General features: G+C 65.3%; 52 protein-coding genes, 1 tRNA gene and 1 rRNA gene. 19 read left to right on the top strand and 35 right to left on the bottom strand.

Annotated elements, in window-relative coordinates:
- The 4 genes from P1U75_RS00795 to phoB all read left to right on the top strand — a co-directional run.
- Positions 1-373, top strand: a 373-nt coding sequence (locus P1U75_RS00795) for an ABC transporter permease subunit (protein ID WP_300238567.1), incomplete at its 5' end; no start/stop codon positions are given.
- Between the two features lie 15 nt (positions 374-388).
- Complete coding sequence (gene pstB, locus P1U75_RS00790) at positions 389-1,186, top strand: phosphate ABC transporter ATP-binding protein PstB (RefSeq protein WP_300238565.1); 798 nt, start codon at positions 389-391, stop codon at positions 1,184-1,186.
- A gap of 16 nt (positions 1,187-1,202) precedes the next feature.
- Positions 1,203-1,913 (top strand): phosphate signaling complex protein PhoU, encoded by a 711-nt coding sequence (gene phoU / locus P1U75_RS00785; protein ID WP_300238563.1) that lies wholly within the window; start codon positions 1,203-1,205, stop codon positions 1,911-1,913.
- A gap of 3 nt (positions 1,914-1,916) precedes the next feature.
- Complete coding sequence (gene phoB, locus P1U75_RS00780) at positions 1,917-2,606, top strand: phosphate regulon transcriptional regulator PhoB (RefSeq protein ID WP_300238561.1); 690 nt, start codon at positions 1,917-1,919, stop codon at positions 2,604-2,606.
- 165 nt (positions 2,607-2,771) lie between these two features.
- Here phoB and P1U75_RS00775 read toward each other — a convergent pair whose 3' ends face one another.
- A complete protein-coding gene (locus P1U75_RS00775; protein WP_300238559.1) occupies positions 2,772-3,683 on the bottom strand; it encodes a LysR family transcriptional regulator in 912 nt (303 codons plus the stop codon).
- Positions 3,684-3,782: 99 nt separating this feature from the next.
- On the opposite strand from P1U75_RS00775, the gene P1U75_RS00770 reads away from it, so the two are divergent.
- The 5 genes from P1U75_RS00770 (at position 3,783) to P1U75_RS00750 (ending at position 10,699) form a co-directional block, all read left to right on the top strand.
- On the top strand, positions 3,783-5,000 hold the full coding sequence (locus P1U75_RS00770) for an acyl-CoA dehydrogenase (protein WP_300238557.1): 1,218 nt from the start codon (positions 3,783-3,785) through the stop codon (positions 4,998-5,000).
- Positions 5,001-5,230: 230 nt separating this feature from the next.
- Complete coding sequence (gene sulP, locus P1U75_RS00765; RefSeq protein ID WP_300238555.1) at positions 5,231-7,012, top strand: SulP family inorganic anion transporter; 1,782 nt, start codon at positions 5,231-5,233, stop codon at positions 7,010-7,012.
- A 373-nt stretch (positions 7,013-7,385) separates the two neighbouring features.
- A complete protein-coding gene (locus P1U75_RS00760; RefSeq protein ID WP_300238553.1) occupies positions 7,386-9,140 on the top strand; it encodes an AMP-binding protein in 1,755 nt (584 codons plus the stop codon).
- Entirely contained in the window at positions 9,137-9,907 is a 771-nt protein-coding gene (locus P1U75_RS00755) for an SDR family NAD(P)-dependent oxidoreductase (protein ID WP_300238551.1), read from the top strand. Before P1U75_RS00760 ends, P1U75_RS00755 begins: the two co-directional genes overlap by 4 nt.
- A gap of 9 nt (positions 9,908-9,916) precedes the next feature.
- Positions 9,917-10,699 carry an SDR family NAD(P)-dependent oxidoreductase gene (locus tag P1U75_RS00750; RefSeq protein WP_300238548.1) on the top strand — a complete coding sequence of 261 codons (783 nt, stop codon included), beginning with the start codon at positions 9,917-9,919 and terminating at the stop codon, positions 10,697-10,699.
- Here P1U75_RS00750 and P1U75_RS00745 read toward each other — a convergent pair.
- From P1U75_RS00745 to P1U75_RS00720, 6 genes are all read right to left on the bottom strand, one after another.
- Positions 10,666-11,673 (bottom strand): amidohydrolase family protein, encoded by a 1,008-nt coding sequence (locus P1U75_RS00745; RefSeq protein WP_300238544.1) that lies wholly within the window; start codon positions 11,671-11,673, stop codon positions 10,666-10,668. The two genes, P1U75_RS00750 and P1U75_RS00745, sit on opposite strands and share 34 nt — an antisense overlap.
- 23 nt (positions 11,674-11,696) lie before the next feature.
- Complete coding sequence (locus tag P1U75_RS00740) at positions 11,697-12,563, bottom strand: acyl-CoA thioesterase II (protein ID WP_300238541.1); 867 nt, start codon at positions 12,561-12,563, stop codon at positions 11,697-11,699.
- Positions 12,564-12,584: 21 nt separating this feature from the next.
- Complete coding sequence (locus P1U75_RS00735; RefSeq protein WP_300238539.1) at positions 12,585-14,540, bottom strand: acetoacetate--CoA ligase; 1,956 nt, start codon at positions 14,538-14,540, stop codon at positions 12,585-12,587.
- Positions 14,537-15,778 carry a serine hydrolase domain-containing protein gene (locus P1U75_RS00730; RefSeq protein WP_300238536.1) on the bottom strand — a complete coding sequence of 414 codons (1,242 nt, stop codon included), beginning with the start codon at positions 15,776-15,778 and terminating at the stop codon, positions 14,537-14,539. Before P1U75_RS00730 ends, P1U75_RS00735 begins: the two co-directional genes overlap by 4 nt.
- Positions 15,779-15,903: 125 nt before the next feature.
- Positions 15,904-16,662, bottom strand: coding sequence for an enoyl-CoA hydratase/isomerase family protein (locus P1U75_RS00725; RefSeq protein ID WP_300238534.1), 759 nt, complete (start codon positions 16,660-16,662; stop codon positions 15,904-15,906).
- Entirely contained in the window at positions 16,659-17,135 is a 477-nt protein-coding gene (locus P1U75_RS00720) for a helix-turn-helix domain-containing protein (protein ID WP_300238531.1), read from the bottom strand. The genes P1U75_RS00725 and P1U75_RS00720 overlap by 4 nt, the downstream gene beginning before the upstream one ends.
- Before the next feature lie 99 nt (positions 17,136-17,234).
- On the opposite strand from P1U75_RS00720, the gene P1U75_RS00715 reads away from it, so the two are divergent.
- Genes P1U75_RS00715 through P1U75_RS00705 form a run of 3 tightly spaced genes read left to right on the top strand, consistent with a single transcriptional unit; the run spans position 17,235 to position 19,173 of the window.
- Positions 17,235-17,843, top strand: coding sequence for a glutathione S-transferase family protein (locus tag P1U75_RS00715; protein WP_300238528.1), 609 nt, complete (start codon positions 17,235-17,237; stop codon positions 17,841-17,843).
- The gene (locus P1U75_RS00710) at positions 17,840-18,574 is read left to right on the top strand and encodes an SDR family oxidoreductase (RefSeq protein ID WP_300238526.1); all 735 of its coding nucleotides are present in this window, start codon (positions 17,840-17,842) and stop codon (positions 18,572-18,574) included. Before P1U75_RS00715 ends, P1U75_RS00710 begins: the two co-directional genes overlap by 4 nt.
- A complete protein-coding gene (locus P1U75_RS00705) occupies positions 18,574-19,173 on the top strand; it encodes a 2-hydroxychromene-2-carboxylate isomerase (RefSeq protein ID WP_300238523.1) in 600 nt (199 codons plus the stop codon). Before P1U75_RS00710 ends, P1U75_RS00705 begins: the two co-directional genes overlap by 1 nt.
- Positions 19,174-19,178: 5 nt before the next feature.
- Here the strand turns inward: P1U75_RS00705 and P1U75_RS00700 are convergent, their stop codons facing one another.
- From P1U75_RS00700 to P1U75_RS00645, 12 genes are all read right to left on the bottom strand, one after another.
- Positions 19,179-19,883, bottom strand: coding sequence for an ABC transporter ATP-binding protein (locus P1U75_RS00700; protein ID WP_366914925.1), 705 nt, complete (start codon positions 19,881-19,883; stop codon positions 19,179-19,181).
- Complete coding sequence (locus P1U75_RS00695) at positions 19,883-20,659, bottom strand: ABC transporter ATP-binding protein (RefSeq protein ID WP_300238518.1); 777 nt, start codon at positions 20,657-20,659, stop codon at positions 19,883-19,885. Before P1U75_RS00695 ends, P1U75_RS00700 begins: the two co-directional genes overlap by 1 nt.
- Positions 20,656-21,966 (bottom strand): branched-chain amino acid ABC transporter permease, encoded by a 1,311-nt coding sequence (locus tag P1U75_RS00690; RefSeq protein WP_300238516.1) that lies wholly within the window; start codon positions 21,964-21,966, stop codon positions 20,656-20,658. The genes P1U75_RS00695 and P1U75_RS00690 overlap by 4 nt, the downstream gene beginning before the upstream one ends.
- Positions 21,963-22,919, bottom strand: coding sequence for a branched-chain amino acid ABC transporter permease (locus P1U75_RS00685; RefSeq protein WP_300238514.1), 957 nt, complete (start codon positions 22,917-22,919; stop codon positions 21,963-21,965). Before P1U75_RS00685 ends, P1U75_RS00690 begins: the two co-directional genes overlap by 4 nt.
- Positions 22,920-23,006: 87 nt before the next feature.
- Positions 23,007-24,251, bottom strand: coding sequence for a branched-chain amino acid ABC transporter substrate-binding protein (locus P1U75_RS00680; RefSeq protein WP_300238512.1), 1,245 nt, complete (start codon positions 24,249-24,251; stop codon positions 23,007-23,009).
- 440 nt (positions 24,252-24,691) lie between these two features.
- Positions 24,692-25,474 carry an IclR family transcriptional regulator gene (locus P1U75_RS00675; RefSeq protein WP_300238510.1) on the bottom strand — a complete coding sequence of 261 codons (783 nt, stop codon included), beginning with the start codon at positions 25,472-25,474 and terminating at the stop codon, positions 24,692-24,694.
- Entirely contained in the window at positions 25,474-26,511 is a 1,038-nt protein-coding gene (locus P1U75_RS00670) for a phosphotransferase family protein (RefSeq protein WP_300238508.1), read from the bottom strand. Before P1U75_RS00670 ends, P1U75_RS00675 begins: the two co-directional genes overlap by 1 nt.
- Positions 26,512-26,520: 9 nt before the next feature.
- On the bottom strand, positions 26,521-27,180 hold the full coding sequence (locus P1U75_RS00665; protein ID WP_300238506.1) for a histidine phosphatase family protein: 660 nt from the start codon (positions 27,178-27,180) through the stop codon (positions 26,521-26,523).
- A gap of 6 nt (positions 27,181-27,186) precedes the next feature.
- The gene (locus P1U75_RS00660; protein WP_300238504.1) at positions 27,187-28,116 is read right to left on the bottom strand and encodes an SDR family NAD(P)-dependent oxidoreductase; all 930 of its coding nucleotides are present in this window, start codon (positions 28,114-28,116) and stop codon (positions 27,187-27,189) included.
- A 20-nt stretch (positions 28,117-28,136) separates the two neighbouring features.
- Positions 28,137-28,958, bottom strand: coding sequence for an SDR family oxidoreductase (locus P1U75_RS00655; protein ID WP_300238502.1), 822 nt, complete (start codon positions 28,956-28,958; stop codon positions 28,137-28,139).
- 10 nt (positions 28,959-28,968) lie between these two features.
- The gene (locus P1U75_RS00650) at positions 28,969-30,084 is read right to left on the bottom strand and encodes an acyl-CoA dehydrogenase (protein ID WP_300238498.1); all 1,116 of its coding nucleotides are present in this window, start codon (positions 30,082-30,084) and stop codon (positions 28,969-28,971) included.
- A gap of 5 nt (positions 30,085-30,089) precedes the next feature.
- Complete coding sequence (locus P1U75_RS00645) at positions 30,090-31,268, bottom strand: acyl-CoA dehydrogenase family protein (RefSeq protein WP_300238495.1); 1,179 nt, start codon at positions 31,266-31,268, stop codon at positions 30,090-30,092.
- Between the two features lie 140 nt (positions 31,269-31,408).
- On the opposite strand from P1U75_RS00645, the gene P1U75_RS00640 reads away from it, so the two are divergent.
- Positions 31,409-32,404: an NADPH:quinone oxidoreductase family protein gene (locus tag P1U75_RS00640; RefSeq protein ID WP_300238492.1), complete on the top strand. Its 996-nt coding sequence runs from the start codon at positions 31,409-31,411 to the stop codon at positions 32,402-32,404.
- A gap of 7 nt (positions 32,405-32,411) precedes the next feature.
- Here P1U75_RS00640 and P1U75_RS00635 read toward each other — a convergent pair whose 3' ends face one another.
- The gene (locus P1U75_RS00635; protein ID WP_300238489.1) at positions 32,412-33,068 is read right to left on the bottom strand and encodes a histidine phosphatase family protein; all 657 of its coding nucleotides are present in this window, start codon (positions 33,066-33,068) and stop codon (positions 32,412-32,414) included.
- A gap of 98 nt (positions 33,069-33,166) precedes the next feature.
- Here P1U75_RS00635 and P1U75_RS00630 point away from each other — a divergent pair, with 98 nt between their 5' ends.
- The 3 genes from P1U75_RS00630 (at position 33,167) to P1U75_RS00620 (ending at position 35,663) form a co-directional block, all read left to right on the top strand.
- Positions 33,167-34,189: an NADP-dependent oxidoreductase gene (locus P1U75_RS00630; RefSeq protein WP_300238487.1), complete on the top strand. Its 1,023-nt coding sequence runs from the start codon at positions 33,167-33,169 to the stop codon at positions 34,187-34,189.
- Positions 34,186-34,665, top strand: coding sequence for a MaoC family dehydratase (locus tag P1U75_RS00625; RefSeq protein WP_300238485.1), 480 nt, complete (start codon positions 34,186-34,188; stop codon positions 34,663-34,665). Before P1U75_RS00630 ends, P1U75_RS00625 begins: the two co-directional genes overlap by 4 nt.
- A 242-nt stretch (positions 34,666-34,907) precedes the next feature.
- Positions 34,908-35,663, top strand: a complete 756-nt coding sequence (locus P1U75_RS00620) for a LuxR family transcriptional regulator (protein WP_300238483.1) — start codon at positions 34,908-34,910, stop codon at positions 35,661-35,663.
- 330 nt (positions 35,664-35,993) lie between these two features.
- On the opposite strand, the gene tsf is transcribed toward P1U75_RS00620, so the two are convergent.
- The 6 genes from tsf to P1U75_RS00590 form a co-directional block, all read right to left on the bottom strand.
- A complete protein-coding gene (gene tsf, locus P1U75_RS00615) occupies positions 35,994-36,899 on the bottom strand; it encodes a translation elongation factor Ts (protein ID WP_300238480.1) in 906 nt (301 codons plus the stop codon).
- Positions 36,900-36,976: 77 nt separating this feature from the next.
- Positions 36,977-37,765, bottom strand: a complete 789-nt coding sequence (gene rpsB, locus P1U75_RS00610; RefSeq protein WP_300238479.1) for a 30S ribosomal protein S2 — start codon at positions 37,763-37,765, stop codon at positions 36,977-36,979.
- Positions 37,766-37,945: 180 nt separating this feature from the next.
- Positions 37,946-39,109 carry a hypothetical protein gene (locus P1U75_RS00605; protein WP_300238477.1) on the bottom strand — a complete coding sequence of 388 codons (1,164 nt, stop codon included), beginning with the start codon at positions 39,107-39,109 and terminating at the stop codon, positions 37,946-37,948.
- Between the two features lie 140 nt (positions 39,110-39,249).
- A complete protein-coding gene (locus P1U75_RS00600; protein WP_300238475.1) occupies positions 39,250-40,101 on the bottom strand; it encodes a lysophospholipid acyltransferase family protein in 852 nt (283 codons plus the stop codon).
- Entirely contained in the window at positions 40,098-40,862 is a 765-nt protein-coding gene (locus tag P1U75_RS00595) for a GNAT family N-acyltransferase (RefSeq protein WP_300238472.1), read from the bottom strand. The genes P1U75_RS00600 and P1U75_RS00595 overlap by 4 nt, the downstream gene beginning before the upstream one ends.
- A gap of 117 nt (positions 40,863-40,979) precedes the next feature.
- Complete coding sequence (locus tag P1U75_RS00590; RefSeq protein ID WP_300238469.1) at positions 40,980-41,162, bottom strand: DUF3553 domain-containing protein; 183 nt, start codon at positions 41,160-41,162, stop codon at positions 40,980-40,982.
- A 16-nt stretch (positions 41,163-41,178) separates the two neighbouring features.
- Between P1U75_RS00590 and P1U75_RS00585 the strand changes: the two genes are divergently transcribed.
- Entirely contained in the window at positions 41,179-41,799 is a 621-nt protein-coding gene (locus P1U75_RS00585; protein ID WP_300238467.1) for a histidine phosphotransferase family protein, read from the top strand.
- Between the two features lie 17 nt (positions 41,800-41,816).
- Here the strand turns inward: P1U75_RS00585 and P1U75_RS00580 are convergent, their stop codons facing one another.
- The 8 genes from P1U75_RS00580 to P1U75_RS00545 all read right to left on the bottom strand — a co-directional run bounded on the left by P1U75_RS00580 (position 41,817) and on the right by P1U75_RS00545 (position 48,817).
- The gene (locus tag P1U75_RS00580) at positions 41,817-43,082 is read right to left on the bottom strand and encodes a glutamate-5-semialdehyde dehydrogenase (RefSeq protein ID WP_300238465.1); all 1,266 of its coding nucleotides are present in this window, start codon (positions 43,080-43,082) and stop codon (positions 41,817-41,819) included.
- Between the two features lie 78 nt (positions 43,083-43,160).
- Positions 43,161-44,267 carry a glutamate 5-kinase gene (gene proB / locus P1U75_RS00575; RefSeq protein WP_300238463.1) on the bottom strand — a complete coding sequence of 369 codons (1,107 nt, stop codon included), beginning with the start codon at positions 44,265-44,267 and terminating at the stop codon, positions 43,161-43,163.
- Positions 44,255-45,289 carry a GTPase ObgE gene (gene obgE / locus P1U75_RS00570; RefSeq protein WP_300238462.1) on the bottom strand — a complete coding sequence of 345 codons (1,035 nt, stop codon included), beginning with the start codon at positions 45,287-45,289 and terminating at the stop codon, positions 44,255-44,257. Before obgE ends, proB begins: the two co-directional genes overlap by 13 nt.
- Before the next feature lie 36 nt (positions 45,290-45,325).
- Positions 45,326-45,862 (bottom strand): GNAT family N-acetyltransferase, encoded by a 537-nt coding sequence (locus tag P1U75_RS00565; RefSeq protein ID WP_300238461.1) that lies wholly within the window; start codon positions 45,860-45,862, stop codon positions 45,326-45,328.
- 179 nt (positions 45,863-46,041) lie between these two features.
- Complete coding sequence (gene rpmA / locus P1U75_RS00560) at positions 46,042-46,311, bottom strand: 50S ribosomal protein L27 (protein WP_300238458.1); 270 nt, start codon at positions 46,309-46,311, stop codon at positions 46,042-46,044.
- A gap of 12 nt (positions 46,312-46,323) precedes the next feature.
- Entirely contained in the window at positions 46,324-46,923 is a 600-nt protein-coding gene (locus P1U75_RS00555; RefSeq protein WP_300238455.1) for a 50S ribosomal protein L21, read from the bottom strand.
- Positions 46,924-47,110: 187 nt separating this feature from the next.
- Positions 47,111-47,935 (bottom strand): DUF2059 domain-containing protein, encoded by an 825-nt coding sequence (locus tag P1U75_RS00550; protein ID WP_300238454.1) that lies wholly within the window; start codon positions 47,933-47,935, stop codon positions 47,111-47,113.
- A gap of 3 nt (positions 47,936-47,938) precedes the next feature.
- Positions 47,939-48,817, bottom strand: a complete 879-nt coding sequence (locus P1U75_RS00545; RefSeq protein WP_300238452.1) for a DUF2059 domain-containing protein — start codon at positions 48,815-48,817, stop codon at positions 47,939-47,941.
- 123 nt (positions 48,818-48,940) lie between these two features.
- Between P1U75_RS00545 and P1U75_RS00540 the strand changes: the two genes are divergently transcribed.
- Both P1U75_RS00540 and P1U75_RS00535 read left to right on the top strand, forming a co-directional pair.
- Positions 48,941-49,030 (top strand) — tRNA-Ser (locus P1U75_RS00540).
- Positions 49,031-49,256: 226 nt separating this feature from the next.
- On the top strand, positions 49,257-50,435 hold the full coding sequence (locus P1U75_RS00535) for an amidohydrolase (protein WP_300238449.1): 1,179 nt from the start codon (positions 49,257-49,259) through the stop codon (positions 50,433-50,435).
- Between the two features lie 142 nt (positions 50,436-50,577).
- Here the strand turns inward: P1U75_RS00535 and rrf are convergent.
- Positions 50,578-50,678 (bottom strand): 5S ribosomal RNA (gene rrf / locus P1U75_RS00530); the annotation flags it as partial.

Here is a 50,678-nt window from a genome sequence, read left to right as displayed (position 1 = left end):
GTCGATCCGCGAAGCCGCACTTGGCGTCGGCGCATCCAAGATGCAAACCGTGTTCCACCACGTTCTGCCGCTCGCCGCACCGGGCATCCTGACCGGCACCATCATCGGTCTGGCACAAGCGCTTGGCGAAACTGCGCCGCTCTTGCTGATCGGCATGGTCGGGTTCATCGCCCGCGCCTACCCCGAAGGCGTTGTATCCGGCTTTATCGACCCCAACTCTGCGATGCCCGCGCAGATCTACACATGGGCGGCGCGCGCCGATGCGGGCTTCTACGAAAAAGCCTGGGGCGGGATCATCATCCTGCTCATCTTTCTGCTGACGATGAACATCATCGCCATCATTCTGCGCCGTCGCTTTGAGCGTCGCTGGTAAACTGGACCCTGCCCCATGTACGATATACCACACCACACACAGGAGACCGCCGTGACGGACGTCAAAATCAAAGCCAAAGACGTACAGGTCTATTACGGTGACAACCACGCGATCAAAGACGTATCGGTCGAGATCGAGAACAACACGGTGACCGCGTTCATCGGCCCGTCAGGCTGCGGCAAGTCGACCTTCCTGCGCTGCCTCAACCGGATGAACGACACGATCGACATCTGCCGCGTCGAAGGCGATATCCTGATCGACGGCGACGACATCTACGACAAGCGTGTCGATCCGGTGCAGCTGCGCGCCAAGGTCGGCATGGTGTTCCAGAAGCCGAACCCGTTCCCCAAGTCGATCTACGACAACATCGCCTATGGCCCGCGCATCCACGGGCTGGCCAGGTCCAAGGCCGAGCTGGACGAGATCGTCGAGAAATCCCTGCGCCGCGGCGCGATCTGGGAGGAGGTCAAGGACCGGCTGGATGCGCCCGGCACCGGGTTGTCGGGCGGTCAGCAGCAGCGCCTGTGCATCGCCCGCGCCATCGCGACCGAGCCCGAGGTGCTTTTGATGGACGAGCCGTGCTCGGCGCTGGACCCGATCGCCACGGCCCAGGTCGAGGAACTGATCGACGAGTTGCGCCAGAGCTATTCGGTGGTGATCGTAACCCACTCGATGCAGCAGGCCGCCCGCGTCAGCCAGAAGACTGCCTTTTTCCACCTCGGGGACCTCGTCGAGTTCGGGGAGACCGGGCATATTTTCACCAATCCCGAAGATCCGCGCACCGAGAGCTACATCACCGGTCGCATCGGCTAAGCGAACAGGAAACAGCATGTCAGACCAACACATTGCGACGGCCTTCGATCGCGACCTCGAGGCCATTCAGGCCCGCATCATGAAAATGGGTGGCCTCGTAGAGGCCGCGATCATGGACTCCGCGGCCTCGCTCGAGGCGCGCGACGAGGAACTGGCCGAAAAGGTCACGGTGGGCGATGCCGCCATCGACGCGCTCGAGGACCTGATCAACGAGGAAACCGCGCGGCTGATCGCGCTGCGCGCGCCGACCGCCGTCGATCTGCGCGTGGTGCTGACGGTGATGAAGATCAGCGGCAACCTGGAGCGGATCGGCGATTATGCCAAGAACATCGCCAAGCGGACCGGCGTGCTGGCGCAGATGCCGCCCGTGCCCGGCGCCACCGCATCGCTGCGGCGGATGGCGCGCGAGGTCGAGCGCATGCTCAAGGATACGCTGGACGCCTATATCCAGCGTGACGCGGATCTGGCCCGCGACGTGGTCGAGCGCGATCTCGAGGTCGACCAGATGTACAACGCGCTGTTCCGGGAGTTCCTGACCTTCATGATGGAAGATCCCCGCAGCATCACCGCCTGCATGCACCTGCATTTCATCGCCAAGAATATCGAGCGCATGGGCGACCACGCCACCGGTATCGCCGAGCAGGTCGTCTACCTTGTCACCGGAGACCGCCCGGAAGACCGCCGCGTGAAGGCCGACGACACCTCGACAAGCCTATTGGAGGGGTAAGGCATGGCGGCCGATCAGCCGACGGTCCTGGTCGTCGAGGACGAATTGGCACAGCGCGAAGTCCTGGCCTATAACCTCGAGGCCGAGGGGTTTCGCGTGCTCAAGGCCGAGAACGGCGAAGAGGCGCTTCTTCTGGTCGAAGAGGACATGCCGGATATCATCGTTCTGGACTGGATGATGCCGAACCTCAGCGGCATCGAAGTGTGCCGGCGCCTCAAGACCCGGCCGGAAACCCGCTCGATCCCGATCATCATGCTGTCGGCGCGCTCCGAAGAGGTGGACAAGGTGCGCGGGCTGGAGACCGGCGCCGACGATTACGTGGTCAAGCCGTTCTCCGTCGTGGAGCTGATGGCGCGGGTGCGCACGCAGTTGCGCCGGGTGCGCCCCTCGACCGTGGGGCTGCGGCTGGAGTACGAGGACATCGTGCTGGATGCCGAGACCCACAAGGTCAGCCGGGCGGAGCAGCCGCTGAAACTCGGCCCGACCGAGTTCCGCCTGCTGTCGACCTTCATGGAGAAGCCGGGCCGGGTGTGGAGCCGCGAACAGCTGCTCGATCGGGTCTGGGGGCGCGACATCTATGTCGATACCCGCACTGTCGACGTGCATATCGGGCGGCTGCGCAAGGCGCTGACCCAGCATGGCGGCGCCGACCCGGTGCGCACCGTGCGCGGCGCGGGGTATGCCTTGGGGTGAGGCGCGCCTGGAAAAAGGTCCGGTGGACCTTTTTCAGCGCCGAACGGGCGGAGCCCAGGGGCAGACGTCTCGATAATCCCGAGGTTTGCGAATCCCGCCCCGTCGGAGCCTCCGGCGGGAGTATTTTCAGCCAGAAAAAGCCCGGGACCATCGGCCCGGGCGGCGTTACCGGGGCAGGGGGTCTTCGGGCTGCGCCTGGCCGCTGAGCCAGTCGCGAAAAACGCAGAGCGGGGGATGGTGCGCCCTGGCCTGCGGCCAGACCAGGTAATAGGCGCCGGGCGTTTCCGTGGCCGGGCCGAAGGGCGCCACGAGGCGACCGGTGGCGACATCCTGTTCGGCCAGGTAATCGGGCAGGAGCGCCACCCCCAGCCCGTGCAGCGCGGCCTGGGTGATGGCCGAGAACTGGTCGTACATGGTGCCCGGAACCGGCCCGGCGGTCGCCACCCCCTTGAGCGCGAACCAGTCCTGCCAGGCGCGCGGGCGCGTCTCGATGTGCAGAATCGGCATGGTCAGCAGCGCCCGCGGATCGCCGGTGGCACGTCCGCTGAGCAGAGCCGGGGCGCAAACCGGCAGGACCTGTTCGTGTTTCAGCAAGAGCCGGTCGGTGCCCGGCCAGTCGCCGCTGCCGAAGTGGATTGCCGCGTCAAAGGGCTCTCCGGTGAAGTTGAACGGGTGCAGGCGGGTGGCCATGTTGATCGTCACCTCCGGGTGCAGCCGCGCGAACTCGGGCAGGCGCGGCATCAGCCAGCGCATGCCGAAGGCGGGCAGGATGGCAAGGTTCAGCGCGCCACCGGCCTGCGGCATCTGCAGGCGCATCGAGGCCTGGGCAATCTGATGCAGGGCGGGGCGGATCTCGGCCACGTAGTCCCGCGCCGCCGGGGTCAGCGACAACCGCTTGCGGCTGCGCTGGATCAGCTCGGCGCCCATCTGTTCTTCCAGCGCCTGCAGCTGGCGGCTGACGGCGCTTTGGGTCAGGGACAGTTCCTCGGCCACCGCCGAGGCGCTGCCGAGACGCTCCAACGCCTCCAGCGCCCGAAGAGAGGCAATCGAGGGCAGGAATCGGCGTGGGGCAAGCATGTATTCCGTTTACTCATGAAACCATGCGAATGTCTCGCTGTTTCTTGCGGAAAGGATGTGATAAAAGAATGCAAATGCATATGATATGAGGAGACTGCCATGAACACCCCCGCCCTGCGCGCCAAAGACGCCCCCGACCTTGCCGGGTTCGACTGGTCCGACCCGCTGCGGTTCAACGATCAGTTGACCGAAGACGAACGGATGATCGCCGGCAGCGCCCGTGCCTATGCGCAGGAAAAGCTGCAGCCGCGGGTGCTCTCGGCCTTCGAGACCGAGGAGACCGATCCGGAAATCTTCCGCGAGATGGGCGAGATGGGCCTGTTGGGCACCACCGTCCCCGAGCAATACGGCGGCCTCGGCGCCGGCTACGTCAGCTATGGACTGGTGGCGCGGGAGGTGGAGCGGGTGGATTCGGGTTACCGGTCGATGATGTCGGTGCAAAGCTCGCTGGTGATGTACCCGATCTATGCCTACGGCAGCGAAGAGCAGCGCCAGAAGTACCTGCCCAAGCTGTCGAGCGGCGAGTTCATCGGCTGTTTCGGCCTGACCGAGCCCGATGCTGGTTCGGACCCCGCCGGCATGAAGACGCGCGCCGAAAAGATCGACGGCGGCTATCGCCTGACCGGCAGCAAGATGTGGATCTCCAACGCGCCGATCGCCGATGTCTTCGTGGTCTGGGCCAAATCGGATGCCCATGACGGCAAGATCCGCGGATTCGTGCTGGAAAAGGGCATGAAGGGGCTGAGCGCGCCCAAGATCCGCAACAAGATGAGCCTGCGCGCCTCGATCACCGGCGAGATCGTGATGGAAGGCGTCGAGGTCGGCGAGGATGCGCTGCTGCCGCATGTGCAGGGGCTGAAAGGGCCGTTCGGCTGCCTCAACCGCGCGCGCTATGGCATCAGCTGGGGCGTGATGGGCGCCGCCGAGGCCTGCTGGCACGGGGCGCGGCAATACGGGCTGGACCGCAAGCAGTTCAACCGCCCGCTGGCGCAGACCCAGCTTTATCAGAAGAAACTGGCCGACATGCAGACCGAGATCACGCTGGGGCTGCAGGCCAGCCTGCGGGTCGGTCGCCTGATGGACGAGGCCAATGCCGCGCCCGAGATGATCAGCATCATCAAGCGCAACAACTGCGGCAAGGCGCTGGATATCGCGCGAATGGCGCGCGACATGCACGGCGGCAACGGCATCAGCCTGGAATTCCAGGTGATCCGCCACATGGTGAACCTGGAAACGGTGAACACCTATGAAGGCACCCATGACGTGCACGCGCTGATCCTGGGCCGTGCGCAGACCGGGCTGCAGGCGTTCTTCTGATTGTAACGCACTGATTTCAGTGGTGAAAGGCCGGGTTCGCCCGGTCTTTTCGCGTTCCCGGCTAATGCGGCATTTCTACCGGAAACCGGGGTTCACAAGACGGGGCAATTACATATATAGAAATCACGATATATAAGTGATCCGGTCCCGGAACCGCACAGGACCGATTGCGCCGGGGCAGGGGGCCGCCCTGTCCGGCGGACGCGGGATCAACAGAAAGGTGCGCCCCCTTGAAGACGTTTCTGAACGCGCTGCCGCGCCTCTCGCCCGACCGGCTGAAATCCGTGTTCCCGGTGCTGGACTGGGGCCGGCGCTACGACCGGGCGCAATTCGCCGGGGACATGACAGCGGCGGTGATCGTGACGATCATGCTGATCCCGCAATCGCTGGCCTATGCGCTGCTGGCCGGTCTGCCGGCCGAGGTCGGGCTTTATGCCTCGATCCTGCCGCTGGTGTTCTACGCGGTGTTCGGGACCAGCCGGGCGCTGGCGGTGGGGCCGGTGGCGGTGGTTTCGCTTATGACCGCCTCGGCGTTGGCGCCACTGGGGCTTGAAACCCTGGCGGACTATACCGCCGCCGCCGCCGTTCTGGCGCTGTTGTCGGGGCTGGTGTTGCTGGGGATGGGGATCTTGCGGCTGGGGGTGGTGGCCAATTTCCTGTCGCACCCGGTGATCGCGGGGTTCATCACCGCCTCGGGCATCCTGATCGCGTCGAGCCAGATGAAACACATCCTGGGCATCAAGGCGCATGGTCACACGCTGCCCGAGATCCTCGGCTCGATCTGGGCCGAGCTGCCGCAGACCAATTGGCCGACGCTGGTGATCGGGGGGATCGCGCTGGCCTTCCTGTTCTGGGTGCGCAAGGGGTTGGCGGGGCTGCTGAAATCCCGCTTCGGGATGAGCACCCATGCCGCCGCCACCACAGCCCGCGTCGGCCCGGTTTTCGCGGTGATCGGCACCACCGTGGCCGCTTGGGCGCTGAACCTGCCGGGGGCAGGGGTTTCGGTGGTGGGAACGGTGCCCACCGGCCTGCCGCCGCTGGGGCTGCCGAACATGGATGTCAGCCTGTTGTCGGCGCTGATCGGGCCGGCGGTGCTGATCTCGATCATCGGCTACGTGGAAAGCGTCTCGGTGGCGCAGACGCTGGCAGCCAAGCGCAAGCAGCGGATCGAGCCGAACCAGGAGTTGATCGCGCTGGGGGCCTCCAACATCTCGTCCGGGTTGTCGGGCGGCTATCCCGTGACGGGGGGGTTTGCCCGCTCGGTGGTGAATTTCGACGCCGGGGCGCAGACACCCGCCGCCGGGGCCTTTACCGCCGTGGGGCTGTTGCTGGCGGCGCTGATGCTGACGCCTCTGCTGTATTTCCTGCCCAAGGCGACGCTGGCGGCAACCATCATCGTGGCGGTGCTGTCGCTGGTCGATCTCTCGATCCTGACGCGCGCCTGGTCCTATTCCAGGGCCGATTTTGCCGCCGTTCTGGGCACCATCGTTCTGACCCTTGGCGTCGGGGTCGAGATTGGCGTTGCCACCGGCGTTCTGGTTTCGCTGGCGCTCTTTGTCTGGAAAACCTCGCGTCCGCATGTGGCCGAGGTGGGGCAGGTGCCCGGAAGCCAGCATTTCCGCAACATCCACCGGCACCAGGTGGTCACCGATCCGGCGGTCCTGACCCTGCGCATCGACGAGAGCCTGTATTTCGCCAATGCCCGGCGGATGGAGGATCTGATCCAGGCGCGCGTCTACCGGGACCGGGACCAGCTGAAACACGTGATCCTGATGTGCTCGGCGGTGAACGAGGTGGACCTGAGCGCGCTGGAATCGCTGGAGTCGATCAACCAGCGCCTGTCGGACCAGGGGATCAAGCTGCACCTGTCCGAGGTCAAGGGGCCGGTGATGGACCGGCTGAAATGCAGCCATTTCCTTGACGAGCTTTCGGGCGAGGTGTTCCTGTCGCAATACGACGCCTTTGTCACGCTGACAGGGCGGAAGCACACCGGGGACAAATCCGCCGCGTGATCGGGTGAAGGCAGGGGCCGGGCTGGATTTCAGGTCGGCGCCGCTCCGGGTATTTATAATTCCTATAATCGGTATTATGTATATTTTTGCACGCAAGACCATCGTGGAACTTGCTGAATTCACGGTGTTATCCTGATGTCCCGTCACTCTGAACCTCGCCAATCGGTAATGTGAAATTCAGCGCCCACCCAAATTCTTGACCGTCCGCTTGCGAAATTACATTCCGATCTGCGGTATTGGCAGATGAGAGAATCCTGACTAACCTCCTCCCGGAGGACCGGGAGTCGCGCGTATCGCTCGCGCGGCCCGGCCAAGGGAGGACAACAATGCGCACAATCAATTGTGCCGCCCCGCGGTCACGGGGCCTTTTGTTATGACAGCCCTCACGCTGGAAGCGGCTGTACGCCGCGTCACCGCTGAGCACCCGATCTTTGAAACCCATGAGGCGGTAATCCGCGGCACCCCCTTTCGCGCGTTCTGCAACACGCCGCCGCATATTAGGGCGCTGATGCAGGCCAGCCGAGCGGCCCAGGGCGACGGCGCCGCCGAGTACCTCGTTTTCCACGACGACCGTTGGAGTTACGATGAATTCTGTTCCGATTCCAACCGCTTGGCGTGGTCCCTTCAGGCGCGTTTCGGCATCGGCAAAGGCGATCGCGTGGCCATTGCCATGCGCAATTGCCCCGAATTGCTGCTCCTGATCGCCGCGATCGCCTCGGTCGGCGGTGTCGTCGTCTTTCTCAATGCCTGGTGGACCAGTGAAGAGTTGGACTATGCGCTTGAGGATGCAGGCGTGCGGCTGGTCTTCGCCGATGGCAAACGCCTGGCACGGCTGCACCCGCTGGGGTCGGCGCGAAACCTCATCCTGATCGGAACCCGTGACGCAGAAAGCACTGGAAATGAGGGGTTTTCCAGCCTTCTTGAAACAGCAGAAAACGATTCCTGGCCAACGGTCGAGATCGACACCGACGACGATTTCGCGATCATGTATTCCTCCGGCACCACCAGCCACCCCAAGGGCGTGGTGCAAACCCACCGGGGCGCGATCAACGCGGTCTATACCTGGCTTATGCAGGCCTATATCACCCCCTTTCTGGACCCGCCCGACGATCCAAAGGCCACCACCCCGCGCCCCGTCGGCCTGGTCGCCACGCCGCTGTTTCACGTCACCGCGACCCATCCGGTTTTCCTGCTGAGCCTTCCGGCGGGCGCGAAGCTGGTGGTGATGGACCGCTGGGATGCCGACTCTGCCGTGCGCCTGATACGGGACGAGAAAGTCACGCGGTTCCTGGGGGTTCCAACCCAAAGCGCAGATCTGTCCGAGGCCGCGGACCGGCTGGGGGAGCCGCTGGAAACACTGGATTTTCTCGGGGCCGGCGGTGCCAAGCGCCCGGCGGCGCAGGTGGCCGAGCTTTCGCGCCGCTTTCCCAGGGCCAATATCGCCACCGGCTGGGGTATGACCGAAACCAACGCCAACGGCATCGGCATGGTGGGCAAGGACTACCTCATGCGGCCGGGATCGGCCGGTCGGCTGTATCCGCCGGTGCAGGAGTTGCGGTTTCTCGACGATGACGGCCAAGACGTGCCACCGGGCGAGATCGGGGAAATCACTGTAAAAAGCCCCTGCAACATGCGGTGTTACCTGAACAAACCGGACGCCACGAATGATACGATGCGGGACGGGTGGCTGCGCACAGGTGACCTGGGGCACATCGACGTTGACGGCTATGTCACTATCGTCGACCGCAAGAAGAACATCATCATCCGGGGCGGCGAAAACATCGCCTGCCTCGATGTCGAGGGCGCGCTGCACCGGCATCCGGCCGTAGCCGAGGCCTGTGCCTTTGCCCTGCCCCATGCCCGTCTGGGCGAGGTCGTGGGCGCGGCGGTGCAGCTTCGCCCTGGAACCCCGGTGCCGGAGGCCGAGCTGCGCGATTTTCTCGCCGAACACATGGCGCATTTCAAACTGCCCGAAAGGATCTGGATGCAGACCGGCCCCCTGCCCCGCGGCGCCACCGACAAGATCGACCGCCGCGCCCTGTGCGCCGCCTGCCTGCCCGACTGGCACGATCCTTCGACACCGGAAATTCCTGAACAAAAAAATCATGAAATAGGATCAAACACATGAATTTATTCGATCTTTCCGGCAAGGTCGCTCTCCTGACCGGCGCGTCCAAGGGCATGGGGCTGGCCATGGCGACAGCACTTGCCGACCATGGTGCAACCGTCGTGATCTCGGCCCGCAAGCAGGACCGGCTGGAGGAGGCCGCGGCGGAAATCAACGCCGAGGTCGGCGCCGACCGTGCGATCCCGGTCGCCTGCAACGTCGGCCACAAGGATCAGTTGCAGGCGCTGGTCGAGGCCGCGCGCGCCAAGGCCGGACCGATCGACATCTTGGTCGGCAACGCAGGCGTGAACCCCTATTACGGTCCGACCTCGGAGATCCCCGACGAGGCCTATGAGAAGACCATGGCGGCGAACGTGCAGTCGAATCTTTGGCTGGCGCAGCTGGCGGCGCCGGACATGGTGGAAAAGGGCGCAGGGTCGGTAATGTTCACCTCCTCCATCGGGGCGTTCAAACCCTCGGTCATGCTGGGTACCTACGGCATGTCGAAGCTGGCGCTGATCGGGCTGGTGCGCAACCTTGCCGCCGAGTTCGGGCCCAGGGGCGTACGGTTCAACGCGATCTGTCCCGGCCTCGTGCGCACCGATTTCGCGCGCGAGCTCTGGGACAACCCGGAGGTCGAAGCGCGGATCAAGAACGATATCCCGCTGCGCCGGCTGGGCGAGCCGGAGGATTTCAAGGGGCTTGCGGTGTTCCTCGCCTCGGATGCCAGCCGTTACATGACCGGCCAGGCGTTGACCGTCTGCGGCGGCTCGAACATGTGGACATAAGGACCTGACATGCAGTTAAAAGACAAGATCGTCGTCGTCACCGGCGCGGCCAGCGGGATCGGCGCAGCCATGGCCGAATGCTTCGCCGCGGCGGGTGCGAAAAAGGTTGTTTGCGCCGACCTGAACGAGGCCGGCGCCCAGGACGTGGCCGGGCGCATCGACGGCATCGCCATGGGGTGCAATGTGGGCGTGGAGGCGGAGATCGCCGCGCTGATCGAGCGGACCGAGGCAGAGGTCGGCCCGATCGATCTGTTCTGTTCCAACGCCGGCATTCTCTCCATCGGCGGGGTCGAGGTGCCGGATGCGGAGTGGCAGCGGATCTGGGAGGTCAACGTGATGGCCCATGTCTGGGCCGCGCGTCACATGGTGCCGCGCATGACCGCGCGCGGCGGCGGCTATCTGCTCAACACCGCCTCGGCGGCGGGGCTCCTGAACCAGGTCGGGTCGGCGCCCTACGGGGTCACGAAACATGCCGCCGTCGGCCTCGCGGAATGGCTGGCGTTGACCTATGGCGACCAGGGCATCAAGGTCTCGGTGCTCTGCCCGCAGGCGGTCCGCTCGGAAATGACGCGGGGCCACGAGGAAGGGGTCGCGGCGCTCGACGGCATGCTGGAGCCCGGGCCGGTGGCGCTGGCCTGTCTCAAGGCGATCGAGGAGGAAACCTTCCTCGTGCTGCCACACCCGCAGGTGCTCGATTACATGCGCCTCAAGACCGCCGATTACGACCGCTGGATCGGCGGCATGCGCAAGCTCAACCGTCAGTATGGCGGCTCGGTCGAGGGCAAGCGATAAATCCGCCGTGCGGTGCCCGCGAACAGGGCATCGCGCGCCGCCGCATCATAGCGTGCCGCGATTTTCTTGAAGGCGTTCCAAAGTGCCGGATAGCCGATCGCGGTGCGGTCCACCGGAAAATTGCTTTCGAACATGCAGCGGTCCGGACCGAAGCAGTCGGTCATGTGGCTGTACCAGGGCCCCTGGGCGGCCACGAATTCCTCCGACGTGGGCGGCCGCGACCGCCGATGCCAGCCCCAGCCGTTGTCCGGCATTGCCAGCCCGCCCAGCTTGGCCACCACGTTGGGACAGGCCGCCAATGCCTCCATGTCGCGCCGCCAACGGTCGAAAATCGCACCGCGTTGCCCGACAAAACGCCCCACCCCCAACGGGGTTCCGAAATGATCTAGGATGATCGTGGTGCCCGGCACAGCCCGCGCGAGGTCGAGGAAATCGCCCGCCTGATGGTGATAGTGCCAGGTGTCATAGGTCAGGCCCCGGTCCCCCAGTCGCGCCACGCCGCGACGGAACAGCGGATCGGCATATTGCCCTGGCGCGCCGCGCCCGGGGATCGCCAGCGCATCGGGCTCCGGGTCATGGGCGCCGGATTGCCGAATACCCTTCACCAACCCCTGCCCGGCCGCCTCATGCGCGTCCAGCACCGCGTCGAGGGCATCGTCGCGCAGATCGGCGAAGGCGACGATGCCGGCGATCCGCGCCGGGTCGCCGGCGGTCTCCAGCGCCATCGCCGCGACCGCGCGGGTTTCCCCCACCGGCCGGAACCGCTCCTCGGCCTCCCTGTCATAGTAGGACCGGCATTCGATATAGACGCTCTGGACCACCCTGTGGCCGGACTGGGTGTCGGCGCGGAACTGCGGCAGCTCGTAGCCGGTGCCGCCGCGTTGCCAAAGGTGGTGATGCGGATCGACGATCTCGCGGCCGGGATCGAGGATCTCTTCCGTGTCCTGCGCAAGCCAGTCGTCGCGCAGTTCCATCCCCGGAATCCAGGCCTGGTCGGTCACTTCGGCTTGTAGGGGCGCATCAGACCCTCCTGCGCGGTGCTGGCCACCAGCCGCCCGTCGCGGGCATAGATCTTGCCACGGTTGAAGCCGCGCGCGCCGCCGGTAAAGGGCGCGTCCATGCTGTAGAGATGCCAATCCTCAAAGGCGAGCGGACCGTGAAACCACATGGAGTGATCCAGGCTCGCGGTCATCACCTCGCCGTTGAACCAGGTCAGCCCGTGCGGTCGCAGCGAGGAGCCCAGCAGGTTCATGTCCGAGACATAGGCCAGCAGGATATGCTGCAACTGCGGGCTGGCCCCGGCCGCGGCCTCCATCCGGAACCACAGGTAGTTGACGTCGCTTTCCGGCTTTGGGTCGACCAGATCGCGCGGGTCCACCTCGCGGATCTCGATGGGGCGCGGGCGCAGGAAATCGCGCCGCATATGCTCGGGCACATGCGGTGCCCAGCGGTCGCGCAACTCTCCGCGGTTGAGCAGCCCTTCGGGGCCCTCCACCTCGGGCATCGCATGCTGATAGTCCCAGCCCTCCTCTTCCACGTGGAACGAGGCCGACATGTTCAGGATCTGCTTGCCGTGCTGGATCGCCACCACGCGACGGGTGGTGAAACTGCCGCCGTCACGGGCGCGATCGACCTGGTAGATCACCGGGATCGAGGGGTCGCCGGGGCGGATGAAAAAAGCGTGCAGCGAATGGCACAGGCGATCGGGCACCGTGCCATAGGCCGCCGCCAGCGCCTGGGCGATCACCTGTCCGCCATAGATCCGCTTGCTGGTCTCGCCGCCGGAACCGATTCCGCGGAACAGATCGACCTCCAGCCGTTCGATATCCAGCAGGCCCAGAAGTTCGGCGGCGACATCGGTCATTTACGGTCCTTTCTGAAACGGTCAGCTTCGCGCGGCGGCATAGGCGATGAAGGTGTCGAAACTGTCGGGGTTGGCCATCGAGTCGCGGTTTACCACACTTTCGGGATCGGCCCCCAGCAGCAGTTTCTTGACCGGCACCTCCAGCTTCTTCCCCGACAGGGTGCGCGGCACCTCCGGGATCTGCACAATCTCGTTCGGCACGAACCGGGCCGAGACCGAGGTGCGGATCGCGCCGTTGATCTTTTCGGTCAGCGCCTCGTCCAGCGTCAGACCCGGCGCCAGCACCACGAAGAGCGGCATGAAACTTTCGCGGCCAAGGAACTCCAGGTCGATGACCAGAGAATCTAGAACCTCCTCCAACCCCTCGACCGCCTGGTAGATCTCGGACGAGCCCAGCCGCAGCCCCCTGCGGTTGATGGTGGCGTCGGAACGGCCGAAGATCACCGATCCGCCCTCCGGCGTGATCTCGATCCAGTCGCCGTGACGCCAGATGCCGGGATAGGTGTCGAAATAGCTCTCGTGCAGGCGCGATCCGTCGTCGTCGCCCCAGAAATAGAGCGGCATCGAGGGCAGCGGCTCGGTGCAGACCAGTTCGCCCACCTCTCCGATCAGCTCGTTGCCGCTGTCGTCGAAGGACCGTACCGCGTTGCCAAGCGCCCTGCACTGCATCTCGCCGGCGCGCACCGGCAGCATCGGGTTGCCGCAGACGAAGGCCCCGGCAAGGTCGGTCCCGCCCGAGATCGGCGCCAGCCAGATCTCGCGGTCCACCGCGTCATAGATCCAGTCGTAGCCGTCCGAGGTCAGCGGCGACCCGGTGGTGCCCATCGATTTCAGCGCGCTCAGGTCCAGCGTGTCGCGCGGCCGGATCCCGGCCTTGATGCAGACGGTGACATAGGCCGCGCCGACGCCGAGATAGGTGATCCTCTCATCCGCCGCGAAGCGCCACAGCGCCATCATGTCGGGATGGTTGGGCGCCGCGTCGAACAGCGCCAGCGTTGCCCCCTGCCCCAGCGCGGTAAACTGCGCGTTCCACATGATCCAGCCTGAGGAGGTCAGCCAGCAGAACCGGTCGCCCGCGCGCAGGTCCTGGTGCAGCGATTGCTTGCACCCCTCAAGGATGATGCCGCCATGACCGTGAACGATGGGCTTGGGGTTGCCGGTGGTGCCCGAGGAATAGACGATCCAGAGTGGATGATCGAAGGGCACCTGCGCGAACTCGGGCGCGGCCGCATCGCCGGTCAGGTCCGCCCAGGCCACAGCGCCCGCGGGCACGTCGCCGACCACTGGCACCAGAACGCGCTGCTCCAGCGTCGGCAGCCCGTCAAGGATGGTCGCCAGCACGTCGCGCCGATCGATCATCTTGCCCGCATGCACGTAACCGTCCTGCGCGACGATCAGTTTCGGCTCGATCTGGCGGAACCGGTCGAGGATCGCCACATGCCCCATGTCGGGGGCGCAGAGCGACCAGATCGCGCCGATGCTGGCGGTGGCCAGGCAGGCGATCAAAGCGGTTTCCGTGTTGGGCAGGATGGCGACCACCCGGTCGCCCTGCCCCAGCCCCATGGCGCGGAACCGCGCGGCGACGCTGGCCACCTGCGCCGACAGTTCGGTCCAACTCAGCCGACTGTCGCCGAAGGTCTCCGACCGGACCACCACCGCCTCGGCCTCCGGGCGGGTTTTCGCCGGACGCAGCATGGCTTGCGCAAAGTTCATCCGCCCCTCGGGGCACCAGACCGCGCCCGGCATCCTGCGCTCGGCCAGCATGGTGCCACAGCCCTGGCTCGCCGGGATGTCGAAGAATCCCCAGATCGACGACCAGAAGGCATCGAGGTCGCTGACGCTCCAGTCCCAAAGGTCGTTGTAGCTGTCGAAGGTCAAACCGCGTGTCATTTCGATCCAGCGCATGAACTCGGCCATGCGGCTGCCCTCGATGCGATCCTTGCTCGGGGTCCAGAGGATGGGACGTTCTGCGCTCATTGGATAACTGCTCCGTGTACGAGGGCCTTGAGTTCGGCGCGGCTGGGATAGGAACTGGACGGCGAGAGCTGGGTGAAGAACACCGCGCTCAGATTCAGCACCCGGTCGATCCAGAAGAAGGTCGAGGCCATGCCGCCCCAACTGAAATCGCCTAAGTTTCCGGGACATCTGGCGCGTCCTGCATCCAGAACCACGGCGCCGCCAAGGCCGAAACCCATGCCCTCCATCGGTTGCTCGGCAAAGCTTTGCGGGCCCATCGCGGCGATATCGCCGGGCAGATGATTGCGCATCATGAACTCCAGCGTCGCGGGGCTGAGCAACCGTCCGCCATCGCAGGTGCCGCCTTTTTGCAGCATCTCGGCGAATTTCAGGTAATCGTCGATGGTCCCGACAAGGCCGCCGCCACCGGAATACATGCTGGCCGCCTCGAAGGGCGAGGCCCCGGCCCGATCCACCAGGCGCAGCGTTTCGCTGCCCTCCCGCGCCGCATTCAGCGCCATCGCGTCCCCGGCCAGCGGCGTATAGAGCGAGGCAAACCGGTCCCCCGCCGCCTGCGGCACCGAAAACCCGGTCTCGGTCATGCCGAGGGGGGCGAAGATCTCATCGGCGAAGAACTCGGCCAGGGTGCGGCCCGAGACCACCTCGACCACGCGGCCGATAATGTCGATGCCCACCGAGTATTCCCAGCGGGTGCCGGGATGAAACGCCAGCGGCAGCGCCGCGACCTCGGCGGCCATATCCGCCAGAGTCCCCTGGTTCGGCTTGAACATCATCTCCTGCGCGTCCATCGCCTGCGCCAGCACGCCCGGGTTGAACGGGTAGCTCATGCCGCTGGTATGGGTAAGCAGCTGGTGCAGCGTGGGCGTGGCGCAGGGTTCGGTCTGGTCGATCCGCTCAGCGCCGGGAACAAGGGTCTGCATGTCATTGAAAGACGGGATGAATTCCGAAACCGGCGCATCGAGGTGAAACAGCCCCTTTTCCGCCAGCATCATCAGCGCGACCGAGGTGATCGGCTTGGTCATCGAATAGATGCGCGCGATGGTGTCGCGGGTGAACGGCAGGGTGTCTTCGACGCTGCGCGCGCCGGCGGCGTGAAAATAGACATCCTTACCGCCCCGGGCAATCAGGACCGAGCTGCCGGCATACTTCCGCTCTTTAACATAGCGGTCCATCCAGGTGGCAATGCGATCGAGACGACCGGGGTCGATGCCCCGGTCCTGCGGTTTTGCGGTTTCCATCAGATATGCTCCCTCCCCCTCTCGGCCGCACGACCGGCCGCCTGTTTGGCACAGTTTGCCCGCGATTTCGTACAAATGTCGAGCCGCCGGAATACCCTGGCCGGAAACTGACGCAACGGCGCGCGTCAGCCGATCATCCGGCGCATGGCGTCGCGGGTCTGGGCGTTGAACCACCCGCCCTCGGGCGCATTGGCCCCCTGCGCCATGGCGGCCTCGATGGCGGCGATGGCCGGGCCACGGATCTGCCGCTTGACCGAGGCATAGGCGAGCGAGGGCAGTTCGGCCAGCGCCCGGGCCTCGGCCAGCGCCCGGTCGAGCAGGATGCCCGCATCCTCCTCCAGCAGGTCGATGAGACCGGCGGCCCTTGCCTCCTGCGCGGTGATCGGCTGCCCGGTCAACATCAGGCGGCGCAGCGTGTTGGGATCGAGCGTGGCGCGGGCGATCTCCATAGGGCACACCGGGAAATCGGCGCCGACCCGAACCTCGGCCAGGCCGAAGCGCGCCCGCGGGCCGGCAACGCGGATATCGCTGCCCAGTACGAAAAACAGCCCTCCGGCGATGGCCGCCCCGCCCACCGCCGCGACGACAGGCTTGGGAAAGGCGAAGAGCGCGAGAAACCCGAGGTTCAGCGCCTCGACGATGGCGTGTTGCTGGGCAATGTCGAAATCCTGCGTCTCCTTCAGGTCAAGTCCTGCCGAGAACACCTTGAAAGGACTGGAAAGAACCACCGCGCGCACCGAATCGTCGGCCTCCATTTCCGCCAGCATTTCCACCAGCCCCATCAGGACAGCCGGGCTCAGCGCGTTGACCGGCCCCCGGTTGAGCTCGATCCCGGCGATCCCCTCGCCATGGTCCTTTCGGACCAGATGTCCAGATGCGTTCATTGCGTGCCTCCCTTGCGGCGCTTGCGTTCCTGTTCAAACTCTTCGCTGATCTCTGCCACCACATCGCGCGCGGTCAGCGCCGCGCCGCAGTCGGGGCAGGTCAGCCCCGGGTCGATCCGCGCGCCGCACCCCTTGTGCGTGAGCCGGACCGAGCTGCCGCCCAGCCATGTCTGCCCCCAGTTGCGCAGGGTCATGATCATTGGCCAGAGGTCGCGGCCCTTGTCCGTCAGCAGGTATTCGAACCGCGGCGGGTGATCGCAATAGCGGCGCCTGCGCAGAATGCCGTCGTCGCAGAGCTGCTTGAGCCTCTGGCTGAGCAAATGCGGAGAAACCCCTGTCTGAGCCAGGAAATCATCGAACCTTCGGGTGCCGACGAACGCCTCGCGCAGGATCATCAGAACCCAGGGATCGCCAACGCGTTCGATCGCGCGCGAGACCGGGCAGCTTGAATTGGCAAGGTCGGATCGGCCCATTTTCCCCTCCGCCGAGAGAGATGTCATTGACAGACTTCAAATTTCGAAGTTACCATTCCCACAAACATCGCCATATGTCAAACATCCCGGAGGAGCTCCATGAAACTCTATTACGCGCAGAACACCCGCGCCGTCCGCATCGCCTGGCTGCTGGAGGAGCTTGGTCTCGATTACGAGATCGAGAGGTTCGAACTGGGCAGCCCTGCGATGCGGGCGCCCGCGTATCTGCAGATCCATCCGATGGGCCGGGTGCCGGTGCTCGAGGATGGTGATATCCGCCTCTTCGAATCCGGCGCCATCGTGCAATACATCCTCGCGCTTTACGGCAACGGTCAGCTGCAACCCGCTGTCGGAACGCAGGAATTTGCCGAATACCTGCAATGGCTGCATTACTGCGAAGGCATGATCATGCCGCCGGTCAACACGCTGGTGGTCGAAACCGTGCTGTTGCCGCCGGAACGGCGCACCGAGTTGAACGTCAAACGCGCCACCAAGCTGCTGAACCAGATCCTGATGGCGGTGGAGCATCACATGCAGGGGCGCGCCTTTCTCGCCGGTGATTTCACCGCCGCCGACATCATGACCGGCCATTCCGTCACCGTGTCGCGCGACATGCTGAAGATGGATTTCTCCGACAAGCCGAACCTGAGCGCCTATGCCGACCGGCTGCTGGAGCGCCCGGCGCTGCAAAAGGCGCGCACCCTGTGAGCGGGCCGGTCGCGCTGATCGTCGGGGCCGGCGACCACATCGGCGCGGCCATCGCCCGGCGGTTCGCCGCAGGTGGGTTCACGGTTTGCATGGGGCGGCGCAACGGTGACAAGCTGGCGCCGCTGGTGGAGGAGATCGAGGCGGCCGGCGGCCGCGCCCTGGGCTATGCGATGGATGCCCGCGACGAGGACAGCGTCGCGCAGACCTTCCGGAAGGTCGAGGAGACGGTCGGTGCGATCGACCTGGTGATCTTCAACGTCGGCGGCAACGTGCGGTTTCCGATCCTCGAGACCACCTCGCGGGTATTCCGCAAGGTCTGGGAGATGGCCTGTTTCGCGGGCTTTCTCACCGGGCGCGAGGCGGCGCGCCAGATGCTGCCGCGCGGGCATGGCAGCATCTTTTTCACCGGCGCGACGGCCTCGATGCGGGGCGGAGAAGGCTATGCCGCCTTTGCCGCCGGCAAGGCGGGGCTGCGCAACCTGGCGCAGAGCCTGGCGCGCGAGCTGGGGCCGCAGAACATCCACGTGGCGCATCTGGTGATCGACGCCGGTGTCGATACCGCCTTTGTGCGCGACCGCATCGCCGCCGCCGGGGGCGATCCCGATGCGCTGCCGCCCGATACGCTGATGCGGCCCGAATCCGTGGCCGAAGCCTATTGGATGCTGTATCATCAGAGCCGCGATGCCTGGACATTCGAGCTTGACCTGCGGCCCTACCGCGAGACCTGGTGATGCGAGAAATCGAATTTTACTATGACTTCGGCAGCCCCAACGCCTATCTGGTGCACAAGGTGCTGCCCGAGCTCGCCGCGCGGGCGGGGGCGGTGGTGCGCCATGTGCCGGTGCTGCTGGGCGGCGTCTTCAAGGAGACGGGCAACCAGCCGCCGATCGTCACCTACCGCGACGTGCGTGGCAAGCTGGCCTATCAGGCGCGCGAGATCGAACGTTTCGTCGCCCGTCACAGGCTGAAGTACCACATGAACCCGCATTTCCCGGTGATGACGCTTCCGCTGATGCGCGGCGCCATCCATGCCCGGGGCAAGGAATGGGAAGACCGCTATATCGACGCGGTGTTCAACGCGATGTGGGTGCACGGGCAGAAGATGGACGATGCAGAGGTGATCGGCAACGTGCTGTCCGAGGTCGGATTGCCGGCGCGCGAAATCATGGCGGCGACCGCCGATCCGCAGGTCAAATCGGCGCTGGCCGAACAGACCGAGGCGGCAGTCGAGCGCGGCGTCTTCGGGGCGCCGACCATGTTCGCGGGCGGCGAGATGTTCTTTGGCAAGGACAGCCTGCCCGATCTGGAATACGTGCTGGGGCGCGGCTGAACGGCTCAGACCTCCAGCCATTCCTTGCGGACATCCTCGCGCGCACGCAGCTCGTCCGGCGTGCCCTCGAACACCACCTTGCCGTGGCCCATGACATAGACCCGGTGGGCGATGTCCATGGCGATGGCGAGCTTTTGCTCGACCAGAAGGGTGGCGATGCCGCGCCGGGCGATCTCTTTCAGCAGGCCGGCGACCTTTTGCACCATCTGCGGCGACAGCCCCTCGGTCGGCTCGTCGATCATCACCAGGTCGGGATCGCCGATCAGGGTGCGGCACATGGTGAGCATCTGCTGTTCCCCGCCCGACAGCACCGAGGCCTCGACATCGGCGCGGTTGCGCAGGTTCTCGAACATGTCGAACATGTTCTCCATCGACCAGCGCCCGGCGCCCTCCTTCTGGCCCGGTTTCAGCCCCAGGATCAGGTTCTGCCGGGTGGTGAGGCCGGGAAAGATGTCGCGGTTCTCGGGCACGTAGCCGATGCCGAGATTGGCGATCTCATAGGCCTTCTTGCCGGCCACCTCCTGGCCCTTGAACCGGACCGAGCCCTGCGGCTCGACCTCGCCCATGATCGCCTTGCAGGTGGTCGAGCGCCCGACCCCGTTGCGGCCCAGGAGCGCGACGATCTCGCCCTCGGCGATCTGCAGGTTCACCCCCTGGAGGATGTGCGATTTGCCGTAAAAGGCGTGAAGATCCGTGACATCCAGCATGATCAGTGTTCTGCCTCCAGCGCCGCGCCCAGATAGGCCTCTTGTACCTTGGGGTTGGAGCGCACCTCTTCGGGGCGGCCGGTGGCGATGATCTCGCCGTAGACCAGCACCGAGATGCGGTCGGCCAGCCCGAACACCACCCCCATGTCGTGTTCGACCATGACCAGCGTCTTGTTCTCGGTCACCTTCTCGATCAGGTTGACGATGTAATCGGTTTCCGAATGGCTCATGCCGGCGGTGGGTTCGTCCAGCATGATCACATTGGCCCCTCCCGCGATGGTGATGCCGATCTCCAACGCGCGCTGTTCGGCGTAGGAGAGCACCCCGGCGGGCAGATCGCGCCGTTCGGTCAGGTTGATCTGCTCGAGAATGTCCTCGGCCCCCTCGTTCAGATCGCGCGAGCGGTTAACCATATGCCAGAACGAATAGCGATACCCCTGCGCCCAGAGAAGCGAGCAGCGGACGTTCTCGAACACCGTCATGCGCGGAAAGATGTTGGTGATCTGGAACGAGCGCGACAGCCCCATGCGGTTGATCTCGAACGGGGCCTTGCCGCTGATGTCGTGGCCATGCAGCCGGATCGCGCCGGAGCTGGGCGGGAACCTTCCGGTGATCAGGTTGAACAGCGTCGACTTGCCGGCGCCGTTGGGCCCGATCACCGCATGGCGTTCGCCGGCGCCGATGGACAGATCGACGCCGCGGATGATCTCGGCCTTGCCGAAGCTCTTCTTCAGGCCCGCGATCTCCAGCGCGGGCGGGGGTCCGGGTGTCGCGGTCATGCGGCGCCTCCATGCGGTGTGCTGGCCTTGTGCCAGGCCTCGGCCATGGCGGGGGCGCTGCGCCGCGCCAGCCAGAAACCGGCAACCGCGGCGACGGCGGCAATTGCCAGCGGCAGCGGCGCGTGGCTGTCGAAGGTGATCCAGAACAGGGTCATCTCGCTCTCGCCCAGGGCGGCGTGGCGCAGGTGGAACAGGATCTCCATCGCCGAGGCGGCCCCCAGGGCGCAGACCACGGCGGGCACCAGCGTCCGGATATAGGGGCCCACCAGGAGCCCGGCCTGACCCAGCCTGAGCGGCAGCGCATGCATCATCAGGACCCCCGCGAGACCGCCGGGAAAATACATCACCGTGGCCAGGAAGAGCACCCCGACATAGAGCTGCCAGATCTCGGTCTGCAGGCTCAGCACGGTTTGCAACAGGGTGAACAGGATCGCGCCCAGGATCGGCCCGAAGAAGAAGCCGACGCCGCCGAGGAAGGTCACCAGCAGGATCTGCCCCGAGGTGGCCAGGTTCAGGTTCTCTTCGGTCAGGATCTCGTAGTTGATGGCAAAGAGCCCACCGGCGATCCCGGCGAAGAACCCCGCCGCGACGAAGGAATAGAACCGGACCCAGCGCGCGGAATAGCCCAGGAACTCGGCCCGTTCGGGATTGTCGCGCACCGCGTTGGCCATCCGTCCGATCGGGGTACGCGAGAACAGGAACATCAGCAGCGCCGAGAGCATCAGCCAGAAGGCGGTGAGATAGTAGACCTCGATCTGGTGCAGGAACTCGACCCCGAAGAACGGCAGCCCGTAGGTGCGATCGCCGCTGATCCCCTCTTCGCCGCCGAAGAAGGCGACGATGATGACCGAGCAGGCCGCGATCAACTCGCCCACGCCGAGCGAGATCATGGCAAAGATCGTGCCCGCCTTGCGGGTCGAGAAGGACCCGACGATCAGTGCCAGCCCCATGCCGAACACCCCGCCGAAGACCGGCAGGACCGGCAGCGGCATCAGGGCAAAGACATCGCCCCAGTTCATGATGTGAACGCAAAGGAAGCCGCCGACGCCCATATAGACCGCATGGCCGAAGCTGAGCATCCCGCCCTGCCCCAGCAGCATGTTGTAGCTGAGCGCGAAGATGATGGTGATCGCCATCTGGTTCATGATCGTGATGGCGCTGTTGGACTGGAAGATGAAGGGCATCGCCAGCAGGAACAGCCCGCCCAGGATCCAGGGCAGCGCATTGGCCAGCGTGACCGGGGCCGGACGGGCGCGGACCGGGGTGCGGGCCGGCGGCGGGGTATGTTTTTGATCGGGTTCGGTCATACGTCGCGCTTTCCGAACAATCCGTAGGGCCGGAAGGCGAGGATCAGGATCATCAGCAGATAGGGCAGGATGTCGGCGATCTGCGGCGAGGTCAGCGTCCAGAGGTCTGCCCAGGCGCTGTCCCAGATCGGTTCGGGCCTGGAAAAGCCGATGCCGGTCAGCAGATCCTCCATCCGCAGGTTGTAGGACTTGGCAAAGGTGGTGATCCAGCCGATCAGCAGCGAGGCCACCAGCGCGCCCCAGAGCGAACCCAGACCGCCGATCACGATGGTCACGAAAACGATGGAGCCCAGCACCACCGCCATGCCCGGAAAAGTGGAGAGAACCGGCCCGGCGATCACACCGGCGACGCCGGCCAGCCCGGTGCCGACACCGAACACCCCCATGAAGATCAGCGGCACGTTATGGCCAAGCGCCTCGACCGTGCGGGGATAGCTGAGCGCGGCCTGAATGATCATCCCGACCCGGGTTCGCGTCAGCACGAAGAGCAGCGCGAGAAAGATCGCCACCGAGATGAAGATCATGAACACCTTGTAGGCCGGGATCGAGTTGCCGGCGATGGAAAAGGCGGTGAACTGCAGCACCTCGGGGATGTTGTAGGCGATCTGGTCCTTGCCCCAGATGAACTGCACCGCCTCCTCGATCAGCAGCGCCAGACCGAAGGTAAAGATCAGCTCGGGGACATGGCCGTACTGGTGCACCCGTCGCAGCCCGTAGCGTTCGATCATCGCGCCCACGAGACCGACCGCCGGCGGGGCGATCAGCAGGCCCATCCAGAACCCGAGGTAGACGCTGACCTGATAGGCGAAATAGGCGCCGAGCATGTAGAAGCTGGCATGCGCGAAGTTCAGGACGCCCATCATCGAGAAGATGAGGGTCAGCCCCGCCGACAACATGAACAGAAGCAACCCGGTAACCAGCCCGTCGATCAGATTGACGAGAATGAGGTCCATGCCCTCTCTCCCCCTGCTGAAAGGATTATTGTTGTTGCCTGCGTGGCCCCCGCCCGAGATCCAGGGCGGGGGCCGCAGCGACCGGTGTTACGGCCGCTTCATCTTGCAGGTTGTCGGGCTGTCCATGCCGGCCATCTCGATAGTGTCCTCGACCAGAACGCCGAACCCGGACTTGTCATAGTCAAAGGTCAGGCCCTCGTCGGTATGGACATGGATATGCACGTCCTGGATCAGCTGGTGATCCTGCGGGCGCATGTAGACCTTGCCGCCCCAGAGGTCGTCATACTCCATCCCCTCCAACGCCTTGCCCACCGCAACCACGTCGGTGGCCGAACCGGCGGTCTTGATGGCCTCGGCCAGCATGCCGATCACGTTGGTGATCCGGGACTGGTCGACATTGCCGTCGGGATACTTGGCCTCGAAGGCGCGGTAGTATTCGGCCGCCTCCTCGGACGGGGGCGGGTTGATCTGGCCTTGCGCGACAAGGCGGATGGTCCCCTTGCCGGATTCGCCGATCGCCGCGGTGATGCCGCTGCCGGCCGCGTAGTAGGTGTAGACCGGACCGGCAAAATCGTTTTCAACCAGGGATTTGCCCAGGTTCAGCATGTCCGCGCCCCAGTTGCCGGTGATCACGGCGTCGGACTCGGCCGCCACGATCTTGCGCGCGTAGGGGGTGAAATCCTTGACCTTGCCGATCGGGTGCAGCTCGTTGCCGACGATCTCGATATCCGGGCGCTTTTCGCCAAGGAACCGGACCGTCGCAGCCGCGACCGCCTTGCCGAAGCTATAGTCCTGGCCGATGACATAGACCTTCTTGATGGCGTCGTTCTTGGCGATCACATCGGTCAGCGCATCCATCTTGATGTCGGCGTTGGCGTCGAAGCGGAAGTGCCAGAAGTTGCAATCGTCGTTGGTCAGCGCCGGATCAACCGCCGAGTAGTTCAGGAACAGCACGCGGCTGTCCGGGTTGCGGCGGTTGTGCTTGTCGATGGCCTCGGTCAGCGCATGCGCCACGCCGGACGAGTTGCCCTGCGCGATGTAGCGGATGCCCTGGTCGATGGCGACCTGGAGCTGGATCAGCGATTCCTTGGGGCTGACCTTGTTGTCAAAGGGCACGATTTCGAACATCTGACCGTCGAGCACGCCGCCGGCCTCGTTGACCAGTCTCTCCGCCGCGAACTGATACTGGGTCAGCCCGTTGCTGCCAGTGCTGGCAAAGGGACCCGACAACGGATCAATATAGGCGATCTTGATGTTGTCAGCCAAAGCAGCACCTGCGCCAACAGTCAGCGCAAGCACGGCACCGAGGCCGAGCTTCATGGATTTCCGCATTTTTCTCCTCCCATAGAGAGATGCGGCTCTTGTTGCGTCTCAGCGCGCCGCACCTCGGGAAAGAGTTGCACATCGCAGGATAAAGTCAAGCTTCGGTACCGGGTTTCGCGTACCGTCGAAACCGCAAGCGCGGACCTTGTTTCCGGTCTGTCGCGACGAACGGCATTCCCCCTTTCATCGAGGTAAAAGTAAGGTGATTTTGTTGATACATATATTTGTTTTTATTGTTTTTTACAACATCAAAGCCTGAAAAATCACTTTAACTTCACACGCTAATATCATCCGGAATCCGGACGTCCTCCGACCGTGTCCGGCGCCCCGTCCTCCGGTTCGCAGGCCTGCGCAAACCGGCCTGCGCGGGGTCCTGAGCCGTCACTTGTTCCGCACAGCAAAATATTGTTTCGGATTTTTTGCGATTCTCGTAGTCCGACCGCCCGGCGTCAGGGGCGCAGGCTGAGCCGTTTTCCCGCCTCGATCAGGCGCGGACCATAGTGGCTTTCGAGCTGCCGTTTCTTGACGTGGAAAGACGGGCCACCGACGTTCAATCCGTAAATGCGGCTGCCGGTGAGGGCAAAGACCGGAACGGCGATGCCGTTCACGTCGCTGCGCCAGCTGCCGTAGGCGGAACAGAACCCCTGCGCCCCATACTCCGCCAGCGCTGTCGCGAACTCGTTGCGGCGCGCGGCATCGCCATCGGGATCGTCGCGGCAGGCTGCGGCGAAGGCGGCCTCGCGGGCGTCCTCGGGCATGCCGACAAGGATGGCGCGGCCGATCGCCGAATGAAACAGCGGCATGCGCGAACCCACATGCATGGTCAGCGACACGTCCTCGACCGAGCTTCGCACGGCGATGTAGATCACTGCGTCGCGGAACCGTTCGCCCAGGGCAGGCGTGATATAGGAATTGGGACCCTGTTGCAGATCGCTCAGAACCTCGGCGGCACGGTCGCCGATCTCCATCCCCGCCAGAACGCCAAAGCCCAGATGCAGCACCCCGGCCCCAAGCCGATAGGTGCCGGTGCGTTGATCGGCAACGAGGTACTCCAGCTTGCACAGCGTGTAGGTCAGGCGCGAAACCGTCGGCTTGGGCAGACCGGTGCGCTCGGAGAAATCGGTATTCGTCAGCTCCGCCTCGCCCGGGCGGAAACAGCGCAGCACGTCCAGCCCGCGCGCCAGCGCGGTAATGAAGTTGCGGTCCTTGTCCTCGTCGGGGATCAGGTCCATCACCGCCCCCCGCTGTCGAGCGCGGCAAGGCCATGCTCGGCGAACAGCGGAACGTAGCGGCCCAGCTGCCGACCCCGCTCCGGGTTCGAGGCATTGCCGTCCAGCGCGCGTTTCAGCACGCCCTGGATGATGCCCGCCATGCGGAAGAAGCAGAACGACAGGTAGAATCCGAAGTTGTCGATCCCCGGCAACCCGCGGCGGTCGCAGTACCTTGCGATGAATGCCTCGTCGCTGGGCAGCCCGAGGGCGGCGCGATCAAGACCGGCCAGCCCCCGTCCCTCGGTTCCCGGCGGCATCTGCCATTGCATGATGACCGCAGCCAGATCGGCATAGGGGTGGCCGATGGTCGACAGCTCCCAGTCCAGCACCGCAACGCAATCGGTGCTGTCGCGCGCAAAGATCATGTTGTCGATGCGGTAATCGCCGTGCACCAGCGTGCGTTGCCCGTCGTCGGGCGGGATCGCATCCGCCAACCGCTCCATCAGGCTGTCCATCGCGGGAACGCTGACCGTCTCGGAGGCGCGGTACTGTTTCGACCAGCGCCCCACCTGGCGCTCGAAATAATTTCCCGGCGGGCCATAATCCGACAGCCCGACCGCGTCGATATCGACCTTGTGCAATTCGGCCAACACGCGGTTCATCTCGTCGATGACCCCGGCGCGGGTGGCATTGCTTTCGCCCTCCATCCTCGGGTCGGCGAAGTTGCGCCCGTCGAGGAAATCCATCACGTAGAAGGCCGAGCCGATAACGCTGTCGTCCTCGCACAGCAGGTGCATCCTTGCGACCGGAACCTTGCTGCCCTGCAGCGCGTTCTGCACTCTAAACTCCCGGTCGACCGCATGGGCCGATTTCAGCAGCACCCCCGGCGGCTTGCGCCGCAGCACGTATCTGCACGCGGGGGTGGTCAGCAGAAAGGTGGGGTTGGACTGGCCGACGGCGAATTTCGTGGCCTCCAGCGGCCCCTCATACCCGGGTAGATGCGCCCGCAGGTAGGCATCCACCGCGTCGAGATCGAGTGTCTGGGACGTGTTGGTCATCTCTCATCCTCAGCTATAGGTCAGCAAATCGGCGGCCCCGGGCGGCGCGAAATGCGGAGTGGTGTTGAATTCATGCAGGAAAAATCGATGCGCTGAAAAGATGAATCGCGATATCGAGGTGTTCTTGATCTGCAGGTTCAGCGCGATCATCTGTTTCGGCGGCGCGTCCAGACTGGCGGCGACAAGCTGTCCGATGGCGCCGCCGGAGCTGACCACGAGCACGCGCTCCCCGGCATCGGCGGTGGAATATGCTCGCGCGGCCTCGACCCGGGCGGCGAAATCGGCCCAGCTTTCCCGCGCCGAGGCCAGCCCGCCGGCTTGCCAGTCAAGGATGGTTTCGCGCAGGGTTCGGAAATGTGTCTTGCGATCGCCGACAACCGCATCCGGCACATCGCCGCCGAAGCGGGCGTGCAGCAAATCGTGGAAATCATACTCGTTCCAGCCGGGATGGGTTTCCGGCGCCGCCCCGAACCCCATCGAGCGCAGGGTCTGCTGTTGCCGCTGCAAGGTGCCGGTAATCAGCCGGTCGGGAACCCAGCCCGAGGCGCGCAGCGCTTCGCCCGCGACCTTGGCCTGCTTGTGCCCCAGATCGGTGAGCCTGTCGTAGCTCTGCGCATCCCCGGCCCCGAAGGACGCCTGCGCGTGGCGTATCACCAGCAATTCGGCCATGCGCCCTCAATCACCCCAAGGCAGGGTCAGACCGCGCGCATCGGCGGCCTTGCGGGCGTATTTCCGGGTTTGCTGGAAGGCGTCGGTCAACTCCTTCTGCCCGGCGGGGTCGGAGATCTCGGCGAAGCGGGCCGCAACCCCCTCGGGCGTGTTGTCCGCCCCCTCCAGCAGGACGCCCTCGGTCTCGTAGACCTTGGTCAGCGCGTAACAGCCGGCCCCAGCGCCGAGGGTGGTCCGCGAGGGCGCATCCTCGCTCACCAGGTAGAGCAGCCCCGGGGTGATGGTTTCCGGCGCCAGAAGCTCCAGCGCCTGCTCGGGCATCAGGCTTTCGGTCATGCGGGTCGCGGCGGTCGGCGCCAGGGTGTTGACGCGGATATCGTCGCGCGCGCCCTCCATGTGCAGCACGTTCATCAGCCCCATCATCGCCGCCTTAGCCGCGCCATAGTTCGCCTGGCCAAAATTGCCGTAAAGCCCGGACGCGGAAGAGGTCAGCACGATGCGCCCGTATTTCCGCTCGCGCATGATCGGCCAGACCGCGTGGGCGCAGGTGGCGCTGCCCATCAGGTGCACGTCGACCACCTTGCGGAAATCGTCCAGCGTCATCTTGGCGAATGTCTTGTCGCGCAGGATGCCGGCGTTGTTGACCAGGATGTCGATGCGGCCCCATTGCCCCATGGCCTGATCGACCATGTCGCGCACCCCGGCCTCGTCTGCGACATCGGCGCCATGGGCGATCGCCTCGCCACCACCGGCGCGGATCTCGTCCACCACGGCGCTGGCGGCGCTCTCGGACCGCCCCTCGCCTTCGGTCGAGGCGCCCAGATCGTTGATCACCACTTTTGCGCCACGCGCCGCCAGCCCCAGCGCGTGACTGCGGCCCAGACCGGCGCCCGCGCCGGTGACGATGGCGACCCGCCCGTCAAATCGGATGTCCATGTCTTGTCCTTTCGTTTTCATCACTCGAGCGCCGGCGCGAAGATGTTGCTGCCCACCTGCACGTTGAGCCCGCCCGAGACCGGGATCACCGCCCCGGTCACATAGGCCCCGCCACGGCCGCAGAGAAACAGCATGCAGCCGGCGATATCCTCGTCGCGGCCGACCCGGCGCAGCGGTACGCCTGCGCCCACCTTGGCGCGCTTTTCCTCGTCACCAGTGGCGAAAGAGGTCATTTTCGACACGAAGGGCCCCGGCGCCAGCGCGTTGACGGTGATCGCCTGCCCCGCCAGTTCCTTGGCCAGGATCTTGGTCAGGTGCATCACCGCCGCCTTGGAGGCCGAGTAGCTATAGGCGCCGTCGCCCATCGGCACCTCGCCCATGACCGAGCCGACGTTGACCACCCGCGCCGGGTCATCAATGCTGCCCGAGGCGATCAGCATCGGCAGCAGTTTCTGGGTCAGGTGGAACGGGCCGGAGACATTGAGCCCCAGCACCTTGTCCCAGCCCTCATAGGGGAACTCGCCCAGTGGCGCCCCCCAGGTGCGGCCCGCGTTGTTCATCAGGATATCAAGGACTTCCGTTCTGTTCCTGACCTCTTGCACGAGAGCGTCGATGCCCTCCTCGCTGCCGACGTCTCCGGCAAAGCCCTCGGCTTTCCCGGGGGCGCCGAGCGCGTTGAGTTCTTCGGCCACGGCGGCGCAGGCGTCGCCCTTGCGGCTGGCGATCAGCACGCGGGCGCCGGCACGGACCAGCCCCTCGGCGGCCATGCGGCCGATGCCGGTGGCGCCGCCGGTGACCAGTGCCGTCTTGCCGGCCAGGTTGAACAGGGTTTCAGGTGTCATGATCGCTCCTTCAGAATCCGCGCAACCGGGCGACGACGCCCGCGTGATAGCCATAATCGCCCAGCCATTCGGCCCCGACACGGGCGCGCTTCATGTAAAAGCCCATGTCGAAAGCGTCGGTCATGCCGATCCCGCCATGCATCTGCACCCCCTCCTGCACCGCGAGTTGCGCGGTCTGGCTGGCACGCGCCTTGGCCAGCGACACCGCAAGCGCGGCATTGGCCGGGTCGTTGTCCAGCATCCGTCCCGCGTGCAGGATGGCCGAGGCTGTCACCTCGCAGTCGCACCACAGGTGCGCGGCGCGGTGTTGCAACGCCTGGAAGCCGCCGATCAACACGCCGAACTGCTTGCGCTCCTTGAGATAGCCCAGCGTCAGCCCGAAGGCCCCGGCGGCCAGCCCGGTCATCTCGGCGGCCAGCGCCGCCTGCCCCGCGCGCAACGCCGGCGCCAGCACGGTCATCGCATCATCGACCTGGCCCAGCACGTCCTCGCCCGTCGCCTCGACTCCGGAAAACCTGATCCGCGCCGCGTCGCGGCTGTCGATCATCGGTTGCGCGTCGCGCGCGATTCCGGCGCGGTCGGCGGGAATGTCGAACAGGGTCAGCCCGTCATCGGTGCGCGCCAGCACCAGCAGCCGGTCGACAAAGCCGCCATCGACGACAAAGCGTTTCTCGCCCGTGAGGCGAAAACCGTTTCCGACCCGTTCGGCGCGCAGCGTGGTGGCCTCCGGGTCGTGCTTGGCGCCCTCGTCGATGGCCAGCGCATAGGTGCGCCCGCCCTCGGCGATGGCACGCATGGCCTCGGTCGCGCGCGCATCCGACACCTGCCGCAGGGCGGTGGCGGCGATCACGGCGGTCGACAGAAACGGGCTCGCGCTCAGGCTTTTGCCCATCTCCTCGGCCAGCACGTTGGCGGCGGCGAACCCCATGTCGGCGCCGCCTGCGGCCTCGGGCACCAGAACCCCGGCCCAGCCCATCAGGGCCATCTCCTGCCAGAGGGCGGGATCGTGGGTCTGGCCCGCATCGCGCAGCGCGCGCAGCCTGGCCACCGGGGTCGCCTCGTCGAGAAAGCCGCGCGCGGCATCGGCCAGCATGGTTTCTTCTTCGGTTCGTACCAGTTTTGTCATGTCAGTCACCCCGGCAACCCGAGCACCCGGCGCGACAGGATGCTCAGCATCACCTCCGACGTGCCGCCCTCGATCGAGTTCGCTTTGCTGCGCAGCCAGAGCGGCGCGCGCCCGTCATCCCACTCCAGCGCATCACTGCCCGCGCCGGACATGATCAGCTCTTGCCGGGCCTTGTTCAGCTCGGTGCCGACGTATTTCAGCATGGCCGAGGCATCGCCGGTGCCCTGCCCGGATTCGGACTGGTCCTTGTAGCGTTCCAGCGTCAGGCCAAAGGCCAGTTCGTCGATCTCGGCGCGCATCGCATCGGCACGCAGGATCGGGTCGTCGAGATGCCCGCTTTCGGACAGGATCGCACCCAGCGACCGGCCGCTGCCCGCCAGCATGGCCGAGCCCGAGATCATCTCGCGCTCATGGGTCAGCAGGTATTTCGCCACGTCCCAGCCACGGTTGACCTCGCCGACCTGCGCGGGAATCTCCGCGCCATAGGATTTCGGCACTTTCACGTTGTCGAAAAACGTCTCGCAGAACGGCGAGGCCCCGGAAATCAGGCGGATCGGTCGGGTGGAAACCCCTTCGCTTTCCATGTCGATCAGGACGAAGGAGATGCCCTTGTGCTTGGGCGCGTCTTTGTCGGTGCGCAGCAGGGCAAAGATCCAGTCGGCCTTGTCGGCGTAGGAGGTCCAGACCTTTTGCCCGTTGACCAGCCAGTGATCGCCCTTGTCTTCCGCCCTGGTCTGCACGCTGGCGAGGTCCGATCCGGCGCCCGGCTCGGAATAGCCCTGGCACCAGCGAATCTCACCGCGCGCGATGGGCGGCAGGAAATGCAGCTTTTGCGCATCGGTCCCGAAATGGAGCAGCGCCGGCCCCAGCATCCAGATGCCGAAGCTTTGCAGCGGCCGACGCGCGTTGATGTGCGCCAGTTCCTCGTAAAAGATCTTCTCCTGGTCCCGGTTCAGCCCGGCGCCGCCATACTCTTTCGGCCAGGTCGGCACGGTGTAGCCTGCCGCCGCGCAGCGTTCGAGCCAGGTTTTTTGCGCCTCTGACGTAAAGTTCCAGTTCTTGCCGCCCCAGCAGATGCTATCCTCATCAACAGCGCCGTCGCGCATTTCCTGCGGGCAGTTCGCGTCCAGCCACGCCCGGATGTCGGCGCGAAACCGCGTGATATCGTCAGCGTCCTGCACCATGCCTCCCCCTCATGTTACTCGGTTTATTTCGCAGAGCAAAATTGCATTTTGAATTTCGATTGACAACACTCATTTGCAAACGGATGACTTGATGCGACGCTGCGGCGGGCCGGACCCGTCGTGGAAAAAGGGAGGATACGATGAAAGCAATGCTCAGCACCGCACCCGGCGGACCCGAAACACTGGAATTGACCGAGCAGCCGGACCCGGAGGTGAAAAAAGGCCATATGCTTGTACGGGTGCGCGCGGCGGGCCTGAATTTCCCCGACACGCTGATCATCCGCGACCTCTACCAGTTCAAGCCGCCGCGCCCCTTCGCGCCGGGAGGTGAGATCGCGGGCGAGATTCTGGCGGTGGGCGACGGCGTGAAGGGTTTTGCTCCGGGCGACCGGGTCCTGGCCCTGACCGGGCACGGCGGATTCGCCAGCCATGTCAACGTCGAGCCGGCCAAGACGGTGAAGATCCCCGATACGATGCCCTATGAGGACGCGGCCTGTTTCGTGTTCACCTATGGCACCTCGCATCACGCGCTGAAGGACCGGGCCCAGATCCAGCCAGGCGAAACGCTGTTGATCCTGGGCGCGGCCGGCGGTGTCGGCGCCGCCGCGATCGAACTGGGCAAGGCAGCGGGCGCGCGGGTGATCGCGGCGGTCTCGTCCGCGGAAAAGGCGGCGTTCTGCCGCGGGATCGGCGCGGATGAGACGCTGGTTTACCCGCGCGAGCTGGACCGCGACGCGCAAAAGGCGCTGTCGTCGGAAATCAAGAAGCTGGCCGGGGGCGACGGTGTCGACGTGGTCTATGACGCGGTGGGCGGCGATTACGCTGAACCGGCGCAGCGCGCGCTGGCCTGGAAGGGGCGGTTCCTGGTGGTGGGCTTTCCCGCAGGTATACCGAAGATCCCACTGAACCTGACCCTGCTGAAGGGCAGCCAGATCGTTGGCGTGTTCTGGGGCGCGGCAGTGGCGCGCGAGCCCGAAGGCCACGCGCAGAACATGGCCGATCTGTTCCGGCTTTACGCCGAGGGCAAGATCAGGCCGCGGATCAGCGCGCGGTTCCCGCTGGAGCAGGCCGCCGAAGCCTTGACGCTGATGGAGGAACGCAAGGCGATGGGCAAGGTGGTGCTGACGGTGGATTAGGCCCGGGTCAGCCGAGATGCGCGCAGTCGTTGAAGCCCCGGACCGTCATCCTGTCGCCGTGGATCACCAACCGGCTGATCGAGCCGTTGGCCGCGCCGTTGAAGGCGAAGGCGTCCGACTGCGCCGCCATCGCCATCGCCGCCCCGATCACACCGCCGTGGACCACTGCGGCGACCAGTTGGTCAGGGTGGGCCCCGGCGATGCGCAACAGCCCGGCGCGCACGCGGGCGTGCAGCGCTTCGGTGGTCTCGGCGCCGGGGATCTCGCCCCATTCGCGCCGCTGCCGCGCGCGGTCGAATGCCGGGTCGTTCTCGGCGGCCTTGATTCTGTACAATCCGCCGTCCCAATCGCCCAAATGCACCTCACGCAGGTCGGGCTCGACACGCGGCGCAAGGCCCAGACGCCCGGCCAGCGGCGCGGCGGTCTGATGGGTGCGTTGCAGCGTTGTAACATAGATCGCCGCGATCGGCTCTCGCTGCAGCCGTTCGGCCACCGCATGGGCCTGGGCATGTCCGTTCTCATGCAGAGCCGGGTCGCCGTGCCCGCCGGTCATCGGAAAGGATTCGCCGGGGCGCGCCGGCATGCTCTCACCGTGGCGGATCAGCAGGATATCGGCGGCGCCTGCGGGCGGGCGATAGACGGTCTGGCGGTATTCGCGGGTCATCGGGGCCTCCGGTTCGATGTCGCGCGCCAAGCTAGCCGGAGGGGCGGCAAGCGCAACCCGTTGCGACGCCCCATCCAGACAACAAGGGGAGAAACCGAATGAAAACCCGAGAGATCGCCATCACCAACCTGCCGGACAGGGCGCTGACCCAGGAGCATTTCGCCCTGCGCGAAGTCGATCTGCCCACCCCTGGCCCGGGCGAGGTGCTGTTGCGCACCATCCTGATCTCGATCGACGCCGCCGCCCGCGCCTGGTTGCAGGGGGCAACCTATCGCGCGCCGGTGCGGGCGGGCGACACGATGCCCTGCTATGCGCTGTGCGAAGTGATCGAGAGCCGGGCGCCGGGCCTGTCCGCCGGTGATCTGGTGGGCGGGGAAACCGTCTGGGCCGATCACGCGGTGGTGCCTGCGCACCAGCTGCAGAAACTGCCGCCGATGTCGCCGCTCACCCATCACATGAGCGTCTACGGCATCGCCGGCAAGACCGCCTTTCACGGGCTGCTGAGTGTGGGTCGCCCCATCGCAGGCGAAACCGTGCTTGTCTCGGCTGCGGCGGGCGCCGTCGGCGCCTATGTCGGCCAGATTGCCAAGGCGCTGGGCTGCCGGGTGGTGGGGGTGGCCGGGGGCGCCGAAAAATGCGCCTTTGTCACCGGGGAACTGGGGTTCGACGCCTGCATCGATTACCGCGATCCGGGGATGTTCAAGGCGTTGCGCGCGGCCTGCCCCGATGGGGTGGATGTCTATTTCGACAACGTCGGCGGGGCGGTGCTCGAGACGGCACTTTTCGCCATGAACGAGCGCGGCCGCGTGGTCTGCTGCGGTGCGATCAGCCAGTACGACAGCGCCGCCGCCTCCGGTCCGCGCAACCTGCCCGGGCTGGTGGTGGTCAAGCGGCTGCGCATGGAGGGATTCATCGTGATGGATTTTGCCCGACAGGACGCCGCCGCCCTGCGCGCGCTGAAGACCTGGGTCGAGAACGGTCAGATCAAGGTGACCGAGGATGTGATCGAGGGGCTGGAGAACACCCCCGCCGCCCTGATCGGCCTGCTGGCCGGGGAGAACCGGGGAAAACGCATGGTCCGGGTCGGCCCGGATCCCAAACGGGGAAAGGACACAGCATGACCGCAATCGAAACCGCCCGCGCGCATCTGGAGGCCAGGATCGGCACCGAGATCGGCGTGTCGGACTGGATCACCGTCGATCAGGAGAGGATCGACGCCTTTGCCGAGGTGACCCACGATCACCAGTGGATCCATGTCGATCCGGCACGCGCGGCCGCCGAAACCCCGTTCGGCGGCACCATCGCGCATGGGTTTCTGACCCTCTCGCTGGCGAGCCAGTTCAGCTATGATTGCATGCAGGAGATGCCCGGGCAGGTCATGGGCATCAACTACGGCTTCAACAAGTTGCGATTCCTCTCTCCGGTTCCGGCGGGGTCGCGCCTGCGCGGCCGGTTCACGCTGACCTCGGTCCGCCAAAGATCGGCGACCGAACTGCTGCGCGAAACGCAGTTGACGATCGAGATCGAAGGGCACGACAGCCCCGCGCTGGTGGCCGAATGGCTGGGGCTGAGCATCTTTTCCGAGGCCCTGGACTGAGCCCGGAGCCTCAGGGCAAACTGTTGATTAAAGACATGAAAGAAAAGAGAAACTGGACAGCCTACGGTTTGAACGTGTACCCATGAATTCAGTGGGGATTTGAGTAACATGTTTTTCAATCGGGCCGAGCCGGAGCGGTCGCCGCGTACCATTTTACAGGCGGCCTGCATCCATGAATCCGAACTTGCCAGCGGACACGGGCATGTTCCGCAGGTTTTCGTGCCGGGAGGGCAGGATCCGGCATGACGCTGCGCAGTTTCCTGACATTCCTCACGCGGGCCAACTCGCTCGAAGAACTGTGGGCGGCCCATACCGAGGAAATGGCCCGCTTCGGATTCGACCGCCTGTTGTACGGCTATACCCGGTATCGCACTGAAACATCGTTCGGCGATCCCGAGGATTTCGTCATACTCAGCAATCATCCCAAGGAGTACGTTGAGGGGTTCGTTTACGGTGGGCTCTATTTTCACGCCCCGATGCTGCACTGGGCGCTGAAACACGAGGGCGCCGGAAGCTGGCGCATGATCAACCAGATGGTTGCGAAACGGACAATAACCCCCGATGAACAAAGAGTTTATGAGTTCAACCAGAGCATGGGCGTCTCTGCCGGATACACGGTCAGCTTCAACTCGGTTTCCATCCGGTCAAAGGGGGCCATCTCGCTCTGTGCCCGGCCGGGGTTGAGCCAGGACGAGGTGGATGCCATCTGGCAGACCCATGGCGACGATATCCTGCTGATGAACAATATCGCCCACCTCAAGATCCTGACGCTGCCGCATGTGGCGCCGAACCGCGCGCTGACCAAACGCCAGCGCGAGGCGCTTGAATGGGTCGGCGACGGCAAGACCACGCAGGACATCGCGGTGCTGATGGGGCTGACTGCGGCCACGGTGGAAAAACATCTGCGTCTGGCGCGCGAGGCGTTGTCGGTCGAGACCACGGCGCAGGCGGTCATGAAAGCGGCACTGCACAACCAGATGTTCGTGATCGAGGCCTGACCGGTCACGCGGGGCGAATCCGCAACCGCTTGATCCAAGACGCATTTCCGAACCTTACCCAAGGTAAGGAATACATGACTTTTCACCGGGGCCGGAAATCAGCACATTGTCCGTGTTCCGTGAGTGGTGGCTTTGGCCTGGGAGCATCGGAGAAAGACCCCTGCCAATTCCAGGGCCCTCTTCTTCGTCCGGTTTGGTTGCGTATTGGTCCGCGGTTGGGCCGGAGATTTTGAGCGATCCCGCCATCCCCATCAAAAAGGGGTCGTCAAAACGATCGGAGCCGCGCATTGCGCGGCTCCGTTTTGTTTTCAGCGCGTGTCGCGGGACCGATCAGCCCTGCGCGGCCTTGGCGACCTCGGCGGCGAAATCTTCCTTTTCGACCGCGATGCCCTCGCCGACCTCCATCCGGACGAATCCGGTGATGGTCACGCCGGCCGCTTTGGCGGCGTCAGCCACGGTGATCTTGTCCGCGGCGATGACGAATTGCTGGTCGAGCAACGAGATATCGGCGACGAACTTCTTCATCCGGCCCGGAATGATGTTGTTGGCGATCACCTGTTCCGGCTTCGGCTTGGCGGCCGCGGCATTCTCTTCCAGCGCCTTGGCGGTCTGGATTTCCAGCTCCTTTGCCAGGATCGCAGGGTCGAGCCCCGCCTCGTTCAACGCTTGGGGACGCGGGTCGGCGGCGGCGACATGCATCGCAACCTGACGGGCAAAGGTGTCGTCGTCGCCCTCATAGGCAACCAGAACGCCGATCTTGCCCATGTTTTCCGCGGCGGCGCCGTGGACATAAGACACGATCTTTGTGCCGCTGATCTTGGCCATCCGGCGCAGAGTCATGTTCTCGCCGATGGTGCCGACCTTGTCGGCGATGACCTCGGACACGGGCTTGCCGTTCATCGTGGCCTGGGCCAGCGCCTCGACGTTATCGACGCCGAGCGCGACATCGGCGATACCACCGACCATCGTCTGAAACTCTTCGTTCTTGGCGACGAAGTCGGTCTCGGAGTTGATCTCCACCGCGACGCCGGAGCCTGCGTCCATGCGCAGGGCAACGAGGCCCTCTGCCGCGGTGCGGCCGGATTTCTTGGCCGCCTTGGCCAGACCCTTGGTGCGCAGCCAGTCGACCGCAGCCTCCATGTCGCCATCGGTTTCGGTCAGCGCTTTCTTGGCGTCCATCATGCCGGCGCCGGTGGAGTCGCGCAGTTCTTTCACCTGTGCTGCTGTGATTGCCATGTCTTGGCTCTCCTCAAATCAAAGGGTGTTCGGGGCAGGTCTTAGCCCGCCCCGCATGTCAGATCCGTGACAGCCGATCAGGCTTCGGCCGGGGCGCCCTCGGTGGCGGGCGCCTCTGCCAGCGCCTCTTCCTCGAGGGTTTCTTCCAGCTCGCCCAGATCGACGCCGGCGGCGCCCAGCTGTGCCGACATGCCGTCGAGCGCGGCGCGGCTGACCAGATCGCAGTAAAGCGAGATCGCGCGCGCGGCGTCATCGTTGCCGGGGATCACGTAATCGACGCCATCGGGCGAGCAGTTGGTATCGACCACGGCGACCACCGGGATGCCCAGCTTGTTGGCCTCGGAGACGGCCAGCGCCTCTTTCTTGACGTCGATGACGAACAGCAGGTCCGGGGTGCCGCCCATCTCGCGGATACCGCCCAGCGAGGCTTCCAGCTTGGTCTGGTCACGCTCCATGCCCAGACGCTCTTTCTTGGTCAGGCCCTCGGCGCCGGCTTCCATCGCCTCGTCGATCTGCTTGAGGCGGTTGATCGATTGCGACACGGTCTTCCAGTTGGTCAGCGTGCCACCGAGCCAGCGGTGGTTCATGAAATACTGCGCCGATTTCTCGGCCGCGTCCGCGACCGGTTGCTGCGCCTGACGCTTGGTGCCGACGAAGAGCACGCGGCCGCCCTTGGCGACGGTGTCGCGCACAGCGATCAGCGCCTGGTCCAGCAACGGAACGGTCTGGGTCAGGTCCATGATGTGGATGCCGTTGCGGGCGCCGTAGATATAGGGCGCCATGCGGGGGTTCCAGCGTTGGGTCTGGTGGCCGAAGTGCACGCCAGCTTCGAGCAGCTGGCGCATGGTGAACTCGGGAAGAGCCATGCGTATTTTCCTTTCCGGTTTACGCCTCGGCGGGGGTCTCAGAGCGGATGCTCCAACCGGCGGACCGGCAGGGATGTCTCCCCTGCCCGGCCCAAACCCCGCCTGCGGGTTTGAATGGCGCGCGTATAGGCGAGTTCGCCGCCGGGCGCAAGCCCGATATGCTGCGCGCCTAAAAGGCCGTCAGACCGGCGCGCCGTGCTGGTCCTTGGCCTCCTTGATCTTCTTCTTCAAGGCGGTGGCAAGCTTGTCCAACTCGCCGCGCATCGCCGCCTGCGCGTCGGCGGCCAGCTTTGCGCTCCAGCCGGTTTGGGATTCCAGTTCGGTCCAGGCCTGGTTTCTCGGCGGCACCCCGGCGAACAGAAAGACATGCGGATTCTTACCGCAGGGTAGTCGCACCTCGAGCGTCGCATGCAGCTCTTTCCAGCCGTTCGCGCCGGACTGCTTGAGCAGCTTTTCAAAGATCTGCTGCACCGAATTGTCCTTGATCGACACGCCGCCATCTGCGGCCGAGGTCCAGGAATCCTTGCTCATGGTCAGGTGGATCTTGGCGCCGCGGAACGCCCCGCTTTGTTGCAGGGTATAGCTGCCGCCGGCGCCCAGTTGGAGAAAGCCGGCCCACCGCGCCTTTGATGGCTTGTCCTGCTCTGCAAAGGCATCCTCCAGTTCCTTGCGCACGGCAGCGGGGGTCTTCTTCTTGTCCTTCAGACCGGCCTCGACGATCTTGTGCCGCGTCTTGTATTTCAGTTTGAGCATCTCCCGGTCGCTGGCCAGTGCCGAGATCCCGTTCTTGCGATCCTCTTCCGCGCCAAGATCGCGGCAGGCCTCGATCAGCGCCTTGCGTTCCTTGGAAAAATTCTTCCAGCCCGCCTTGCTGTTCTTGCGCGTGAATCTCTGGATCAGACCGGGCAGACCGATGCGCGCGCCGCTCACCCCCTTGGGCAGGTTGCGCTCGATCTCGTCGGCGATGGCGTCCAGTTCCTGGCCGAAGTAGAGGTCGCGATCGTTGTGAACGCTGCCCTCGATGTCGTTGATCTTGGCAATATCCGCGTTCAGGTCCTTGATCAGCCGCTCCAGTTTCGCCGGGTTGGTGTGCAATTCCCCCCGCTTGGCGGATTTCTCCAGGTCCTTGAGTTCCGCCGCGCGGCTGCGGTCGGTGATCTTGCGCTGTTTCTGGATCTTGTCGACGGTCGCGGGCACCAGCGGTTCGGATGCCTTGATCTCGTCCAGCGCGGCGCCGATGGCCTTCTGCGTATCCAGCAGCGTCTTGAGGATCCGCTCAAGCGCCGACTTGTCGGCCTTGGATGGTTTCCTGGGAACATTCACGCTGATCTTGGAAAGTTTCATGGCCAACCCATTTTGCATCCTGCCCGCAAGGCGGCTGCCCGGTTGCATGCCGTCTTCCTTCGAGAGCCTAGGCGCGACCTGCCCGGGCTGGCCAGAAATATTCACGCAAGAGCCATGTTTTCGCGCTGGCGCTGTCCGCCCTAGTCTCCGTCGCGGGCCTGCATGGCCTCGGGCAGATAGGCCTCGAGCCCGGCACGCACCAGCGCCTCGGCATGGGCCGCCAGCGCCTTGCGGTCGGCGAAATCGGAGACCTTGAGCGGTTGGTGATAGACCACCTCGACCGCGCCGTGACGCGGGGCGGCAAGGGTCTTCAGCAGATGCCCGCCGAACTCCATGTCGCCCCACCAGCCGTAAAACCGCGCCGGTTCGCCCGGCGGAGCGTGGTAGATCACGCTGACCGGCTGAATGTGCAGGGTCTCGCGCAGCGGCGCGGCAAAAAAGGCGCCGAACAGCGTCGACTTGAACGGCAGGATACGCAGCCCGTCAGTCGAGGTACCCTCGGGGAAAAACAACAACTTGTGCCCGGCAGAAAGCCGCTCGACAAAGGCCCGGGTCTGCGCGCGGGCCTGGCGCCGGTCGCGGTCGATGAACAGGGTGCCGGTGGCCCTGGCCAGAACCCCGATGCCAGGCCAGCCGGCGACCTCGCTTTTCGACACGAAGTAGATCCGCTTGCGGGCGTTCAGGGTGAAGATGTCCAGCCAGGAACTGTGGTTCGCCACCACCGCGCCGGGGCCGTGAATCGGCTGGCCGTGGGCGGTGTAGCCCATGCCGAGGATGCGCAGGGCATTTCGGCAGACGAATTGTACGATATGCGGCGTGATCGGCCGTTTCATCCCAAAGAGCGGCCGCTCGATCAACCGCAGCAGCAACAGCAGCACAAGGCAGACGGCGATCAGCAGGATCAGCGCGCCGCCGCGCAGAACCACCCGCAGCCAGCCCAGCGGCCCGATCACCACCGGATCCGGCGCGGCGCCGGTCCAGGTCGGGCTCATGCGCGGCGCTCAGCGGAATAGAGCCGCCGCTGCCGGTCGTTCATGCGGGCGGTGTCGAGCACCAGGCAGACATCCGTGGTGTTAAAGACGCGGTCGACAAAGGCCCCCTCGCCAACATAGCCGCCCAGCCGAAGATAGGCCTTGATCAGGGATGGTATCTCGACCATGGCGCGGCGCCGGTCCAGCGCCCCGGGCGCGATGAGGTCCATCGACTGAAAGCTGTCTTCGCGCGCGCGCACGCGCAGCTCGGGCGGCGCCAGGTGGTTCTGGTGCAGCATCGAGAGCGGTTGCGCCAGGGCATCCACATCGGTGCCGTGAAAGCTGGCCACGCCGAACAGGATCTCGATCCCGTGCTCGGCCACGTAACTGGCCAGCGCCGACCAGAGGTGGTACATCGCCATGCCGCCCCGGTAGTCGGGGTGCAGGCAGGAGCGGCCCAGTTCCAGCAGTTTCCGCCCGGAGGATTTCAGCACCGTCAGGTCGTATTCATCCTCGGAATAGAACTGACCGGCGGCGCGCGCCTGGTCGTCGCGCAGCAGGCGATAGACGCCAACGACCCGGCCTGCCGCCGTGTCGCTGAGGATCATGTGGTCGAAGAAGGGGTCGAAGCGGTCGCGTTCCAGCCCGGCCACGTGATCGACCATGTCGCCGCCGCCGCCCAGCTCTTGCACGAAAACGTCATAGCGCAGGGCCTGCGCCGCGCGCAACTCGTCCTCGGTTTCGACGATCTTGACGATAAAGGCGGGCCCGCTGTCAGGCATCTGCATCCTTGGCGATTGTGATGGAGCACGGATTTGCGTGCTGATACCGCATCCCCCGGCGGCAGTGCAACCGGCAGAGGTGCGGTGCGGCAGGCGTTAAGACATCGTCAACCTGTTTCACGCATCAAAGACCAGAGCAAGCGCGACCCGGGCCCCGTCGAAGACGACCTTGCCCTGCTCGCGGAAATTCACGGTGATCTTTCCTCCGGCGTTGGATTGCACCTGTCCGATGCCCCATTCGGGATGTTCGGGGTGGCGCACCAGCATCCCAGGTTCCAATATGGAGTTCAAATCAGTCATGGGCGGGACCTCCCTGATGAAGAAACCTATGAGCGTCAACCCGCAGTCCGACCCGCCAGATCTGGTGGCAATGGTCGCCTCGCGCATCTGTCACGACCTGATCGGCCCGATCGGCGCGATCGTCAATGGACTGGAATTGATGGAAATGGCCGGTGACATGCCGGGGCCGGAGCGGGATCTGGTCGCCGACAGCGCCGAGAGCGCAAGCGCGCGGCTGCGGTTCTTTCGCATCGCCTTTGGCGCGGCGGGCGATCAGGCGATCGGGCGGTCGGACATCGAGACGCTGCTGGGCCAGGTCTGGCGCGACAGCCGACTGCAGGTTATTTGGCATCCCGAAGGCGCGCAGCCGCGCAGCGCGGTGAAGCTGGCCTTTCTTGCCCTGCTGTGCTGCGAGGCCGCGCTGCCGCGCGGCGGCCAGGCCGATGTGATCGAGGCCGAGGGGTCCTGGACCGTCGCGGCGAGCGGCGATGCGATCACTATGGAACCGCAGCTTTGGGACTGGCTCGAAGGCGCCGGGGAGGTCGCCGCGCTGATCCCGGCCAAGGTGCAATTCGCCCTGCTGCCCCTGCTGGCGGGGCAGGCCGAGCGCCAGTTGCACGCCGCGCACGACGCAACCTCGCTCACTCTGCGGTTCTGAGGGTCGGCCGCCGAGGCTCACCCCCGCGTGGTGCCATTGCCGCTGACCAGGTACTTGAAGCTGGTCAATTGCTCCGCCCCCACCGGGCCGCGCGCATGCATCTTTCCGGTGGCGATTCCGATCTCTGCGCCCATGCCGAACTCGCCCCCGTCGGCGAACTGGGTCGAGGCGTTGTGCATCAAGATCGCGCTGTCGAGACGCTCGAAGAACCGTTCGACCGCCGCCTTGTCCTCGGCCAGGATGCAATCGGTGTGGTTCGAACCATAGCGGCGGATATGGGCGATGGCGGCGTCGATGTCATCGACCGGCTTGGCGGCGATCACCATGTCCAGGTATTCACGCCCCCAATCCTCGTCGCTGGCGGGCTGCGTTCCCGCGAGTTCGCCAAGGGCGGGATCGGCATGCACCTCGACCCCCGCCGCGACCAGCGCCTCGATCACCGGCTTGCCGATACTCTCGACCACGTCGCGGTGGATCAGCAGGCATTCGGCGGCACCGCAGATGCCCGGCCGCCGGGTCTTGGCGTTCACCACCACCTTCAACGTCTTGTCCAGATCGGCCGATCTGTCGATATAGATATGCACGATCCCCTCTAGATGGGCAAAGACCGGCACCCGCGCCTCGCGCTGCACCAGACCCACGAGTCCCTTGCCGCCGCGCGGCACGATCACATCCACGTAATCGGTCATGGTCAGCAGCGCCGAGACCGCCGCGCGGTCGCGGGTTGGGACAAGCTGGATCGCGTCCTCGGGCAGGCCCGCCACCTGCAGCCCCTCGACCAGGCATGCATGGATGGCGGTAGAGGAATGAAAGCTCTCCGAACCGCCACGCAGGATCACCGCATTGCCTGACTTGAGGCAGAGCGCACCGGCGTCGGCGGTCACGTTGGGGCGGCTTTCGTAGATTACGCCTATTACACCCAGCGGCGTGCGCACGCGCTGGATGTGCAACCCCGAGGGCATGTCCCATTCCGCGATCACAGCGCCCACCGGATCGTCCTGCGCGGCCACCGCGCGCAGGCCCTCGACGATCCCCTGAATGCGCGCCTCGTTCAGCATCAGCCGGTCCATCATGGCCGCGCTCAGGCCCTTGTCCTGGCCGTACTCAAGGTCTTTCCCGTTGGCGGCAATGATCTCCGCCCGGCGCGCCCAGACCGCCTCGGCGGCGGCCTCCAGCGCCCTGCGCCTGGCCTCCGGCGGGGCGAAAGCCAGCTCTGCCGCCGCGGCCTTGGCACGCGCGCCAAGCTCGTTCATCAGGGCGGGGATATTGTCCAGGTCTTTCATGTCTCGGCGCCTTTTATTTTTGGGGCGCGCCAGGGGATTTCACGCCTCCGGCGGGGATATTTGCAGTGAAAGTCGGGGTCAGAGTGCCATATCGTCGCGGTGGATCAAAGCCGCCCGGCCCGGATAGCCGAGGATTGGTTCGATTTCGGTCGACCGGTGGCCGCGGATCTTCTCGGCCTCCTGAGCTGTGTAGCGGCTCAGGCCCTGGCCAAGCTTGTGCCCGTTCTGATCCAGGATCGACACCGGATCGCCGCGCCCGAACTGACCCGCAACCCGTGTCACGCCGGCGGGCAGAAGGCTTTTACCATTGCCGAGCGCACGGGCCGCGCCCGCATCGACGGCGATCTCGCCGCGCGGCTTCATCGCCGCGATCCAGCGTTTGCGCGCGGCCTGCGGATCGAGCTGGGCGGTGAACCAGGTGGCCGGCGCCCCCTGTTCCAGCCCGCGCAACGGGTTCATCCGCGAGCCTTCGGTGATCGCCATGGCACAGCCCGCCGCGGTGGCGGTCTTGGCCGCCATCAGCTTGGTCTTCATGCCGCCCTTGGACAGGCCCGACCCGGCATCGCCGGCCATCGCCTCGATCTCTGCCGTGATCTCCTCGATCACGTCATAGCGGCGGGCGCCGGGATCGTCATTGGGGTTGGCGGAATAGAACCCATCGACGTCCGACAGAAGGATCAGCTGATCGGCGCCGACGGTGACCGCGACCTGGGCCGCCAGCCGGTCGTTGTCGCCATAGCGGATCTCGTCGGTGGCGATTGTATCGTTCTCGTTCACGATCGGCACCACGCCAAAGCCCAGCAGGGTTTCCAGGGTCGCGCGGCTATTGAGATAGCGGCGGCGGTCGGTGCTGTCCTCCAGCGTCACCAGAACCTGCGCGGTGGTGATTCCGTGCGGCGCCAGCGCCTCTTCATAGGCGCGGGCCAGCCGGATCTGGCCGACCGCCGCGGCGGCCTGGGATTGCTCCAGCGGCAGATCGGAACCTGCCAGCCCCAGTACCCCGCGCCCCAGCGCGATGGAGCCGGAGGAGACCACGATCACGTCGGCCCCCCTGCCCTTCAGGGTCACCACATCCTCGGCCAGAGAATGCAGCCAGTCGCCGCGCAGCGCCCCGGTTTCGCGGTCGACCAGAAGGGCCGAGCCGATCTTGACCACCACGCGGCGCGCGGCGCTCAGGGATGCCACGGCGCATCCTCCCGGCTGGGTTTGTGACGCAGCCGGTCCTCGTCGATCTCGGCCCGCAGCGCCCGCAGCACCTCGGTCAGGCCCTCGCCGCTGACGCCGGACATCATCAGAACCGGGCGGCCCACCCCGGCCTCAAGTTCGGCCTTCGCCTCGGCGCGCTGATCCTCGTCCAGCGCATCGACCTTGTTCAGCGCGGTCACGCGCGGCTTGTCGGCCAGATGGCCGCCATAGGCCTCCAGCTCGTGAATGATGGTGCGGTAATCCTCACCGATGGTCTCGGAGGTGGCATCGACCAGGTGCAAGAGCACCGCGCAGCGTTCCACATGGCCCAGGAAACGATCCCCGATCCCCTTGCCTTCATGCGCGCCGGCGATCAGGCCGGGAATGTCGGCGATCACGAATTCCACCCCGTCGACGCCGACGACCCCGAGGTTGGGGTGCAACGTAGTGAACGGATAATCGGCGATCTTGGGCCGTGCGTTCGAGGTCGCGGCAAGAAAGGTGGATTTGCCCGCGTTGGGCAGGCCAAGGAGCCCGGCATCGGCGATCAGCTTGAGCCGCAGCCAAAGCGTACGTTCCACCCCGTCCTGGCCGGGATTGGACCGACGCGGCGCCTGGTTGGTCGAGGTCTTGAAATGCAGGTTGCCCCAGCCGCCGTTGCCACCCCGGGCCAGTTCCACCCGGTCACCGACCCGGGCAAGATCGGCAACGACGGTTTCCTCGTCCTCGTCGAGGATCTCGGTGCCCACCGGCACCCGCAGAACGATACCCTCGCCATCCTTGCCGGTACGCTGCTGGCCCATGCCGGGCCGCCCGTTCTTGGCGAAGAAATGTTGCTGGTAGCGGAAATCGATGAGCGTGTTCAGCCCCTCGACCGACTCGGCGATGACCGATCCGCCGTTGCCGCCGTCGCCGCCATCCGGGCCGCCGAACTCGATGTATTTTTCGCGGCGAAAGCTGATGCAGCCGTTACCGCCGGCGCCGGACCGGATGTGGACCTTTGCGAGATCAAGAAATTTCATGAGCGTTGCCTAACGCAAAGGACCGTGCCGCCACAATCAGAGTTTTCGGCTGTAGGTCCAGGTGGGGACGGTGGCGTCGCGCGCCACCGAGTAACTCTCGGCGTCGCCCAGGTAGGCGAAACCGCAATGGGTCAGGACCCGCGCCGAGGCGAGGTTGTCCTGGAACACGCTGGCGAACATGGTGGCATTGCCCTGCGGGTTGGTCTCGACAAGCGCCTGAACCGCCTCGGAAGCCATGCCGGTGTTCCAGTAGAGCGGCGCCACCCAGTAGCCGACCTCGGACTGGTTGCGGTCCATCTTCTTCAGGCTGATCAGGCCCAGCACCTCGCCCTCGCCGGACTTGACGCCGTCGATGGCCCAGACATCCTCGGCACGGTCGGGGGCCATCGCACGGGTGACAAAGGCCTCGGCCGCGCCCGGTGGATAGGGGTGCGGAATCGACGTGGTCATGCGCGCCACACGCTCGTCACCGGCATAGAGCGCGATCAGCCCCATGTCGGAAAGCCGCAGCGGCCGCAGGTTGAAACGCCCTGCGTTGATGATCTCTTGCGTCGATATGCGATCCAGCATCATCTTCTTGTTCCCCCTCAAAATTCAACGCGTTAACCAATTGGTCAAGCGCCTCCCCACCCGATATGTTGGGCCACCCGCCGTTGCGCAAGGGCAGTGGCGACAGGCCCGGAAATACGCAAAGGGGGACCGGCGGTCTCGCCGATCCCCCTCCAGTTGTCTAGAACCCTCTGGGTTTCGGCTTACTCGGCGGCCTCCGCTACCGGCAGGACCGAAATGAAGGTGCGGCCCTTGAGGCCCTTGTGAAACTTCACGGCGCCATCGACAGTCGCAAAGATCGTGTGATCCCGGCCCATGCCAACGCCTTCGCCCGGCCAGAACTTGGTGCCGCGCTGACGCACGATGATGTTGCCGGGAATGACGGCCTGACCGCCATAGAGCTTCACGCCAAGGCGGCGACCGTCGGAGTCGCGACCGTTACGGGAGGAACCGCCAGCTTTCTTATGTGCCATTCGTCTTTCTCCTTAGCCTTTGGCCAGCTCTTTGGCCTGCTCAACCCATTCGGGTTTCACTTTGACCGCGTCGATACCAGCAATGTCATCTTCGGACAAGGCGGCGATCTGGGCAAAGCTGGTCAGCCCGGCCTCGATCAGCTTCTTGGCGGCGGCGGGGCCGACACCGGTGATGCTGGTCAGATCGTCGTCAGCGGAGGCCGCGGCCGGAGCGGCGGTCTTGGCGGCCGGTGCCGCGGCAGCAACCGCGGGCGTGTCGCCCTTGCCGGTCGCAATTTTGACACCGGTCTTGTCTGCGCCCGAGGTCAGGATCTCGGTGATCTTGACCAGGGTCAGCTTCTGGCGATGGCCCTTGGTCCGCTGGCTGGAGTGCTTGCGGCGGCGCTTGACGAAGTGGATGACCTTGTCGGCCTTGATCTGGTCGATCACCTCGGCCTGAACCGCGGCCCCCTCGACGAGGGGCGCGCCCACGACCGGGCTCTCGCCACCCAGCATCAGGACATCGTTGAATTGGATTTTCTCGCCGGCATCGGCAGCCAGTTTTTCAACGCGGAGCATGTCGCCCGCCTGAACCTTGTACTGCTTGCCACCGGTCTTGAGGACCGCGAACATGGGTCTTTCCTTTTTCTTGCCGCGTCCTGTGGTCCCCTTTCGGGTGTTGCGGGCCGGTCTGACGACCGTGCCCACCGTCGGACAGCGCGCCCCATCGGGCGTCATGATAACGAAACCCGGCACGCGCGAACGGGCCGGGATGCCCGCTTATGACCCTGTCGCCCGGGGCTGTCAACAGTTTTCCCGTTCAGATATCGCTGGACTTCATGGCCGCGGCAAGACGCAGCCCCAACTCGTAGGAGATCCCGCGGTAAAGCACATCGAAGCCGGAAAAAAGCGCCGCGTTCAACGCATGGCCCGCGGGGCTTTCGGAAAAGGCGATATAGGCGGCAAGATCATCGTCTGACAGTGGCCGGTAGGCCATCAGAAGGTATCCGAACAGCCAGTTTTCGGTTTCCTCTCGCGTCGCCCCCTCCTCACCCCAGACCTGGGCCAGGATCGCGCTGTCGTCCAACCCGCTTGCACCCCCGTCCGAAAGCCCGAGCAGGAACTGGACACTGGCGCTCATGGCGCCGGCGACATTGCGCTCCACCAGGTCGTTGACCTCGACGAAACGGCTGACCAGCGCAAGGCGCGCATCGCCGGTGCCTTTCAGCGCGTCGTAGGTGGCGCGGGCGGCCGCCTCGACATCCGCGTCGCGCATCGAGACCCGCGCGGCGATCTCAAGCGCCAGGATCTCCTGCCCCAGCGGCGTCTCGAAGAAGGCCGCGGATGCGGCGATCTGGTCCGCCGCAAGCTCCTCGGTGAGCGCGGCTCGGATCGCCCCGGCGATCCGGTCGGCGTCATACAACTCGGCGACCTCGCCCGCCCAATAGGTGCCACCCTTCCCGATCAGCATCTCCGCATCGAGGCTACGGCCGTGGTCGAGCCCCTCTTCATGCAGCGCCGTCGCCAGCTCCTCCAGCCGAAGGATCCGCGCCAGCGCCTCTCCCTCGGAGGCGGCCTGCAAGGGACCTGCCAGCACGACCGTGAGGATGGCCAGACAGATCCGCAACCGGACCAGCGGGCGCATCGATCAGATATCCTGCCCGGGCCGCAGACCGGCCATCCGGGCGGCCAGCGCCTCGAACCGGTTGGCCATGATCTCGTATTGCACCGCGTTGAGCAGTTCGTAGACCTCCTGCATCAGCGGATGTTCCAGCGCCTCGGTATAGGCGGTGAGATCCGCGTCGGAGAAATCGCGGTAGGTATAGGCGGCAGAGGCCAGCGCCGAGGCGCGGATGGCTTCGCGCAATGCGTCCTCGTTCTGCTTGAGCAGCGCGCGCAGTTCGTCCGCGTCCGCGTGCAGATCGACCACGCCGGCGGCGCTGGCCGCCATCAGGAAGCGGAACTGGATCTCCTGCAGCGCCCGCAGGCTGGTCCCCGAGGCATCGATGGCCCCGTTCATCCGCTCCAGCATCGCGGCCCGGTCGGGGACAGTCTCGCGCATCCTTTCCAAAAGACGCAGGCCCTCGGCCTGTTTCTCATCGTCGTCCTCGATCATGTGCGTCCGGTTTTCAGCCTCGACCAGCCGCTGTCCGAGATCGGTGGCGTAGAACCCGGCAGCGTGGTTCAGCGCGTCCTCATCGAGCGCGGGCACAAGAATGACCAGCGCCATGTCGCGCATCTGCCCGGTGTCGAAAACCTCCCGGCTCAACCGGGTCCATTCCGATCCGAAGAGCCCGGGATCGAGCCCCAGCATCTTGGGTGCCGAACCGGCCGAAAGCGCTATACTGTCCAGCGCCACGTCGAAACCGGTCACCGCGAGAAAGGCCTCGACCTTGTCGCGTTCCGCCGCCCGCACCGGGGCCGCTAACGACGTCAAGGCAAGAACCAGCAGCGCGGCAAGGGCGGGGAAGGACAGGCCGAACAATGCGGTCCTGCGAAGAAGCGGGCGGGTGGTGGACTGTTTCATGAGGGGAAATCTAAGGGTTTTGACCGGCCGGGCAACGGAAATCCGGCGAAATGCCGACTTGGGCCGGAATCGGCCCTTGCGCCCCTGCCCATTCGCCATTAAACGCACCTTCCAGACCCCCGCGGAGAGGTGCCGGAGTGGTCGAACGGGGCGGTCTCGAAAACCGTTGTGGGTGCAAGCCCACCCAGGGTTCGAATCCCTGTCTCTCCGCCACTAAACCCCTGACATAGGGGTGAAATCCAACAATGGACGCGTGATCCCCGGGTCCAGCAATTGCGGGCCAAAGCACTATACCGTGACGGCCATACGCACCCCGGCGGCACCGCGCGATACCGCCCTGGCCCTTTTTCAGGTCGCGGTCCGCTCCCGCGGCAGCTATGGTCGCGGCGAGACCTGCCGGGCAGAACGCGCCGGCGCGCGCCCTGACGTGAGAGGCAGCATGACTCACCATTTTCCCCGCCTTCGCAATTCCGATATCACCGAGCTGACCGATTGGCGCCGGGACCTGCATCGTTACCCCGAGATCTCGGGGCAGGAATCCGCGACCGCGGCCCGGGTGGAGGGCGTGCTGCGCGCCACCGGACCGGACCGCATCGTCACGAACCTTGGCGGGCACGGGGTGGCGGCGGTCTATGACGGCGCCGAGGCCGGCCCACGCGTGCTGCTGCGCTGCGAGCTTGACGCGCTGCCGATCGAGGAACGCTCAGACGCGTCGCATCGCTCTACCGTGCCGGGCCGGGGGCACCTTTGCGGCCATGACGGGCATATGACAATGATCGCAGCGATGGCGCGTCTGCTGGGACGGGTGCGCCCGGCGCGCGGATCCGTCGTTCTGATGTTTCAGCCGGCGGAAGAGGACGGCTCCGGCGCCGCACGGGTGGTGGCCGATCCCGACTTCACCGAACTACGGCCCGATTATGCCTTTGCGATCCACAACATGCCGGGCATGCCGCTGGGCGAGGTGGCGCTCGCCGAGGGGCCCTCCGCCTGCGCCTCGCGCGGGATGCGGGTGCGGCTGACCGGCAAGACGGCGCATGCCTCGCAGCCCGAAACCGGGCTGTCGCCGATGTCCGCGCTGGCGCGGCTGATGCCCGCCCTCACCGCGCTGGGCCAGGGCCATCCGCTCAGCGATCCCGATTTCGCGCTGGCCACCGTCACCCATGCCCGTCTGGGCGAACCGGCCTTCGGTATCGCGCCGGGCGCGGCGGATCTTTTCGTCACCCTGCGCAGCCTCACCGACAGGCGCATGGCGCGGCTCGTTTCCGAGGCCGAAACACTGGTGCGGCAGGCGGCCCGGGTGGCGGGGCTGACGCCGGAGATCTCCTATGAGGACATCTTCACCACCACCGCCAGTGACCCCGAGGCGGTGGCAATCGCCACCCGGGCGCTGGACAGGCTGGGCCTGCCGCACGGTCACGGCCCGCTGCCGATGCGCCCGTCCGAGGACTTCGGCCGCTTCGGCGAGACCAGCGCGCTGGCCTTTCTTCTGCTCGGTGCAGGCGAGGACCATCCGGCCCTGCACAACCCGGACTACGATTTCCCCGACGACCTGATCCCCCGGGGGGCAGCGATCTTCACCGCCATCGTCGACGAGATCCTCGGCTTCGCGTCTGTTTGAAAACTGCCCGCTGGCCGGTCCGTCGGGCGGGTCGGACCGGATCGCTGGGAAAAAGGGCCAATACGCAAAAAGCCACCCCTGAGGGCGGCCATTTGGCGGATCTTATCCGAGTATCGTATTGAGAGACTGGAGTCTTTATTAGGTTTGGCGGTGACCTACTCTCCCACGTCTTGAGACGCAGTACCATTGGCGCGACAGCGCTTAACTGCCGGGTTCGGGATGGGACCGGGTGTTTCGCTTGTG

This window comes from Antarcticimicrobium sp., assembly GCF_029212575.1.
GTDB lineage: Bacteria > Pseudomonadota > Alphaproteobacteria > Rhodobacterales > Rhodobacteraceae > Antarcticimicrobium.
This window is presented reverse-complemented; position numbering and strand designations above follow the sequence as displayed.

Excerpts from the sequence above, each read along its gene's own strand:
- pstB (WP_300238565.1), top strand. The coding sequence starts at position 389 with ATGTACGATATACCACACCACACACAGGAGACCGCCGTGACGGACGTC.
- phoU (WP_300238563.1), top strand. The coding sequence starts at position 1,203 with ATGTCAGACCAACACATTGCGACGGCCTTCGATCGCGACCTCGAGGCC.
- phoB (WP_300238561.1), top strand. The coding sequence starts at position 1,917 with ATGGCGGCCGATCAGCCGACGGTCCTGGTCGTCGAGGACGAATTGGCA.
- P1U75_RS00775 (WP_300238559.1), bottom strand. The coding sequence starts at position 3,683 with ATGCTTGCCCCACGCCGATTCCTGCCCTCGATTGCCTCTCTTCGGGCG.
- P1U75_RS00770 (WP_300238557.1), top strand. The coding sequence starts at position 3,783 with ATGAACACCCCCGCCCTGCGCGCCAAAGACGCCCCCGACCTTGCCGGG.
- P1U75_RS00760 (WP_300238553.1), top strand. The coding sequence starts at position 7,386 with ATGACAGCCCTCACGCTGGAAGCGGCTGTACGCCGCGTCACCGCTGAG.
- P1U75_RS00755 (WP_300238551.1), top strand. The coding sequence starts at position 9,137 with ATGAATTTATTCGATCTTTCCGGCAAGGTCGCTCTCCTGACCGGCGCG.
- P1U75_RS00750 (WP_300238548.1), top strand. The coding sequence starts at position 9,917 with ATGCAGTTAAAAGACAAGATCGTCGTCGTCACCGGCGCGGCCAGCGGG.
- P1U75_RS00745 (WP_300238544.1), bottom strand. The coding sequence starts at position 11,673 with ATGGAACTGCGCGACGACTGGCTTGCGCAGGACACGGAAGAGATCCTC.
- P1U75_RS00740 (WP_300238541.1), bottom strand. The coding sequence starts at position 12,563 with ATGACCGATGTCGCCGCCGAACTTCTGGGCCTGCTGGATATCGAACGG.
- P1U75_RS00735 (WP_300238539.1), bottom strand. The coding sequence starts at position 14,540 with ATGAGCGCAGAACGTCCCATCCTCTGGACCCCGAGCAAGGATCGCATC.
- P1U75_RS00730 (WP_300238536.1), bottom strand. The coding sequence starts at position 15,778 with ATGGAAACCGCAAAACCGCAGGACCGGGGCATCGACCCCGGTCGTCTC.
- P1U75_RS00725 (WP_300238534.1), bottom strand. The coding sequence starts at position 16,662 with ATGAACGCATCTGGACATCTGGTCCGAAAGGACCATGGCGAGGGGATC.
- P1U75_RS00720 (WP_300238531.1), bottom strand. The coding sequence starts at position 17,135 with ATGGGCCGATCCGACCTTGCCAATTCAAGCTGCCCGGTCTCGCGCGCG.
- P1U75_RS00715 (WP_300238528.1), top strand. The coding sequence starts at position 17,235 with ATGAAACTCTATTACGCGCAGAACACCCGCGCCGTCCGCATCGCCTGG.
- P1U75_RS00705 (WP_300238523.1), top strand. The coding sequence starts at position 18,574 with ATGCGAGAAATCGAATTTTACTATGACTTCGGCAGCCCCAACGCCTAT.
- P1U75_RS00695 (WP_300238518.1), bottom strand. The coding sequence starts at position 20,659 with ATGACCGCGACACCCGGACCCCCGCCCGCGCTGGAGATCGCGGGCCTG.
- P1U75_RS00690 (WP_300238516.1), bottom strand. The coding sequence starts at position 21,966 with ATGACCGAACCCGATCAAAAACATACCCCGCCGCCGGCCCGCACCCCG.
- P1U75_RS00685 (WP_300238514.1), bottom strand. The coding sequence starts at position 22,919 with ATGGACCTCATTCTCGTCAATCTGATCGACGGGCTGGTTACCGGGTTG.
- P1U75_RS00680 (WP_300238512.1), bottom strand. The coding sequence starts at position 24,251 with ATGCGGAAATCCATGAAGCTCGGCCTCGGTGCCGTGCTTGCGCTGACT.
- P1U75_RS00675 (WP_300238510.1), bottom strand. The coding sequence starts at position 25,474 with ATGGACCTGATCCCCGACGAGGACAAGGACCGCAACTTCATTACCGCG.
- P1U75_RS00670 (WP_300238508.1), bottom strand. The coding sequence starts at position 26,511 with ATGACCAACACGTCCCAGACACTCGATCTCGACGCGGTGGATGCCTAC.
- P1U75_RS00665 (WP_300238506.1), bottom strand. The coding sequence starts at position 27,180 with ATGGCCGAATTGCTGGTGATACGCCACGCGCAGGCGTCCTTCGGGGCC.
- P1U75_RS00660 (WP_300238504.1), bottom strand. The coding sequence starts at position 28,116 with ATGGACATCCGATTTGACGGGCGGGTCGCCATCGTCACCGGCGCGGGC.
- P1U75_RS00655 (WP_300238502.1), bottom strand. The coding sequence starts at position 28,958 with ATGACACCTGAAACCCTGTTCAACCTGGCCGGCAAGACGGCACTGGTC.
- P1U75_RS00650 (WP_300238498.1), bottom strand. The coding sequence starts at position 30,084 with ATGACAAAACTGGTACGAACCGAAGAAGAAACCATGCTGGCCGATGCC.
- P1U75_RS00645 (WP_300238495.1), bottom strand. The coding sequence starts at position 31,268 with ATGGTGCAGGACGCTGACGATATCACGCGGTTTCGCGCCGACATCCGG.
- P1U75_RS00640 (WP_300238492.1), top strand. The coding sequence starts at position 31,409 with ATGAAAGCAATGCTCAGCACCGCACCCGGCGGACCCGAAACACTGGAA.
- P1U75_RS00635 (WP_300238489.1), bottom strand. The coding sequence starts at position 33,068 with ATGACCCGCGAATACCGCCAGACCGTCTATCGCCCGCCCGCAGGCGCC.
- P1U75_RS00630 (WP_300238487.1), top strand. The coding sequence starts at position 33,167 with ATGAAAACCCGAGAGATCGCCATCACCAACCTGCCGGACAGGGCGCTG.
- P1U75_RS00625 (WP_300238485.1), top strand. The coding sequence starts at position 34,186 with ATGACCGCAATCGAAACCGCCCGCGCGCATCTGGAGGCCAGGATCGGC.
- P1U75_RS00620 (WP_300238483.1), top strand. The coding sequence starts at position 34,908 with ATGACGCTGCGCAGTTTCCTGACATTCCTCACGCGGGCCAACTCGCTC.
- tsf (WP_300238480.1), bottom strand. The coding sequence starts at position 36,899 with ATGGCAATCACAGCAGCACAGGTGAAAGAACTGCGCGACTCCACCGGC.
- rpsB (WP_300238479.1), bottom strand. The coding sequence starts at position 37,765 with ATGGCTCTTCCCGAGTTCACCATGCGCCAGCTGCTCGAAGCTGGCGTG.
- P1U75_RS00605 (WP_300238477.1), bottom strand. The coding sequence starts at position 39,109 with ATGAAACTTTCCAAGATCAGCGTGAATGTTCCCAGGAAACCATCCAAG.
- P1U75_RS00600 (WP_300238475.1), bottom strand. The coding sequence starts at position 40,101 with ATGAGCCCGACCTGGACCGGCGCCGCGCCGGATCCGGTGGTGATCGGG.
- P1U75_RS00595 (WP_300238472.1), bottom strand. The coding sequence starts at position 40,862 with ATGCCTGACAGCGGGCCCGCCTTTATCGTCAAGATCGTCGAAACCGAG.
- P1U75_RS00590 (WP_300238469.1), bottom strand. The coding sequence starts at position 41,162 with ATGACTGATTTGAACTCCATATTGGAACCTGGGATGCTGGTGCGCCAC.
- P1U75_RS00585 (WP_300238467.1), top strand. The coding sequence starts at position 41,179 with ATGAAGAAACCTATGAGCGTCAACCCGCAGTCCGACCCGCCAGATCTG.
- P1U75_RS00580 (WP_300238465.1), bottom strand. The coding sequence starts at position 43,082 with ATGAAAGACCTGGACAATATCCCCGCCCTGATGAACGAGCTTGGCGCG.
- obgE (WP_300238462.1), bottom strand. The coding sequence starts at position 45,289 with ATGAAATTTCTTGATCTCGCAAAGGTCCACATCCGGTCCGGCGCCGGC.
- P1U75_RS00565 (WP_300238461.1), bottom strand. The coding sequence starts at position 45,862 with ATGATGCTGGATCGCATATCGACGCAAGAGATCATCAACGCAGGGCGT.
- rpmA (WP_300238458.1), bottom strand. The coding sequence starts at position 46,311 with ATGGCACATAAGAAAGCTGGCGGTTCCTCCCGTAACGGTCGCGACTCC.
- P1U75_RS00555 (WP_300238455.1), bottom strand. The coding sequence starts at position 46,923 with ATGTTCGCGGTCCTCAAGACCGGTGGCAAGCAGTACAAGGTTCAGGCG.
- P1U75_RS00550 (WP_300238454.1), bottom strand. The coding sequence starts at position 47,935 with ATGCGCCCGCTGGTCCGGTTGCGGATCTGTCTGGCCATCCTCACGGTC.
- P1U75_RS00545 (WP_300238452.1), bottom strand. The coding sequence starts at position 48,817 with ATGAAACAGTCCACCACCCGCCCGCTTCTTCGCAGGACCGCATTGTTC.
- P1U75_RS00535 (WP_300238449.1), top strand. The coding sequence starts at position 49,257 with ATGACTCACCATTTTCCCCGCCTTCGCAATTCCGATATCACCGAGCTG.